We start from the raw sequence: 49603 nt of genomic DNA, 5'->3' as shown, positions 1-49603 counted from the left end.
ACTGAGCTAATGACCCGCTCTTTTTGCCGCATTTTGAGTGGGGTAACCATTCGTTTGCTGCGGGCGCTTATAATACTTATTTATAAAATGAGTGCAACCGAAAATGTCTCTTTTTTTCAGTTTTTATGCCTAGGTGAGCAAAATTAAAGCGTTTGTGCTCAAACTACATGCAAATACAAGATTCGCAGAGTATTTCTATGTAGTTTGAGCTTTAAATACACCGCTTAGATGCGTCCTAATTAGCTAGACGCTCGGTTGCAAGTTTTGCAGCAGTTGTACTTGGATATTGGTTAATTAGATCACCCAATATTTTTTGTGCCTCTTGATTTAGGCCTTGCTCTTGTAAAAGCGTGCCTAACTTTAACATGGCATCTGGTCGTTTATTTGAGTTTGGAAACTCATTAACCACAACTTTAAAGTGCTCACTTGCTTTTACACCATCATTTTTAATGGTCAGCAACTGCCCAAGCCAATAATGTGCATTAGAGGCATACACAGAATTAGGATAGGTTGTTAAAAATGTTTGAAACTCAGGAATAGCTTGGTCGTAGCGTTTATCTTTCATTATTAGCGCTACTGCACGCTCATACGCTTCGTTTTCAGATAAGTCACTGCTATAGGTTTGTGCGTCGCTCGATTGCGTGTAATCGGTTGCAGGCGCAGCAGCGGGTTGTGTATACGCTTGGCTTACGCGGTTTTCTATTTCTTGATAAAGCTCACGCTGGCGCTGAAGTACTTTTTCAAGTTTATAACTTTGCTCTTCAGTAACACCGCGAATTTGGCTTACTTCATCTTGAAGTAGATTAAGTTGTTGCTGTAATTCAACTTGTAATAAGTTTCGCGACTGCATCATGTTTTCTAGTGACGCTAAACGCTTCTCTATGCTCGACTGTGAACTTGCAGCTTCTGAAACAGGAGCGGGAGCAGCCAAAACTTGGGTGCTCCCGCTCAATATCATGGCTGCCAAAATAATTTTCGGCTTCATAATATCTCTTATCTTAGTAAACTAGTACCGCACGGCGGTTTTTAGCGAAAGCTGACTCAGTGCGAGATTTAACCATTGGTTTCTCTTCACCGTAGCTAACTACTGACATTTGGCTAGCAGAAACACCTAAGCTTTGTAGGTATTTTTCTACAGCTTGGCCACGGTGCTCACCTAGTGCAATGTTGTACTCAGGCGTACCGCGCTCATCAGCGTGACCTTCAATTAATACTTTTACTGAAGGGTTCTGAACTAAAAACTCAGCATGTGCACGAAGTAATTCTGCGTACTTGTTCTCAACAGTTGCTTTGTCGAAGTCAAAGTAAATAATTTGTTCTTGACGAAGCGCTTCATACTTTTGACGAAGTTGCTCTTCTGCTTGTTGTTCAGGTGAAATTGTTGCTACTTCAACTGTATCCGTGTTTGTTGATTGCTCAACTGCACTTTGATTTGATTGGTTAGCTGCGCCTTCATCAATATCTGAAGATGAGCTACAAGCGGCTAATGTCATTACTGGCACAGCGATTAGCAGGCCTTTAAGTACTTTGTTAAGTTGCATTGAGTAGATTCCTATTTTTGAGTAAACCAGCAAATATTACTGTAAATATGGCGACCAAGCTGGTGCCTTTACTTGTCCGTCTAGCACGGGTAAACGTGCTTTAAAGCGACCGTCCATCGATACCAGCGCGAGTACCTGTTTATTATTATGAAGCGTGCTATAAATGATCATCGAACCGTTTGGCGCTATGCTCGGTGATTCATCAAGGCGAGTTCGCGTTAATACTTGAAACGCGCCTGTAGCCAGCTCTTTCTTAGCAAGATGGTACTGCCCGTTGGTACGGTTAACCATCACTAATTCTTTACTGTCTGGCGTTATAGAACCCGCTAGGTTCATATCGCCGTCGAAGGTCAATCGTTGTGACCTACCAGTTCTTAAATTTAACTTATAAATCTGGGCATTACCACCCCTTTCAGATGTAAACACAATATCCTGGCCATTTGGATACCAAGATGGTTCAGTATCTATACTACGGTGGCGTGTAAGGCGTGTTTCTTTACGGGTTGCTAAATCTAAAACGTAAACTTCGGTTGCACCTGTTTTATCTTTAGAAAGCACCAATAACATTTTTTTGCCATCTGGTGAAAACTGCGGTGCACCGTTAATACCGCGGTAACTAGTGATCAGCTCACGCTTACCTGAGTATAGGTCTTGAATGTAAATTTGGCTTTGGCGGTTTTCAAACGTAACATACGCAAGCTTAGTACCATCTGGTGACCAAGCTGGCGACATTAACGGCTCTTTTGAGCGCAATAATACTTGCTCGTTAAAGCCATCGTAATCGGCAACCACTAATTGGTATGGCTTAGCTTGGTCTTCACGTACAATTACATAAGCAATTTTAGTTAAAAACGCGCCTTTTTCACCGGTTAGCTTTTCATATACTACATCGCTTATGCGGTGTGAATATCGGCGAAAGCCACTTTCACTAATTACGCTTTCGCGCGCTTCTAAAATATGGTCTTGGCTTTTTACTAGTTTACCGCTGCTCATCATTTGAGTTTGGCCACCGGTAATTTGCCCACGAATAACATCAACTAATTCGTAGCGTACTAAGTAACGCCCATCAGTTTGTTGCTCTACCTCGCCTACTACAACCGCTTCTACACCTTGGTTTACCCATGCTGCGTAGTCAATGTCGCCGTCTTTATTAGGAAGCTGTGGCATTTGAGCTACATCTACTGGTTTAAATTTACCACTGCGCATTAAATCGGCAGCAATTACATCGCTCAATTTTTGTGGAATTGGGCCAACACCGTTGTATTTAAAAGGCACGATGGCAATAGGACGTGCGCCGTCTACACCTTCAGTTATTACAATTTCAAGTGCCGCATTTGCTACACCCTGAAACCCTAATAATATAACTACAAAGGCTATTTTAATTTTGCTGAACATATCATTCCTTTAAAATTCTGGCTTGATTGTTAAATTAATATTCTTAAGTTGCTCGAATACGTCTTTGTCTTTAGATACAGGTAATGTATCGGCCATGCGCACAGCTCTAAGTGCAGCTTCACACACTAGCTTATCACCCCCTAACGATTTAACTTGCGTTACTAAACCATTAAACCCAAGACGAATATTTACTCGACACTGTTGGTTTTTCATTTTTTCATCAATCAGTAAGTTTTGCTGAATGCGCGCCATAATTAAAGCACGGTACTTATCAACTTCGCTTACTACTTGCTGTTGGCGTATTTTACTACGTGCAGCCTGCTCTTTAGCAAGTTGTTCTTGTAACATTTGCTCTTGCAGCGCTTGCTGACGTTTACGCTCTGCTTCTTTTGCACGTTCTTTAGCTTCTGCTTCACGCTTTTTACGCTCTGCTTCGGCTTTTTTCAGTGCCTCTTCTTCTGCTTTGCGTTTATCTGCAGCAGCTTTAGCAGCGTTTTCCGCCTCTTGCTTTTGCTTTTCAGCTTGTTTTGCTTTAGCACGCTCTTTTTGTTCAATTTCGCGCGCTTTTTTAGCTTCAGCCTCAGCTTGTGCTTTTTCTTTCTCTTTTGCTTTGCGCTGTTGCTCTAGCTTTTTAATATTACGCGCTTCGGCTTCACGCTGTTTACGCGCATTGGCGGCTCTGCGTTCTAAGTCGCGAATGCGTTTATCTTCAGCGCGTTTTTTAGCATCTTCTTTTTTTTGTAGCTCAGCAATTTTTTGCTCAACTTGTTTTTGATCAACCGTGACCGCCGAAACCGCATTATCAGGCTCAGGAATAGCCGAATTAAGAGTCACTTCCATTACTTTAGGTGCCGGTGGGTGTATATTTGCAGTTGCCCACAAAAAGCCCCCTAAACCTAAATGTAAAAGTACTGACTTGATTATAGAACTATTCATGTTACTACTGTGTCCCCTCAAAGGATTCTGTCATTAAACCCACAGATGGTACGCCAGCATTCTTTAAAAAGTCCATTAATAACAACACTTCTTGGTAAGAAACCTTACCCGAGCCTTTAATCATTACTGGTACATCAGGGTTTTTCATTAGCTGTAGCTTAATAACCGCGGCCACATCAAGTGCTTCCATTGGCTCCTCTGGATCAGTGCCTATGCTTACATAGTACTTACCTGCCGAGTCAATCGAGGCAATAATGGGTGGCGTGTCTTTAGTATCAACTAAATCCGACTCTTCCATTTTTGGTAAATCAACTTTCACACCGTGAGTAATAAGCGGTGCTGTTGCCATAAATATAATTAGCAATACCAACATTACATCAATGTAAGGTACTACATTAATTTCTGCGACCGGACGGCGCTTCTTACGCTGATACATTCGCTTTAGCCTCTATTTGGGTAGCTGCTTGACGGTGTAAAATGTTGGCAAATTCTTCCATAAAGTTGATGTAGTGTGATTCTAGTTTTTCAACTTTATTAGCAAAGCGGTTATACGCAATAACAGCCGGAATAGCCGCAAATAAACCCATTGCCGTTGCAATAAGTGCCTCAGCAATACCTGGCGCTACCATTTGTAATGTTGCTTGCTTCACTTCACCAAGTGCAATAAAGGCATTCATAATACCCCACACCGTACCGAATAAGCCGATATACGGACTAATTGAACCCACTGTTGCTAAAAATGATAAGCTCGATTCTAGTTTTTCAATTTCACGTGACAGTGCCACACGCATAGAGCGATGCGTACCTTCCATTACAATGCCAGCACTTTGAAATGTGTTCTTTTTATGGCGTGCAAATTCTTTAAAGCCAGATGTAAATAACGCTTCAATACCATGAGATTGACCGCTACGTGATGAGATTTCGTTGTATAGTTTGCTTAAGTCGATACCTGACCAAAATTTTTGTTCGAATTTTTTTGCATCAGACAAGGCGTCGCTTATTGCTTTTTTACGCTGAAAAATAATTGCCCATGACATAACAGACATTGCTACTAGCGCTAGCATTACTAACTGCACAAGCAAACTGGCTTCTAGAATTAGATCTAAAAAATTAAGCCCTGATCCCACGTTAAACTCCTAAATAATTTCAAAAAACGTCAATTTGGTTATTTTGTGTAAATAAGACCATTGTAACGGCCATAAGTTGCATCTAGTGTATCGAGTCAAAGGTTTACTGACAACGATATTGCTATGAATTGGCAACAAAAAACGTTAAACATACGCTCAATCGCTTGTTTGTTTCTAAAACGCGACTACCGCGTTTAGTAAAACACAACTTAATACTACAAAAGTGCGTAAATATACGCAGTAAACTTAATAAAACGCACCGTTTATTCATAAAAAGTGCATAAGCACGCAAAAGTAATTCACGCCACTTTGCATGTACTAATATAACTAATACTGTATCAATACAGCTCAGACCAGTTATTTATTAATTTTCAGCCACTTATAAAGTTAACGAATAATTAACGTACAAGTTTCGAACAACAATAAAATTCATCAGATTAGTTTTTCTTATCTGAAATTTTAAATTTTCTAGTTTGAACAAAAAATGCTTATTCCGTATTATTCTCCCATACCGAGCTTACGCACTGAATGAAACATTTTTCATTAAGCCAAGTTCTTAGTAATAGGATTTTTAATCGTATTACATTGTTTTACTCTTTTTGGATAAAACCTGATTAAGTAAAACGTAGTTCCCTGGATTACTTCCTTCAACTTGTTGTTTGCCCGCATTATATGCGGGCTTTTTTTTGCCTAAATTTTACCGCCAACTTGGCATACAACCGTTATAAATTACACAATCTGTTTAATTGCAAACGGTGTATTTACTATCTTTTTTTACCCGTTTTGTATCATTAAATTATCTACTTTCAGTAAAAAGCATGTTTATAACAAGGTAAAACTTATTAACACAATTAGCGCCACGCCTAATCTCTTATGTTGCTACTGTTTTAAAGCTAACTGGTTTTAATGGTACGCAGCATAGCCACGCCAGTCTTAACGTTAAGTGAATTACAAAACGATTTTAATTTATTGGTTACATTTGCAACAAAGTGGATGAAAGCTGAGTAAGTTTTAAAAAATTATACAAATTTTCTTAATTAAGTGAGCTATGTTGAGGCTGGAAAAACGTGTTGATAGCTAGGCAAAAAATTCGCTATTTAGTTGTTCTTGGCAATTGCTCCTGCATTGCTATACCTTCTACATGCAGTCGTAAATGAGAATTTTTAACGCAGGTAGCGATACGTTTGCTTCGCAAAATGATTAAGTGTTATTGCAAATTGGTATTACATTTAACAGAGGAAGTAGCCCGCTACATTTACAGTAACAGGCTAAAGAGGGGTTAATCTTGTTTTGGGAGTAAACCAAAGTGATGATACGCATTGTCTGATACAATTCGCCCGCGCGGTGTGCGCTGAATAAAGCCTTGCTGAATTAAAAAAGGCTCTATTACATCTTCAATGGTTTCTTTTTCTTCGCCTATGGCGGCGGCTAAATTATCTAGCCCTACAGGCCCACCCATAAATTTTTCGATAATGGCAAGTAAGTATTTACGGTCCATGTAATCAAACCCGCTTTTATCTACGTCAATCATATCAAGGGCTAGCTCAGCAACTGAGGCATTTACTGTACCATCTGATTTTACTTGCGTGTAATCGCGCACACGACGTAATAAGCGGTTAGCTATACGCGGTGTGCCTCGTGAGCGTTTTGCAATTTCGGTAGCGCCATCGTCGCACATTTGTAAATCTAGGTAATGTGCAGAGCGCCCCACTATATGCGATAAGTCAGCTACCGAGTAAAACTCTAAGCGCTGCACTATACCAAAACGGTCTCTAAGTGGTGAGGTAAGTGAGCCTGCGCGTGTTGTCGCGCCAATAAGCGTAAACGGCGGTAAGTCTAATTTAATAGAGCGTGCAGCGGGGCCTTCACCAATCATAATATCGAGTTGGTAATCTTCCATTGCGGGGTAAAGTATTTCTTCAACTTGTGGGCTGAGTCTGTGTATTTCATCAATAAACAGCACGTCGCCTTCTTCAAGGTTGGTAAGCAATGCAGCAAGGTCGCCGGCTTTTTCAAGTACTGGGCCTGAAGTGGTTTTAATACTTACATTAAGCTCATTGGCAACAATATTAGCAAGCGTGGTTTTACCTAAGCCCGGCGGGCCAAATATTAATAGATGATCGAGCGCTTCACCGCGGCTGCGCGCTGCCTCTATAAATATTTCCATTTGCTGCTTAACATGCGGCTGACCTTTGTAGTCGGCTAAAAGCTTGGGCCTTATTGCGCGGTCTATGGTGTCTTCGTTGGTTTTTTCGCTCGCGTCAATTAAACGATCAGCTTCAATCATGGGTTACTCACAACATTGATTTTAAAGATTCTTTAATAAGAACCTCAGTAGACATATCGGGTTTACTTACCGATTTTACTGCTTTTTGCGCCTGTGGCAATTTATAACCAAGCGCAACAAGTGCCGATACGGCATCGTCTGCAGCATTATTGGCAATTGTTGCATCGCTAGGAGGCTCTATAACGGCATTATCGCTAAATGGCGTAAATAAATCGTTACCCCAATCTTTTAAGCGGTCTTTCATTTCAAGCACTAAACGCTCAGCAGTTTTTTTACCCACACCCGGTAATTTAACCAATGTTGTGGCATCTTCGTTGTTTACGCAACTAACAAATTGTTGCGCCGACATGCCCGACAAAATAGCTAAGCCTAGTTTAGGGCCCACACCATTTGCTTTTAATAGTTCTCTAAAAAGCGCGCGCTCGGTTTTATTATTAAAGCCAAATAATAGTTGTGCGTCTTCGCGTACTACAAAGTGCGTGTACACTATGGCGTTTTCACCAATATTAGGTAAGTCGTAAAAACAGGTCATGGGCATTTGTACTTCGTAGCCTACGCCGCTTACTTCTAATAAAATTTCAGGCGGCTGCTTTTCAACTAAAATGCCATTTAAACGGCCAATCATATTTATTTCCTTAAACGTCCTCTAACGGTTTTGCTTGCGCTACCCGCTAGTTTTATTAAATTTTGTTCTGAGTGCGCATGGCAAATTGCAATGGCAAGCGCATCGGCCGCATCGGCTTGCGGTGTGCCAGGTAATTTTAAAATATTTTTGACCATGTGTTGCACTTGCGACTTATCGGCGCCGCCATTACCTACCACAGCTTGTTTAATTTGCCGTGCTGAGTATTCAAATACGGGTAAGTCGGCCATAGAGGCTCCCACTATCGCGGCTCCTCGGGCTTGACCAAGTTTTAGCGCGGCATCCGGGTTATGCGCCATAAATACTTTTTCTATGGCAAAGGTTTCGGGGGAGAACTGCTCTATTATTTGCGTGATCCCTTGGTAGATCATTTTTAATCGTATGGGGAACTCATGCTCGGCTAATTTAATACAACCGCTTCCTAAATAGGTAAATTTAGCACCTTGATGCGCAACCACACCATAACCGGTTAAACGTGAACCTGGGTCTATCCCTAAAATAATGGCCAAACAGCACACTCATTATTGTTATTTTTCAATAACGGTAATAATGCCAGAGCACTGTATAAATTACCAGTGGCGAGTAAAAACAAAAACGCCCGCAACTTAGTGCGGGCGTTTAGCGTTAAAAGTATAGCTTAGGCTAAAGCACGTACTAAGCCTTGGGTATTTTGTTTAAGTTTACGGGCAATCATAAAGTAGCCAAGCGCGGCTACAAACACCCCGCCCGACACTGGCCCTATTAGCCAAATTGCCGGGTGCAACTTACCGGCTAAGTCAAACATTTGCTGCTGAACAATCAATAAGGCTATATCACTAAATAATGCGGCTACAAACCCAGCTAAGCCACCTAATAGCAAAAATTCATAAAGCGTCGCATTTTTTATTAACCGCCCTTTGGCGCCTAACGTTCGCAGTATTACTATTTCTTGCATTCGCTCGCCAAGGCTCGCTTGCACCTGAGATATAAGCACTAATGCGCCACACAAAACAACAATAGCAAGCACAAAGCCAATAGCTAACGACACCTGCTCAATGGTTGATTGTATTTGCTTAACAAAGTTATCTACATCAATGGCGGTAATGGTTGGATAGCTGCGCAGTAACTGGCTAAACGCTTTCTTTTGCTCTGGCTCTATACGCACAGATGAAATATACGTAGCCGGAAAATCTTTTAGCACATCAGGGCTTAAAATAATAAAAAAGTTAGGTTTTAGCGTAGCCCAATTTACTTTACGCACACTGGTAATTTTAGCGTCAAATGATTGCGCACCAATTAAAAATGTTAAGGTGTCGCCTATTTCTACGTCTAGGCGCTCCAACATAGACTCCTCAACCGATGCCTCACCCACTGCGCCTTCGCCAAACCACTGCCCTTGCACAATTTCGTTTTGGGCTGGTACATTATCAAGCCAGGTTAAGTTAAGCTCACGGCCGATGCCTGAACGCGCTTCTTCATCTTTTTTCTCGTTATCTTGCAACGACACTTTACGCGCCACAAGCTCGCCATTTACCGCATTTACTCGCCCACGAATGGTTGGATAAAAATCCGAAACTAAAATATCGTTCTCTGCTAGGTAATTATTTACAGGCTCTAGTTCGTTTTGCGTAATATTAACTAAAAATGCATTAGGTGCATCGGCGGGTAATTGAGACTGCCAATCTGAGATCATGTCGTTTTTAAGCACAATCAAAAACAATAGCAATTTTATCGCCAACGAAAAGCTAATAAGCTGCACCGCATTTACGTTGGCACGTTTTTGTATAGAAGCAATAGCTAACGACCAACTATTGCCTGGTTTTAAACCTAATTTACGGCCACCGCCAAATATTAATTTTGAAATAACAAACAAAACCGCAATCAAAGCAAGCGTGGAGACAAATAAAATAAGCGTTATTTTAATGTTGTTACTAAATAACCACATTAATAAAAACACCGTAAGCGCGCTTAAACCTAAGTGCACACGGCTTACCGCTAGTCTGTCCCCTAAATTACGGCGCAATACTCTAAGCGGTGGAATATCAAATAAATCAAGCAGTGGCTTAATAGAGAACATAACTGCACATATAACACCTGTGCTAATGGCCACCAGCCAAGGTTTAAACCCGGCGGCAGGTAAGCTCATATCCATGCTTTTTGCTAAATAACCAGTGGCTATTTCTTGTAAACCGTAGCCTATGGCTAAACCCACAATAACCGCTAAAGCACACACCATGAGTAAGTGCATAAAATATATTTTACGGATTAATGCACGGCTTCCGCCAAGTGTTTTCATCATTGCTACCGGGTCGTATTGGCGCTCACAATAACGCTTAGCCGACACAGCAATAGCAACCGTAGCCAAAATAATGCCCAGCAAACCGGCCAGTAATAAAAAGCTTTCTGCACGGTTTAAGCTATTTGATATGGGCGACTGCCTATCTTTTACACCATACCAACGTTGGTTTTCCGCCATTTGCGGCTTTAACCATTCATAAAACCGCGTTATATCTGATTCATCGCCTGCATAGAGTTGGCGATAATTAACTCGGCTGCCAGGTTGAATAACCTCAGTTTTTGCAACATCAGCAATATTTATAAGCACTCTGCGGCTGCTCGAAAATACATTAAACGGCGCATCTGGCTCTTCAACCACCACTTTTTCTACATTAAATACTGCCGCGCCTAGCTCTACTTGGCTGCCAATATCAATATTTAAGCTGTAAAAAACCGATTCACTTAGCCACACATTGCCAGGCTTCGGGCCGCTCTGCGCTACTTGAGTTTCGCCAAGCAATGATGATTTAACTTTTAACTCGCCTTTTAACGGGTATTCGTTAGACGCCGCTTTTACTGAGGTAAATTGCATCTCGTCGTTGGCAAATAACATGGTATCAAAGTAGATCATTTGCGCAGTTTGTAAGTTTTCTTGTTTGGCTTTGCTAATAAAAGCCGTATCTAGCTCATGGGCGCTTGCCAGTACTCTATCTGCGGCAATAAACGCGCTACTTTTTTGCGCTATGCTTTGTGCTATTCGCTCAGTGACCATAGACAGTGTAAGCACCGTTAATACCGCCAGCGCAATGGCGGCACTAATTACCGTTAGTTCGCCGCGGCGAAATTCACGCGCAAATAATTTAAGTGCTAACTTAGCCCACATTCGCTACGTCCTCTTTTGAGTTTTTAACTAAGCAGCCCGCTTCAATTTGTACAATATGCTGGCACTTTTGCGCGAGTGCTTCATCGTGAGTTACTAAAATTAGCGTTGTGCCGTGCTGCTGGTTTAAATCAAATAATAGTGACTCCACCATTTTGCCGTTTTTACTGTCTAAATTTGCAGAGGGCTCATCGGCAAATAAAATTTTAGGTGTGCCAATAAAAGCGCGGGCAATGGCTACACGTTGCTGCTCACCACCAGAGAGTTGCGATGGGTAATGATCAATACGATGGCTCAGCCCCACTTTTTCTAATAGGGCAAGAGCTTGCTCTTTGGCATCGCTTTCGCCAGCAAGCTCTGCCGGCAGCATCACGTTTTCAAGTGCGGTTAAGCTTTGTACCAACATAAAAGATTGAAATACAAAACCTACTTTTTCTGCACGCAATGCCGCGCGTTGCTCTTCATCTAATTTATGTAGCGGCTCGCCATCAAGGGTAATTTCACCACTGCTGGCGGTATCTAGCCCCGCTAATAAACTTAATAACGTGGATTTTCCTGAGCCAGAGGTGCCAACAATAGCAACTGACTCGCCATGCTTGACATTAAAGCTGATGTCGCTGAGGATGGGCAACTCACCTTCGAAGGTAGAAACTACTTTAGACAAACCATTTACTTGAATAATATTTAATTGAGAAAGCGCTGACATATGACTCATTCAATCCTACGTTTTGTATTCGTTTTATTTTTAGTTATCAAACCACTTAGTGCGGCGGCCGACAACACGATTTTAATACTTGGAGACAGTTTAAGTGCAGCCTATGGGCTTAAACAAGAGCAAGGCTGGGTTAAATTGTTACAAGATAAATACGATGCAGAGCAGCGTAATATAGAGCTAATTAATGCCAGTATTAGTGGCGAAACTACCGGTGGCGCTTTACGCAGGCTAGATGCCTTACTAGCGCAATACCAACCAAGCCATGTACTTATTGAGCTTGGTGCTAATGATGGTTTACGTGGTTTTCCGGTAACAAAAATGCAGGCCAACTTAACGGATTTAATCGAAAAAAGCCAAGCTGAAAATGCCATGGTCGCGTTAATGGAAATTTATATTCCCCCTAATTACGGGCCGCGTTACAGTAAAATGTTCACTGACAGTTTTACACAAGTAAGTGAAAAAACAAATGCTCATTTACTTAACTTTTTTATGCTTAATGTGGCAGATAAGCCAAACTTAATGCAAAGAGATCAATTACATCCAAATAAAGAAGCACAACCGCTGATACGCGATGAAATGTATGACTCGATCAATCAATGGCTAAATAAAGATTAGGGCGTGTTGTTTGGTGGCTTAACATGCGCTGCACGGCATGTGCTTACTAAGGGCGATACGCCCTTAGCTTAAAGTTTTTTAGCTCATTTGCACAATAAACACGCAAACAAACAATCACTTATTGATTTTTAATAAAATATACGTACTATTGCAAACAACGTCGGTATGTAGCGCAGCTTGGTAGCGCACTGTCATGGGGTGTCAGGGGTCGCAGGTTCAAATCCTGCCATACCGACCATCTTTTCAATAACTTACCCCAAATCCTAATAAGTTATTTTCTACAAAAACACTGCGTGTAGCCAATATGTAGCCACTCTGCTCTTTTTTATAGTCGGGAAATAATAATTTATCTCTTTAATCGTTCGCGCGTATTGGTTGCGAAAGACCCTTTTTACGATGACTGAAAATACCCTAAATAAACTTAGCTAGTTGAGTGTATTGCTCTAAGCTATTACGTAAGCCCCACACACCAGAAAAGCCGTTTCTTTGTAAATACCTGAATAAGCTTTTTCGAGTCCAAGCATTACCCCAACTAGTTTTTAAGTTTTTGTCATTTAAGTAATTTACTAACAATTCATAACTCGGATTTTTAAATTTATGCGCTTCATTTAATACTTTCGCTAACGCTTCAAATATTTGCCTGTCATTGTTAAGTTTATCTATTCGTTTCATAACCCCCCCCCTCATTTGACTTCTTATTATACCCTTTTAAGCAAAGTTATAGGTACGCAATGCCTGTATAAAAAAGGGTAAGCACAGCTTTGCACTGGTAGGCTTAAATAGCTTGAAATTGGCTCGTTCTTTTGTAACTCTGATAAAACAGCAACTACTAAGGACGGTTATGTTTTTTAATAAAAAGAATGATTCGGATGTTAAGAAAGCAGCTCCGCAATGGAACATTAGTGAAAAAGGCCTGACTGATAACATTAACAATATATTTTATGAAACTGCAAAATTAGCCACGGCGGAAAGAAAAGACTCTGAAAATAATACTCATATTACAGTTTGGTATGAGGGGAAATACATTACAAATCTATTGATTGAAAGTGATAAAAGAAATCCTTTTGATAACTTTTATGTTCGTGAATGTGATGATTTTATAGAGGACTTACCTAATATTGAATTTGAAGATATAAATTCTTCCCCTCTCACTCTTTCAGTTTCATCATTAAACTATAAATCAAAAAATTACGCTACAAGTGGCCTAAGAACTCAAAAAGTAAGTAATAAATATGAAGTATACAGTTATGGTAATTTAATAACCTCAGTAGATGAAACACATGCAAATCATATAGAAAAAGCAAAAAAAATTTTTTTGCACAGAAAGTATGGTTTACCAAATAGCTCTTTGCGCAATCAATACTCTAAACTCCAACATGAAAAAATTGAAAACTCTAAATTAGCAAACTTAAATCAAAATGAGATTTTACTCACTACTGAAACTGCTCCAAACTTTAAAGTAATAAAACGTTTAGATGTCATTACTGCCGAGTGTGTTTATGGTATGAATATTTTCAAAGATATATTAGCAAGCCTTAGTGATACTTTTGGTGGAAGAAATAAAAGCATACAAAACACGCTAAGAGATGCCCGCAAAACAGCCTTAGCAGAATTGAGAAAAGAGGCTTTTTCATTAGGAGCTAACGCTGTGATTGGTATCGATTTAGATTACAGTGAAATATCTGGTGGTGGTAAGTCTGGTATGTTGTTTATTGTTGCTTCGGGTACTGCGGTAATTATTGAACGTTAAGCTTATTTATTTTAGCTAGTTAAGGGCGGAATTTTTAAAAAGTACTAATACCGCCCTTAATATTAATTAATACTCATTTGCGGCGCTGCGCCATTGGTATAGGTGTAGTTTGAAACAATGCCGTCATCAAACAATATATCTAGCGTTTTTTGAGTGCCATCGGTTTGAACTTTCATAGTAAACACATAAGATTGAGCTTTTGACGTGCCTTGTGAATAAAAATAAAGCCACTTAACTTGATTGCCATTAATAACCGTTTTTGAGTACGGTTCACCAAACCAATCAGCGACCTGCTCTTTAGTTGTAACTCCCTTTTCTATTTGATCAACTTTATCCGTTTTAAAATTGCTGCCAGTTGTGTAGTTTGCAGTAGCACAGGCCGTTAGTAATAAAGCACATAAAATTAAAATTCCATATTTCATAGTTGTTCCCTTTTCTTTATATGAGCTATTAAAATATACAAGGGTGTGAATATGTTCAACTGTTAATCAATAATCGTATAATTTTATAGTGCCTGCTAATTTAGTATGTTAATTTTAGCCTATAGTCATATATATTATTAATAATAAGGACATTGCAATGAAAAAAATTATCTCCCTTACAAACCTAATGATTTTTCTACTAACTGTGGGCTGTGCTAGTGTGAGTAAAGACGGTATTTCAAAACCAACAATATACACATCACCGATCTCTTATTTAGAAAATTTTCCATTAGACTCAATTTCAGAAGAAAAATTGATTAACCATTTGGGGCTACCTGATAAAAGCACCCAATTAAATGGTAAAAGCTATTACTCTTATGAGGTGGGTAAAGGTTACGGTGAAAGACAGTATATTTATGAAGTAAATAATGGAATTGTAACTAACGTACGCTATAACGACCAAGGCATGTACAACGGCTCAAGCGCGAAAGAGATACAAAACAAATAAAATAGCTCAACTACTTTATTATTTATTAACCACAAGGATGTGAAATTGAAAAACTTATTATTTATTCTAATTGTGCTAATAGTCGGTTGTAAGTCAGCCCCGCCCGTTGACACTCTTTCTAAGCAATATCTTTACGATAACTCTGGCATTTCATCAAGTGAGTTTGATAAAGACATCACAATACAAGCCATACCAATTAATGACACTTTAGCGAGAGGCCTTACTCTCGATATATTTACTTACTTCTTACAATCGAAGGTAAATAAAAAACTCAATCCGTTTCTTACTCATTAGTATTTGGAATTAAGTACAATAAAGAGTGGCGATACTACGACTCTCTGAGCTTTTCTGGTGGTGAAACTAGAAATTCATATGTAATAAAACGAGATGTTACATCTTGCAGCGCAAATATGTTTACGGGCTGTGGTTTTCACGAAATAGTTTCATTCACAATTTTAGAATCAGAATTAATAGAAGCAGTTAAGAATGGTGGACTTAAATTTAGGATCAATAGCAGGTTTAAAAATATTTTTACTATAGGTCTTTTTCCACCTAATTATATCGACGCACTATTGCAGCACGTTAAAGAGCAAAAAAGTTAAAAACTATTAGTTGTACGCACTTACCTAACAACAACTAAGTTGCTAATTTTTAATAGCTTAATTACGTTTGGTTAGGTGTTAAGTAAAATCGCTAACTTTTTAATATTAGCCTTTTCTATACTCGGTAGTCCTTATCCCTTTTACTGACTGCTACATATTTAATCAGCTATTTTTAATTATTTATAGAAAGTTACTTAACTACTTAACTACTTAACACAAATAAATAAAGCCCTCATCAATAAAGGGCTTTAGCGGGGTTAGGTAAGTTTTAAGAGCTTAACTTTACTCAACTAACCTAACAGTTAATATAAAAGAAGCAGCTAGTTACTGCTTAATTTATATCGTGTTTGATTCCCCCCTGCTTTTTTGGCTTGTAGATAACCTTCGCGGTTTAGTCGCTTTAGCGCTTTTCCAATAACACCGTTTGCATAAGAGCTAAGCTTTTTATCTTCATAACTTAACTCACCTGCCGTAAACCAACCATTAATACACTGTGGCCTATCTATTTCGTTTGCAAAATCTATCTTGCTGGCTGGTGCTATGTAATTATCGTATATGTAACTATACGCAAAGCCCTTATCTTGGTAGCTGTCATTAAGCTTGGCTATTTTCTGCAAATCTTCGTTTTTAAGCATCCAACCATAACCACTTAAATAGAGGTGCTTTACTTCAAGCCAAAACTGCTTTAGCTGTGACTCATCAACCTGTTTAAGTGAGCCTGTACCATCATAGTGCCAGCCTAATAGCTCGTTTAGCTTGTCCATGTTAGCGGCTTGTTCCATTTCAATAACAGCAAAGCGGCTTGAGCCTGTTTCATCCTTTAAAAACTCGCTACCGTTAACCGTGGCAATAAAATGTGTTTGCCTTGGTTTTTTAATATCGAGTCTTGCATAAGGTGGCCTTACTGTATCGACTTTATTAGTAATAAACGCTTTTAAGCTCCCTTGCGAGTTTTTACTGGTACGTTCAAGCTCGCCTAGCTCAACAATAAATGAGCGGATACACGATAAAACGCTGTCTTTATCATCGGGGTTTAATGCTGCTCCTTCTAAAAACGCATGTGGAATAATCTCTGCAAAACGAGACACAAATGCTGTTTTTCTAAAAGATTGATCACCTTGTAATACTGGTACAAGTTTACTTTTAAAGTTCTTCTCATAAAGAGAAGCCACACAGCCCACCAGCCAATGCTTTAATATAGTATCGGTTAGTGCTTCATGTTTAGCGTTTAAACAGCTAATAACCGCACTTACGCGCTCTTTACCATCCCATTTTTCACCATCAAGGTATAACTTTACAGGGTGGTATTTAGTTTGCTCACATAGCGCGACTAAATGTGTAGTTATTGCCTTTTCAGGTAAACCATAGATATTTGCAGCAGATATAAGTTTACTATTTATGCTGTCGTAAGAGTCAGCTATTAATTTGCCCAACATATCGCACACCTCGTTATTAAAAGTCATCATGTTAAGCCTAAAGCCTAAGCTACAAAATTGAGCTAAATCAGCGAGGTTTTGATTAGTATTTAATACTCTTACATTGCCTTTACTGTCCTCTTTTAAATCGGTAAAGCGTGGCCTATCTAATACCGTATTTTGTGGTAACTCTATTTCGTAGCTTTTGTGCGGGGCTGGTATATTTATACTCATAATTTAGCCCCCATAAATAACGTTTGGGTGCGTTGGTTTTGCTTATAAATTTTGTACTCTTTTAAGTTATGTTTATGCAAGTCAGGAAAGTACGTTTCAGCAATTTGCTTTAACGCTCTTTTATAATCCCCTTGATAGGAACGTATCACCATAAAATCAAGCTTATCTATACACAGATAATTAGCGCAGGGGTCATTTTCATGGTGCGAATAATAACGCTCTTTACCATCGGTATGACTCGTTAATATATAAGCCCCTGCTTGTTTGCTGGTGGACTCTGGCGGCAAATAAGCCTTACCTTGTGCTTTGTAGCCGTACTGAATAAGCAACTCATGCCATGAATAAGCACTGTTTACAGCATCTATAATAGAAACCTGATTACCTATAAGCTGAGTTTGATAAGCTGGCTTTATAGGCAGACTAATAGCCTGTTCTAGCTGTTTGCTTTGCTCTGCTTCAAATTGCTGTGCGTCCTTGTAAAGCTCAGAGCTTTCAACATCAAGCGCCCTTCCTTCTGCAATTTTAAATTGGTAACTATCATCTTTTAAACGTACAGGTAAATACATAATTTGCTGTGGACGCTTAGCGCAATCATCAGCGTTAAATATATAACTCAAATAGCTTTCCATAGCTGCCCATACCTTATAGGTAATAGAAGCGGCTAGTTCTATATAAACTCTATAACGGTTTGTTGTGGCCTGTTGCTGGTGGCTTGCTGTGGTATGAATTAAGTATGACCCTATACACATACTCTCTAGCATATCGGCAATAATCGCTAACTCTAAATTAGTATCGTCTAAATCAAGCCTAAGCAACGTAAAGTTATCATGTAAGAGTATTGACTCTTTTGTTTTATTGGGCGCATCGGTAGCCGCTATAACAGCCGATCTCGCTTTCGCTTCTCTCGGTGTTAATGCGCCTAAGTATTGAGGGCTTGTAACCTTTAGCCTTAACTCATGCCAATTTATATACGAAAAATCAGCGGTGACATTGTGACTTTTACCATGTAAAAAATTAAGCATGTTCCGCCCCCCTATTAAAATTAATACATAAGTATGCTGTGGCTACAAGAGTATGAATACTCAGCAAAACAATAATATTTTTGATATAATAGAAGCTGAAACATGCCACTTTGATTAGCCCTTTATTGAGGGCTTTTTTTTGTTCAATCATAAAACCCCCGATTCAAGCGCACAAACAATAAAATGTGCAACTGATCCCAGTTGGAAAATTAGAAGCATTAAAAGCTCACTAAGCTTTACACTTACCTCAGAGTTGAGTAACTTATCTATCGCAAGCTTTATTTGTTTGTAATTTTTAAAAGGGCTCATTATTTTGACTCCTTTTTTGGCTGGTGGTTAGTCGCTAAACTATCCCCACCAGTATTTAGTTTAGAAGCCATTCCAGTTGCCGCTGTAGTGGCTTTTTCATTTTCGTTTTGTAGATGGTAGTAATCATCGTTTGCAGCATTACTTACCAAGTCGGCTAATTCTGACTTTGCTCTGATAGATTCAATAAAGGCTTTAGACTCCCTAATTCGGCCTTGCTTAGCGAGTTTATGCGAATCGTGTTTATATTCACTTTTTCTCTCTGCTCTTGCTTTAGCGTCATCAAGCTTTGAACCTGATTTATGTCTAGGGTCTAAACTACGCGCAACAATAACGCCTTTATCATTTGTGCGGTTAATAATGCTCCAGCAATATTTATCCCCTCCCAAAGTTTGTATTGGGCTTCGCTGGCGACCATTAAAAGTAAGGGTTAGATCAGACTCTAAAACTTCGTCATTTTCTAAAAGTAACAAAAGTAATTTGTAAGCTTGAGTATTAGTGTTAGGAATATAATAGAGATCAAAATCGTTAAGTATTTTCATTGCTATACCTCCTTGCTAGCTAACCAATTATCAAGGTCAACTCGCCTAAAAGCGCAGCAGCGATTACTTATACGAATTTTATTTGGGAAGCCAGATTGTTGTTCTAAGCGCCACAGGGTTGTAGTGCTCACTCCTAAATAAGCAGCGGCATATTTTGGGCGTAGGATCTCTTTTGTAGTAGATTTCATAATATATCACCTGATTTGTTGTTCATTCAGATAGTAATTATGAAGTTTATTTCTTTGAGTATAAGGGAACGTTTAATTTCTAAATATTCCCAGTAGAGGCCACATTAGTTATCCACTAAACTCGGCGATTTCCTTTTAAATAATCAGGAATTTTCAACCCCTTGCTTTTTTCGATAATTTCTTCCCAAAATGCAAAGGTATTTGAACCTTTATAGTTAGTATTTTCAATATTGGAAAAAAGTTCCATTGAACGCCTTACTAACTCTATTCTAGTAAGATGTTCATCTGGTAGGATTTCATTAGCATAAGCTGGATAAGACTTTTCCATCGTTGAAGCTTTATAAAGTTGCCTTTTGTTATATGTATTTGCATTTGAAAGTACAACTATCTCGGATGCTTTTTCTACACTTGCACCTACAATTACCAAATTGACCATACATCTCAAAAGCTCATCCTTTATTCTTGTTTTCTTAATTTTATGACCAAGGTTATTTTTTGTTAATTCAATATTTTCCTTAATCCGCTCTTCAGTTATTTGTAAGAGCTTTTCTCGCAAAAATTCAGGCACTGGTAATGAGTTTTCTAATAAGTAAGAGTTAAATACATCGAGACAGTGAAAAGTGTCCTCATTTTTTTTGGCATGGAATAATCCAATACAAATACCTGCTAGGGTGGATATTAAATCTTTTGAACATTTACTGTAACCCTCGCTCTTTTTAAGCATAGCACTATAATGATCTAAAGTTTTTATAGGTTTAAGTTCCACTTTTGCTCTCCTTAGTATTTCCTTCCCAGCTCCGCTCTAAACTCATTAAATGACTAGCAGTATCTTGTTCATCATGCCTTAAATAATTAGCCGCTATCATCGAGCCATCTTTATGACCGACTAAACCAGCAATAGTTAAAACAGGCACACCACGCGCCACCAGCTCAGAAATAAAGTTATGCCTAAATGAATAAAAATCTAAGCTTTCAGGCACACCGCCAAGCGCTTTAACTTGCTTCCAGTGTCTTAGATGGGCTTTGCGCTCTAAACTTTTGTTAGTGCGTTCTGATTTGAAGATTAAGCCATGTTTAGCCTGTTCTTGTTGCGCTGCCCAGCAATCAAACACATGCTTTAACTCGCCCGTAACTGGGAACTTAACTTTTCGGCTATTCTCAGCCTTTTTAGTTTTACTAGGTGTAAAGGTTAATGTTGTTTGATCATTAAATTGGTTAAACAGTAAGTTTTCCCATTTCAAATTATAAATGTCTGCTGGGCGCATCCCTGTTAAACGGGCTATATGACAAAAAGGAATAAACCAGTGCGGGTAAGTTAAGCTATCTAAGTTTACTAAATGCCTTTTGCCGTGGGCTATGCTTGAACGCCTTTGCTCTTTCAATTTATCAGCATAGAGCGCTAAACCTTTATGTATTTGCTGTTTAACTTCATAGCTGAATATATCGCGCTGGTGGCTTAACTTTTCGTTATGGGCTTCTAGTTCGTCTTGCTCTTTAATAGTGAGTGCTGGCAGGGTAAGGCTTTTAAGTGGGTTCACTTTTAGAATAGGCTCACTTACGCCCTTTAATGGTTGAGCAGCATAATTAAGCATCGCTTTAAATGCGCCAAAATCTCTGACTAATGTAGAACGCTTTATGCCTTTAGCTCTGCGCTTGTTGTACCACTGTAAAATATCAGCACTATTTAACTTATCCATATCGCGGTTAAACAAGTGCTCAAAGTTATGCTTAATCACTTTTAAAGTGCCAGCACCATACCTGTAGTTATCTAATTTATGGGGTGAATAGATAGCATCAAAAAAAGCCCCTACAGTTAAGTAAACATTTGCCGCTTTTAATTGTTCTTCTTCACGTTGCTTCTGTGCTAGTTCTTCTTTATGCGAGAGCGGATCAATTCCATCCCTAAGCTTAGCTTTCCAAGAAATAGCTTCTTGTGCTGCTTGGTTTGGTTTTATGTTTGCGTCTGCAATTGTGGCTGTTCTGCGTTTGCCGAGTAAATCGGTATAGCGCAAACGCCAAGCGCCACCACTGGAAAGTTTAAGATAAAAGAAACCTGCTATTTTATCGCATCCTAACTGCTGTCGTGGTGAAGCAGCTTTTTTAAATGCTGACAATTTAGCCTGAGTAATTGAAGTTAAGTCTGCCATTTTAAAACCGAGCGTGTAGCCAATGTGTAGCCAGTATAGCTTAATTTTTAGAAATTTGCTGAAACCTTATGAAAATTTAAAACAATCAAATACAACAACTTATGATTTTTAGGCTTTATAAAACAACCACCTTGGCTGTCATGGGGTGTCAGGGGTCGCAGGTTCAAATCCTGCCATACCGACCATTTAACCTCCTCTTTATTTCTTTTTCGCTGTCATTTTTCTGTATTACCTTGTATACCTAGCATTAAATACTATGTGTTTAAGGATGACTTATGAAAAAACGTATTGTGTTTCCTCTGCTTTTATCTCTTTTTATTTCAAGCTTTGCGTTTGCTCAGGGTAGTTTTCGACTTAAAAACGGAAATCTATTAAGTGTGGGTAAAACTAAATCTGACATTGTAGCTGTAGTGGGCGCACCACTTTATAAAGATGTGCTTAATGAAGCTGTTGATATTGGTAATGGCGACAAATTAGTTAAAACAGAAGAGTTTACTTATAAACTAAAAGGCTCAATTGGTGGGATGTATATTGTATTGATCCGTTTTGAAAATAATATTGTGACCAGTATTAGTTCAAAACAAGTCGACAGGCTTTAAATATTTTAGAGTTAGTTTTAAGCAGCTAAAAGCGCCATACGGCGCTTTTTAGTTTTTATTAGTGTGTACGCCCTATACCATTACGCACCATATCTTTGCCATTTTCAAATACCTCGGCTGTTATGCCACGCGCCAGTAATAACTGTTGTTTGTCGTCAAATACTGCAACAAAATGGCTGCCGTCTTTATTGCTTGTAGCCATACCTACACCCGATACACCTTTTAAGCCTAAGCCGCCGTTTTCTACCATTACTAAAAAGTTCTCTAGCTCTGCTAGGTTGCCGATTATGTCGTGCTCGTTATTCATAAATTGCTCTTTGTAAAATCTGCTTGGTTAATGCCTATTCGTATAACGTAACCACTAAATTAAGCGAATAGGTATAAATTTCTTGGGCGCTATTTTAAAGCCCATTAAAATAAACATAAACCTTTGTATCAGGTTATTAAGTATATTTAGTACTAGCACTTAAGGTTAAAAGCGCTCTACATTCAGTGACAAATTACTTAATGCGCAACCATACGGCTGGGTATTAACGCGGTGATAATGCGTATTTTTTGTGGCAGTTAAATTTATTAAAAGGTCATCTTGTTGCCCTACCGCACTTTGCTCTTGGCTTAGGCACATTGCTTGCGTAAGCGAGCGTAGTTTTGAATCGGTTAAAATATTGGCAAAACGCTGCACCGGTAAAGGTGGTATTTTAATAGGCGCTAATGCTTGCCTAATGGTGCGCTCGCTAAGTTCAAACCCGGCATTAGTAATATCTATTACACTGCTTGCAGGCCAGTACGAGTAGTTATAGCTGTTTGCTTTTTGCTGCGTACTTAAATGCGCAACCCCACTTTGCCCTATTACGGTCATTAAACTTCCTTTGTTGGATTTAATAACAACAAGGGCTGTGTTTTCATCAATACCAAAACCGTGCTTAATATCACCGTTTTTTTGCTTTGCGGTATTTAATGTACCCGCTAGGTTTAACGTTTGATTTTGCTCACTAAAGCGGGTGCTCAGTGGGCCATAGGTAAACGTGTTTAACCCGTTAAGTGCATTAGGCTGTGGAGCAAGCTTTGCTTTTAATACCGCTTCGCTTTGGTGCTGTGAGAGATAGACGTTTTCACTTTGTATTTTGCTTCCTGCACCTAGCCCTACAATAACTGGGCGAGTTTTAAGCGCGTTCGTCCAGGGGTAGGCAGTATTATTTTCATCATACAGTGCTTTTAAAGCATTTTTAGCCGTGCCGTCGCTAAATAAAACACCGGTACTGGTGTTTATTAAATTAACTAACGCCTCAACCCCATTATTACAAAGTGTTTGCTCAGCCTTTATGAGCTCGGGGTATACATTGCTGCGATTATACAGGTTCATTTGTGAGTGACGCAGCGCCGGTAAATCACTACAGGTATTGTTAGTAATTGCTTTAGCAAGTGCAGGTGTAAGCGGCAACCATTGGCTGGTTACACCTTTTGGTAAAAGCGTTTTAAGCGCCTCTACCTTTACGTATGGGTCGCGCTGGGCTGCGCTAATAATTAATACGGTGGGTGTTGGGTTAGCAACCTTTAAGCTCCCCGCTATAAATTGCAATATGCCGTTGCTTGGTGGCTCAGCTTTTGGGGTGCTGTTTGCATGAGGTTGTTCGAGCATATCAAACACAAAGTTAAACTCTTGCTTTGTTAGGCTATTGAGTTGCTCGTTGTTTATATCGCGCCATTGCCAAAGCAGCTCACTTTTAGAGACTGCGTTTGCATTTTTGCTACTAAGGGCACGTAAGGTATTTAAAACATTTGCTTGGTTATTTGAATTGTTAGTAGGCCAATTTAATTTTATTTGCTCAAGGTTAGCATTGGTTACTTTAAATACACTTTGTGACTTTGAGTTATTTTGCGTATTGCAACTTTGCGCCGCATTAGCACTGCAACTATTAATTGTACTACCGGCTAAAATAAGGGTTTGCTCTTGCTGCTGGGCAGCCCCTTTAAATGAAAATAAAGTAAATAAAACGAATATAAAGCTCACTCGCTTAGTAAAAAAAGCACGGGTACGCATAACGCTCTCAAAATGATCTAAATAGGCGTTAAGTTTAACAGCATGTAATGGCAGGCTAAATAGTAAATGTGGGTCTCATTGATTGCGACACATGGCATTAGTGTATAAAGCTAGTTTGGCTGCTAGTTACAAAAGCGCGATGTGCGCTTTACTCAGTTATTACTCTTACATTTAATCATTAACCTTACTTATTTTGCTGTTTACTCTGTTTTACAAACAAATTAGAGGCTATATCAATAGGGTAATTATCGTTTATTAGCTCGCTAATAAACTCAGAACACGCAGATGGCGGAGCAATTAAATAGCTTTTATGCTTAGCGCGCGTGATCCCTACGTACAATAAACGTCGCTCCTCTGAATGATTAAAGGTATCTTGTGCGGGCAATAATGCCTCAACAAGTAAATTGCCCGGATTATTGCTTGGAAAACCTAACTTGCCTTGCTCAAAACCTATAATAATACAGTAATCAGCCTCGAGTCCTTTTGAGCCATGCAGTGTCCAAAAATGCAGTGGGTTAGCAAAGTTGTTACCTGCTAAGTGCTGCTCTACCTCATTAAGCATAAACCGATAACGGCTCAAAACGGCAATACTGGCTGTGTTATTATTTTTATTAATTGTGGCTATAGTTTGCTGCACTTTTAGTGCTACTGACTTTTTACCTTGGTGTAAATCGTCAAGTAACACAACTTGAGGGGTGCTTACTTGCGTATGTGTGGTGATGTGCTTTTTATATTGTTCAGGGTTTTGCATTACAAAGCGCCCCGCTACCTCACTAATACTGTTGTTATATCTAAACGTTTTTTGCAATAACGTGAGTGAGTGACTGCCTATTAAATCGTTAAACTGCGTGGTGAGCGCCAAATTACCGCCTGAGAACCGATAAATAGCCTGCCAATCATCGCCAACCGCAGTAAAACAAGGTTGTGGACCACTTTTTATTAACGTATTTAAAAACGCCATGCGTGCGCATGAAATGTCTTGAAATTCATCAACTAAAATATGTCGCCAAGGTACACTTACCTCCCCCGATTTAACCGCCTGAGCTGCGCTTGCAATCATGTCGTCAAAATCAATAGCATCTTGCTCTTTTAATTTTTCGTTGTATGCACGCTGCATTGCCACCAATAATGTTGCATAACTTTTATGATTTATAATGCCACTTTTAGCTATTCGCGCTGCTATTTGAGTGTTAGATAGTTGCTCACCCCGTATTGCACTTAGGCAGTTTAAGTATTTATTTATATTTTGCTTTAACAGCCCTGTTGCAGATAAACGCTCGTACACTGCGTGGTTATCTACGGGGTTAATGTTCACTTTATGTTTTTGTAGTTGTGCTTTTAAACGCTGCTCAAGCTGACCTTCTTGCCAGTTATAATGAAATGTTTGCACCAACGCATGGCCATGTTTTTTATGGTGCGCGCGTACATATTTAATATGCTCGCTATTGTGCAAGTTAGCCGCGTGCTGCACTGAATTACCTTGCCTATCTGTCACAAAATGCGCCAAGTAAACCTGGTGCTGTGGCAAGTAAAAATCAGCGGTGTCATCATTTTGGTAAGTGTGTTCAATACCATACATGTAAAGCCAGTTGGCAATTAATAAGTGCTGATAACTGCTTACTTTTAGCCCCGATAGGGTTTGATAGGTTTGTGCTTTTAAGGCGGTTTTAGTTGCGGTTTTAGTTTCGGTATTGAGGCTATCAGTAGGTTCATACAGGGTCTCAACAAAAGTTTTACAAAAACGTGAGTCTGTTTTTAGGGTATTACTAAGCCACTGTGTAAACCATTTATTAAGCGCCATAGCATCGTTTGCAAAAGGCGATAAGCTACGTGTTTTATTAGCGCTTTGCAGTAACTTAAGCCCCAGCGCATGAAAGGTTAAAATAGTAGGCGGCGTAACGTTTAAGTTTGCTTGTTGCGCCCTTAAATCAAAGCGTTGATTTAATTCGTTTGCCGCATTTTTATTATAAGCAAGTATCAATATTTGCTCGGGCTTTACACCACCATGGGCAATTAAATCCAGTGCCTTTGCAACCATTACTGAGGTTTTGCCAGTGCCTGCGGCCGCTAGCACTAAATTTATGTCATTATTGCGTATAACAGCAAGGCGTTGCTCATGTGTGAGCGGGTTTGATTCAACCACATTATAAAAGTCGGCTCTTGCCGTTAGTGTTTTTTGCTCATAACTTTTACGTAGCTGCTCTGTGGCATGCGCTACTGTTGGTGAGCTACTTAAAATAGTTAAAAACTTAATATTAATGGCCGATAAATGCTGCTGCCATAGTGCAGGTAAAGCGCCGTACTGCTGTGCCAGTGAAAACACCGCCGATTTTAATAACGGCACGTTTGAGTCGCGAAGATACTCGTTTGTTGCATAACGTTTTACAAGCGTTTTTGCTGCATTCACTTTTTCTTCTAGTTGATTGGCAAAAACACTGTTTAGCTGCTCACTAAGCGTTTGAGCCTGCTGTTTATTTAAAAAGCTAATTACCGTTTTTGTACTATGATTGAGGGTTATTTTCCCGCTAAACAGGCCTTTTTTAAATTGTGTAAAATTAGTAAAGTCGCTAATTAAATAGGCGCGCGAAGTATTATTTTTAAAATGTATAACGAGTGAACTTTGCTTAATAGTAACGGTGTTAATACGCGTAAAAAAACGTCCTAACCAGCTTGGAGTGGCAATAAACTGCGCCATAAAACCTTGAATAAACTAAAATTAAAAATAAATTTTATCACAGTTTAAACGCCAAGGCGCGCCGCGCCTTAAAAGTGGCAGCCTGGTTAACCAAAGCAAGTACAAGCAGGCCTTATAAAGAGCCCATAGGCTGTGTGCATTGGGTGTTTAAACTGCGCTAAACACCTCCTAAAACAATCAACTCTTCTTAAGTATTTACTCTAAACAGGTGTTTAAATTTGCTTAAACTTTACGTTTGAATATTGAACAAATTGCACTATTGGTTTAATGTGAAGCTTTTATTAAACGAGAAATAATATGGATTTAACTAAGGAAGAGTTAAGTTTTATTTCGTCTGTTGTAGGCAGTAACAAGGACAATACAAACGATAACTCGCAGCTTAGCTTAAAAACGGCTTTGCCAGATACACTAAAAGGTTTGTTGTCTCACGCTAAATTAACCATGTTAGCTGAGGTGGGCCATTATCAGTTGTGGTTTCCGCTTGAGTTTAAGCTCAACGATGACGGCTACTTAAACCCCGTACTGAGTGCGCCTGAGGTAATTGATACTGAAGGTGTAGACAGAAGCTGGCGTTATTCAGACCTACATTTACAAAGCGAGCGCTTTTATGTGCTTTCGCTCTCAAGCAGTGGCGTGCTATTAAAGCCGCGCGATCATCGCTATAGCCTTACCCACGCGCAACATATTACGTTTAAACTACCCAATAAGAAAAAAGTCACTCTGCTTATAGATTTAGTCCGTAAAACTAATTTAGGCTATGCCGCAAAAATTGTCAGTATCAAAAGTGGTAAAGAGGCATTACGTGAGTATTTATTTGAAAAACATAAACGTGAAAACGCCACCTTGTACGAAAACACGGCAGGTGTAACCGAGCATTTCTAGTTGCAGGCTGTTAATTGCAGCGATAAGCTAACGCCTTTATAAAGCGACAAGTTAAAGGCACACAATGAGCGACACTTTATACCCAATTGGTACCCCTAATAAACCATGGAACGACAGTGATAAAGCAGCATGGTTACAACTTCAACAAAAAAAGCGCGATTATAACCAGCTCGTAGTAAGTAAAATTACCCAGCCTAATGAGTTTTTAGATGTTGAGCAGTACGGCGAGCTAAATTATTCGCCGCTTAGCTTTGCACTTTATTTATTTAAAAGTAAAAATTGGCAAAGTGATCGCCCTACCGTGTTAATTACTGGGGGTGTGCACGGCTACGAAACAAGTGGCGTTATGGGTGCGCTGGCATTTGCTCAAACCGCTGTTGCACCTTATACAACGCGTTTTAACTTTATTATTGCGCCTTGTATTAGCCCGTGGGGTTTTGAAACCATAAACCGCTGGAACCCAGAAGCTATTGATCCAAATCGCTCTTTTTACGATAACAGCCCTGCCCAAGAATCTGCAGCTATTATGAAATATGTAGCATCGCTAAACACTGAGTTAGTTGCGCATATTGATCTGCACGAAACCACAGACACAGACAACAGTGAATTTAGACCCGCTTTGGCGGCGCGCGATGGTAAAATTAACACCAACTGGAACATACCAGATGGTTTTTATTTAGTGGCTGATAGCAAAAAACCAGCACCTGATTTTCAAAAAGCCATTTTAAATAGTGTTGAGAAGGTAACGCACATTGCCCCCAGTGACGAAAACAATCAATTAATTGGTGTACCGCAGGAGCAATTTGGCGTTATAAATTACGCCGCACGCGAATTGGGGTTATGCATGGGCTTTACCAATGCCCCTTATGTAACGACAACCGAAGTATACCCAGATAGCCCAAGTGCCTCAGATGAGCAGTGTACTCAAGCGCAAGTTGCTGTTATTACCGGCGCGTTAGATTATTTAAAGTCACTTTAGGGGCTTTAAATACCCATGTGCAATAATACTTAATCATTTTTCGGGGCTAAACGTGTCGCTACCTACGTTAAAAAACTTTCATTTACAACTGCATGGATGCAGAAGGTAGAGCAATGCAGGAGCAATTGCCAAGAACAACTAAATAGCGGATTTTTTGACAAGCTATCAACACGTTTTTCTAGCCTCAAGATAGCTAACTTAATTAAGCAAATTGGTATAAGTTATAAACTAATTTAAATTAGGAACCTACGATGAAGTATAAAAATAAGCATGCCGAGGTAACTTTATCCGTTGAGGGCAATATAATTATTGCCCAATTTAGCGGAAATTTAGACCTAGAGCTATTGGCCAACTTTAAAACTGCCCTTTTTGATACAGTGGCCGAATTTGAAGGTAAGCAATGGGGTTACATAAGCGACTCATCGTGTGTACTTGCCGCTACGCCCGATGCAGAGCAAGAAATGGTCGCCATAAGCACACATATGCAGCACACTAACTGCTTGATAAGTGCATTTGTCCTCACCTCCCCTATTGCTATAAGCCAAATGCAGCGAATAATGCAAAACGCTAAACGCGATGTAGATTTTAACCAATGTTTATTTGATAACCTAGATGCTGCAAAACGTTTTATTTCATCGCAATTAAATAATGGCGTGAGCTAATTTTAGCCCAAGCCATTGCTAGTTTTTATAAAACTGGCTTGTTTTAGTAATCGCTATATCAGGGTTTTCTACGGCGGTAATCACAAAGCTAACTGGGGTCACTTTTGTTGCTAGGTCGTAGCCATCGGCGGTGACTGTAACCGGAATTTTTTTCATCACTCCTGGCAATACCAAAATAGAGCTTGGCGCACTAAGTGTGGCCACAGGTAGGCCTTCAATGGCTACGCCGTAGTGCAATGGCTGCTGGGTTTTATTGATAATAGTGAGTGTGTATGGGTTTTCTACCAAGCCTTCATAATTTACACGGTATAATGCGTTTCTGTCGCGCAGTACCGATGCCTCTATCGGCGTACGTTGTAATACCCACGCAACCATAGAAATAAGTAATACCCCTGTTAATACACCATACCCCACTAATTTAAGCCTAAATGGATTGGTTTTTTTACCTTCTAGCTGTTTTTCGCTGGCATATTTAATTAACCCTTTTTGATAGCCAAATTTATCCATAGTGTCGTCACAGGCATCAATACATAAGCCACAATTTATACACTCGTATTGCAAACCGTTACGAATATCTATGCCCGCGGGGCATACCTCTACACATAAATTACAATCAACGCAGTCGCCTAAATTAAGGGCTTTAGGATCAGCTTTGCGTTTGCGAGGGCCTCTGTTTTCACCGCGCTTTGCATCGTAGCTCACTACCAATGTATCTTTATCAAACATCACCGATTGAAAGCGAGAATACGGACACGCCACGTTACACATTTTTTCGCGTAAAAAGCCGGCATTTCCATAAGTACAAAATGCAAATAAAAACACCCAAAAGCTGGTAATGCCCGACCACTGTAAGGTAAACATTTCAAGGTATAAACTTTTAGCGGGTATAAAATACGCCATAAACGACGTTGCAGTAAGCAGCGATATAACAAGCCACGCAGCATGTTTTGTTATTTTTTTACGCCACTTTAATGCACTCCATGGCGATTTATCTAACTTTATACGCTGATTACGAGTACCTTCTATACGTTGCTCAACCCAACTAAACATTAACATCCAGATTGTTTGGGGGCAGGTATAACCACACCACACGCGGCCAAGCCAATTCGTGACAAAAAACAAAGCAAACGCGCCTACCATAAATAGCAGCGCTAAAATCATAAAGTCTTGCGGAAGCAAGGTTAAGCCAAAAATAGTAAACTTTTGCGTGGCTACATCAAGCAGTACGGCTTGCTCACCTTTGTATTGAATCCAAGGAATGGCAATAAACATAAGCATAAGTAACCAACCAAGGTTACGGCGTATTTGTTGGTAAAAGCCTTTTTGCTCACGAATATAAATAGGCCCTGGTGTGTTATAGGGCTTGATGATCATATCTTCTTCTTTAATATCAAACTTCATAGTAGCTACTTAATAGTGACGGTATTAATGCTACATTTGCAACTTTCAGACCAAGCTGAAAGTTTAACTAACCAATTGATATTAAATACATTTATAAATCATCAATAAAATTTATTCGCGATATTTAACGAATAGCGCGATATATCACGTATTTTTGCTTATTCCTAGTTTGCGCATTTTTGAGCGCAAAGTGCTCTCGGGCAGGCCTAATTTGCAAGCCGCGCCTTTATCGCCAGATATTTGCCACTGTGATAATTCAAGCACCGCAATAATGTGCTGTTTTTGCGCCTCTGCAAGCGTAAGTGATGTATTTACAGCTGTGCTTGCATCGCCATGCAATGGCTGACTCAGTTTAAGGACAGTATGTTTAGTTAAAATAGCTTCGCGCTCTAGTACGTTTTGTAACTCGCGAATATTACCAGGCCAATCATAAGCTTGTAGTTGGCTAATCGCTTTTTTACTCACCCCTTTTATTTGCTTTGCTAAGCGTTTATTAAGTTGAGTAATTAAATTGGTGCATAAATAAGGAATGTCTTCTTTGCGCTCTTTAAGCGCTGGCACTTTAATAGGAAACACATTAAGGCGGTAATATAAATCAATTCGAAAGGTGCCTTTTTGCACCATTTGCCATAAGTCGCGATTGGTTGCCGCCAATACTCTAATATTTACCTTAAGCGTAGTACTACCGCCAACCCGTTCAAACTCTTGCTCTTGTAATACCCTTAGCAATTTACTTTGCGCTTCTAATGGCAGCTCAGCAACTTCGTCTAAAAACAGTGTGCCTTTGTCGGCCAGCTCAAAGCGACCTTTACGTCGCTCGTTTGCACCGGTAAACGCACCGCGCTCGTGACCAAATAATTCAGACTCTAACAAGCTTGGCGTAAACGCTGCGCAGTTCACTTTTATAAAAGCTTGATTACTGCGTTTACTTAACCGGTGTAAGTTACGCGCCACCAGCTCTTTGCCCGTTCCATTTTCACCTAAAATTAATACTGTGCTGTCGGTTTCGCTAACGAGTTTAATTTGCGCCAACATAGCTTGAAAAACATGGCTTTGGCCAACTAAACCTGAGTCTTGCCAGTCTTCGTTAAGCTCTGCAATTAGGTAGTTATTTTCATCTTGCAGCTGCTCACTTAAATGCTTAACTTGCTCAAGCGCTTGCTTAAGCTCGTTTTGAGTTTGCTGCTGCGCCGATATATCGCGAAATACCGCGACCGCACCAATTAACTCACCTTGCCTGTAAACGGGGGTTGATGTGTATTCTACTGCAAACGAGGTGCCGTCTTTACGCCAGAATACTTCGTTTTTAACCTCGCGGCGTTTGCCATCAAACATGGTGCAATATATTTGGCATTCATCGGCTGGATAAGGAGAGCCGTCGGCGTGGCTGTGATGATGATACTGATGTATTTTTTTGCCTAACAATTCTTGGGCTTTCCAGCCAGTCATACGTTCAGCGGCTGGGTTAACAAACACCGCATTGCCCGATAAATCAAAGCCGTAAATGCCCTCTCCTACCGCATTAAGTAAAAGTTTGGGGTCATTTAAAAATTGTTTTATCATTGCATCATCCTCGCGAAATATCACGATTATTATGCCATAAAGTGACGCGCTAAACAGTTAAATAAAGTGGCCTTTAATATAAGGCTTAAATAAAGCGTTAATATCTATTTTTGCATTTAACTTTGCCGCAATTAAATAAAGCCCAGCTAGCTTACGATGAATAAACAACGCATCAACGGGCGGTGTATGCCATTGCTGCGACTGTGCGCTCAGCTCTAGCCCTGCATTTTTAATATTCGTTGCTAAGGGACTGTTTTTAAAATCAAACTCGCCAGCGGTTCTTAGCGGCTCACACGCCATTAAAAACAAATCAATAACATGGCTTTTGTAAGAATCTAGTAGGGTATCTTTAAAATAACCTATTTCTAGTGCTGCGCTTAACACGCCCGCCCTATTGTTTTCAGTGCCAGCAATAAATAGTGACAGGTAAGCCTTGCTCAACTTATTCGAGATCTCTCGGGTTGCCCCAAAGTCAAATAACACAATTTGCTTACTCTGGGTCTGATAATGAAAATTAGCAAAGTTAGGATCGGTTTGAATTAGCTTTAACTCAAACATTTCTTTAAAAAATAAATCTATGAGCCTAGCTGCAATGTTATTTTGCTCACCTTGAGGTAAATTACTAAGCGCTTCTATAGGCGTTGCTTGCACATACTCCATTGCCAAAATGCGTTTAGTGTTGTGAACGCCATATACTTTAGGCACTTTAAAATTAACGTGCTGGCTTAGCAACTCACCGTATCTGTTAAGGTAATGTGCCTCGCGTTCATAATCAGCCTCGGCAAGTAGCTGCGCTTTAGCCTCATTTATTAGTGGCTGTATATCAAGCTCTTTAGGGATTAACCGCGCAATGTTTAATAGTGCAATAACATTGTCTACATCGCTATGTACACTTTGCGCTATACCTGGGTATTGAATTTTTACCGCCAGCTTTTCACCATTTTCTTGATAAGCTAAGTGCACTTGGCCAATAGACGCCGCTGCAAATGGCCTAAGTTCAATATGCGAAAAACGATTAAGCCAGTTTTCACCCCATTCACTTTTAAGTACCTTAACTAATTGATTGTGCGGCATTGGGTTTGCATCAGCGCGAAGCAATGCGAGTAATTGAGTAAGTTCAGGACTTAATAGCTCGCCAGCATCCATAGACAGTAATTGCCCTAGTTTCATGGCAGCACCACGAAGGTGTGCTAGCTGAACAGCTAGTTTTTCTATGTTTTTAGGTTGTAAGAGTAAAGCTTTATTATTCCAACCATTACCCGAGAGCGCACTTTTAGTGCCATCTATAAGCATGTTGGTTGCAACACCACCGGCTAAGGAGCCAAGCTTTGCAAATCGAGAGAGTCTTGAGGTAGGTATGCTGCGCGAAGCTGCCATTGTAAAAACCTAATTAGCCTGAGAAACAGGCTAATTAATACGTATATTTTACTGGGCTCGATCTAATTAACCAAACGTTTTGGTAATAAAACTATCGCAAGCAGTGTGCTGTACATTAAAGGCGCGGTACTAATTTAATTGCCCCTTCAACCACTTTCATATCAAGGGGTAATTTGCTTAGCAGCATCATTTTAGGGTCATCCATATTTAACGTATAAACAGGGTTGAGGGCTAAAAAAGCATTAATTACTTCCATCGCTTCATTATCAAGCGCCGCTAAATTACCTTTAAAGCCACCTGCATCCACACTCGAATCTAGTAGTTTAACATTGCGTAAAAACACGGCTTTTTTTTCACTGTCGTAAAACGGGCTACCTTCAATTTGCAGCTTTAAGCGTACTGGGTATTTTAGTGCAAATGCATTTATTTCTGCACTTGAGTCTGCACCAAGTACTACTACATCACGGTTATCTGGACCAATATTTACACTTAAATCGTTTACATCAAACTGCACTGGCAGCCCCATTAAGCTCACCTTTTCGCTTAACTTAGGCAACTGTTTACCTAGCACACTTTCTACTTCTGAGCTGGTAAATGAGTAAACAGACACGCCTTGTGTAGAATTACATGCGCTTAAAAATAGTGTGGTTAAAAACAGTAATAAAATTCTCATGCTAACCTTTATCCTCGTTGTAATTATAAAAAAGCCGCTTAAACAGCGGCTTTTATTATGCAATACCTGTATTTAATACAAGTTAATTACATATTATGCTGTAAAAATAGTTTTAATTTTAGCTAGTGTGTCAGGCTCAACTGAACCCTTACTGAGCGCTAATAGCTGCTTTAAATAATAGTTTAAATCAGCATGCTCACCACGGTGTTTATCATCAAGCATGGCGACTTGCTCTGCCATTCTAAGCGCTGCATTTTGCGAGCTTACATTGGCAAGAATTTCCATTCTTGTAATAAGTTGTTCACTACTAAGCGACGTCGCTAACGGAGCTTGAAATTGGCTCGGCACTACATCGTTGTTTTCAAGTGCAGTGATCAGCGCTTCAAATTGCGCATGCTGCGCTTGGCTTGTAAGTAAAGCTAGCTTTTCGTCAATAGCACTTAATAATGCTGCCACTTTTGACGCAAGCGATTTATATTGTGCGTAGCCTTTTACTTTGGTTTCTAGGTCATGCAATTGGGCTTTTTGATTAACTTGCTCAAGGGCACTTTCTAGCTCAGCCAGTTCTATTGCAGCTTGTTTATCTGTTTCGTTTTGAGCCAGCTTTTGCTGCTCAAACTCACTGCTACGTTTGCTAAAGGTTTCATCGTTATACTGGCGAAACTTTTGCCACAGCGCATTTTCGGCTTTTAAACCTGCAAAACCTATACTTTGCCATTGCTGTTGTAATTGCTTTAACTCTTGGCATGCTGCAGCTAAATCTTCACTTTGCGAAAGCGCTGAGGCGCGCTCCACTAAGGCATTTTTTTGTGCTGCATTGCCTTTATGGTACGCGTTTAATATAGCAAGTACGCTCTGCTGCTGTGTTTTAAAGCTTTCGTTTAATACGCGGTATGTTTTAGGGTCAACTTTACCCACGCTACGCCACGCTTTATTTAAACGGTTGTATTGGCTTTCAAACTGCTTCCAATCAAAGCTTTCAATAGCGGTGTCTTGCTCGCTTAGTGCTTGCATATCGTTTATCAGTACTTCACGCTGGGCTTTTGCAGCTTCGCGCGCCACTTCTTGCTCGGCAAAGTAACTACGACACGGTGCAAACAACAGCTCTATGTTGCTATCAAACTGCTCACCTTGTTGCTTTTCTTGCTCTGTATCTAAACGGCCAAGCTCGTTCCAACGCTTACGAAAGGCTTTAACTTGCTCTGCACGCTGTTGTGGGTCGTCACACGGTTGGTCGACTAAACCTGCCACTTCTTCAAGTAAGGCTTCGCGTTTTGGCGCGGCTGCGTATTTTTGCCAATCTTTTGCTTCTGCAAGTTGTGCTTCTAAATCGGCTTTTAAGTTTACTAGTGGCTGCTGAAATTGCGGTGTTAACTTATCAAACAACTCTTCAAAGCCTTTAAATACACCAAAAGCAACATTAAAGCGGCCTTGCTCAATAAGGCGTTTTACATCGCGTGCTTTACGTTTGGCTGTGCTTTGGTTTTTTTCAAGCGGTTTTGTCAGCTCACTCATTTGCGCTAAAAACTGCTTTTTATGCGTATTTAATTGCGATTTAAAGTTTTGCTGCAATGCCCCATCAACCACATTTAAATGGCTACGAGTTTGTTTAAATGCGTTATTAAAACGAGTTAAAACATCATCGTAATCAGCTAACTGCTGCGCAGGCTCAATTTCTTTAAGCTGTTCAAAAGCAATTTTATACTGTGCAATTGCGCTACTAAGCTCTGGTAGTTTAGCCACCTGATTGAATAGTTTTTCAAGCTTTGTAATAACTTGCTTAGTTTGTGCGTTATCGCCGTGTTGGGCATCGGTTAACGTTTGCTTAGCTTGCGCTACTTTGGCCTCTAACCAATCTTGCTGAATTTGCTCTGGGGTTTCTAAGCCTAATTGCAACGCGTTTTCTATTTCTTCGCTCAATGCCTCAAGTGTTGCCAGGGCTAATAATTGACGTTGCTGCTCGGCTAAACGCTGCTGTTGTTGCTCGTGCTGAGCTTTTAACGTAGCAATATGCGCATCGAGTTTATCAGTAATGCTGATGTATTTTTTATCTAGCTCTTTAACGTGCTCTTCGCTTAACCATTTAAGCTCAAGTGCTTGCCACTGCGCCATTAATTCGCCGGCTTGTGGGTTTACTATGGCGTAATCGTTTTTATCTCGCAGGGCGTTTAGCTTAGCTAAAATAACGCGTGTTGCGCTCTCTACCTGAGCGGGCATTTCAATCGCTAAGCGTTCATTTTCAATGTGTTGCTCAAGCTGCTGCTTAGCATCGCCTTTAGCATGCTTTACTAATGGTTTAATAAGTTGATGCGTTATAACGAGCTCTACAAGTTGGCTTTGAAGCTCTTCGCTGCCCTCTTTAAACGCTTTTTCAATTAATTTAGGATTTGCTAAGCGCTTTAAAAGTTTAACGCGTACTTGCAGTTCTTTCTCTGCAAAGGCGAGCTTTTCCAGTGTTTTAACCGGTGCAAAACGGTCTATATACTCACTTTTAATTTGCGTGCTCAGTGCGCTTTCGTTGTTTAACACTGCGTTTGAAATTTGTATTTCGGCTACATCTTTTAGCGCGTGATCTTGTTTATAGGCTTTCCACCACAGTGGTAAGTTATTTACTTTTTGTAATGCTTTGCGGCGTATTTCGGCTGAGTTATCTTCCAGCGCTAATGTGCTTAAAATTGATGCGTCGCGCTCTACATCAAGTTTTTCAATTGCGTCTAGACGAACTTGCTGCTTTGGGTGTTTCCACTTAGGTGTAAAAAGGTGTTTAAAGATCATGTTCACTAAACCTAGCTATTTCGTTTTCTGATTTAAATTCTTTTTGTAGTTGTGCTTTTGTCTTTTGGATCATTTCGCCATTAGCGCCAATGGTAAATTGCTCGTTCGATTGCGCTATTTTAGCTTGGTAAAGCATAACAAGTTGCACCGTTTGTTGCTTTTGCTCATCAGAGAGCGGCGTGCCATCGGGCCATTTACCGGTTGAAGCACCGTACTGTAAACGCTCAAATAATTCTGGGGTTATATTTTGTACAAGGTTGTCAATATTCATGTCATCTTTTCTTTTTTAGAGTCACTAAAATAACGCGGTTTACTAAGTACCAAATACAGCCAACACCAATCGCTACTGTATACGCGTACCATTGCAGGGTTTCTTTTGCGGGTTGTAAAAAGTATAAGCAAAAAAAGCCACCTAAAAATAGTATGAGCGCCAAGAAAGAATGGTTCATAAACATTTGCTGTTTTTTAATTCGCTGTTCGCGCTGAAGCTGTTGTACCTGCTCAGAGTTAAGCGCGCCAATGTTACTATTGCAATGCGGACACTGCTGATGTTTATCTGAAATTGATTTTGCACATTTGGGGCAATGAATAATCGCCATACTACTCTCCATACTACGCATAAAAAAAGCGCCTTGCGGCGCCTTTTATTGTACTTGTTTTATTGCTCGTTGTCTTTTTTGAATTTAACCCAGTAGTCATCTACGGATTGTTTCATTTCTTTGCGCAATAACATAATGCCAAATAAGTTAGGCAAGGTCATAACGACAATTGCAACGGCTGCTAATTTCCATACTAAAGTGGTATCGGCAAACGAAGCCCAAAAGAACGCAGCAACATAAAATACGCGATACGGCATAACTGAGCGATTACCAAGTAAGTAAATCATGGCACGGTCACCGTAGTACGACCACGCAATGGCAGTAGAAAACGCGAATAACAATAAGCCTATCGATACTATGTATTGGCCGCTATCGCCAAAAAAGCCTCGGGTAAACGCTTTGGTTGTCAGCTCTGCTGAGTGCACTAACGATTTACCTATTAAACTAATGCTGTCGTCGGTTGGCATGCCGTTTTTAACTTCAACAATACCTGTGTACTTATGTTTGTCGGTAATACCAAAACGTATGTCTTCACCAATTGAGCGTGAATGTAATACGGTAAAGCCATTACTTGTTGGCTCGCCATTAACTACATCAATGTTGCCGTTGAATAGCTCTACCTTGCTATCATTACCGTTTAGGTAATTGTATAGCTCTTGGCGCTGCGCTTCGTTGGTTTCTGAATAGTCACCTTTAATAATGCTCATTGACGATCGTTCAAAATGTGTTTCGAATTTTTCATTCCACACACCCGACGATAAAATAACTAAGCCTGTTAATGTACAAATAATAATGGTATCGATAAACGGCTCTAAAATTGACACCATGCCTTCAGACACGGGTTCATCCGCTTTTGCCGATGCGTGGGCAATGGGTGCAGAACCTTGACCGGCCTCATTTGAGAACAAGCCACGGTTTACACCTCTGTTAAATGCATACGCAAAAGAGGCACCTAAAAAGCCACCGGCTGCAGCAGAGCCTGTAAATGCATCAACAAATATTGACGCAAACGAAGGGCCGATGTTTTCAATGTTATAAAAAATAACACCTAACGCACCTATGATATAAATCACGGCCATAATGGGCACAACTCGTGATGTAATAGCAGCAATACGACGAATACCACCTAAAATAACCAACGCAAGTAAAATAGATAACACAGCACCGGTTGCCATAGGTGCAAAACCAAATGTGGCTTCCATACCCTGCGCTATGTTGTTAATTTGTGGCAAACTGCCCGTACCAAAAGAGCTAATTACAGTGGCAACAGCAAACAAAATAGCAAGCCACTTCATGTTTAGGCGTTTATCCATGTAATACATAGGGCCACCCGCCATGGTGCCATCTTGGGTTTTTTCGCGGTATTTATGCGAAAGCGTAACTTCTACAAATTTGGTGGTCATACCAAAAAATGCCGTCATCCACATCCAAAATAATGCCGCGGGGCCACCAATAGAAATAGCCAAGGCTACCCCACCAATGTTACCTGTACCTACCGTACCAGAGAGCGCAGTAGCCAGTGCCTGAAAATGAGTTGTGTCACCCTCGGTGCCTTTTTTATCAAATTTACCTGTAACTACTTTACACGCATGTTTGAAATAACGAATTTGTGGGAACTTTAAATAAATAGTAAAAAATAGACCGACCCCTAGCAGCACATAGGGAAACCAAACTGCGCCCCCTAACATGCCATCTAGGCTATCTAAAAGTTGTCCGAATGCATCCACGCTAAATACCTCTTATTATTTTATTTGAGACTGTTGATTGTTTATTACTTACTCAGAGCTAGGTAATACGATAACTAAGCTATTGCGCACTTTTATTATTTGTTAATTTTGTAATAAAAAAGGGCAACATTTTAATGTTGCCCTTACCTTATACTAATTTATCTTAATTTATCAACGACATTTACGATTGCCGCTAAAGTATCTTGACCAAATTGATACGAGCGGCGGTCTGACCAGCCATAATCTGGGTCTGGTAAGTCGTTATTGTCTTTAAAAGGCATCTCAATTGTGTAAGTAAGTGCTTTAAATTCTTCTGCCGTTGCAGATGAGCCAACTGTTAAATTAGCTTTGCCCGGCTCGTCTTTATCGTAACCGTGCTCATCTTGAAACTCTGGCGTTATAGTAAGTAGCGCTGCTTTAAAGCTATCTTCTAAGTCTTTTAAGCGATCATCGTAGCTTGGAATACCTTCACTGCCTGCCACAAAATTATAAGGAATAGCTTCATCACCGTGTATATCTAAATGCATATCGAGGCCAGTTTCGCGCATTTTATTCAGTACTAAATACACTTCTGGGCTATTTTCCATGCTAGGCGTTTGCCATTCACGGTTTAAGTTAACGCCTTTTGCGTTAGTACGAAGGTGACCACGTACGCTGCCATCTGGGTTCATGTTTGGTACTACATAAAATACAGCTTTTGATAAAAGAGCAGCGGCATGCGGGTCTTCATCATCTAGTAGTTTGTGTAATAGCCCTTCTACAAACCATTCTGCCATAGTTTCACCTGGGTGTTGGCGCGCTGTGATCCAGATTGTTTTTTTATCTTCACTAGGCTGACCAATTTTAAGCACGCTCATATCACGGCCATCAAGTGTTTCACCTAATGTTTGTAATTGGCAAAGCTCTTCGCTTTGCGCCCAGGCTAATAAATCTAAATGACGGTCGTAGCTATATGGCGCAAAGTAAGCAAAATATACACTGGGGCATTCAGGCTCTAGTTCAAAGGTTAGCGTGCCATTTTCGTAATTTGAAGGCACACGGAACCATGTTTGACGGTCGTATGAGGCAACAGCTTGGTAGCCTTCCCATCCATCTGGGTAGGCAGAGTTTTCTAAATTATTAATGTTTAACTTATGCAGTTGATAAGGCGTTGTTTCTAGACGAAAGTGAAACCACTGGTAAAATTCAGACTGGTGATCGTTGTTTATCTCTAATTGAATATTTAACGGATCGTTGGCTTCGATAACCTTTATGTTACCACTATCAAAATTGCTGCTGATTTTCATGAAAAAACCTTAAGGTAGAATAAGTTTATCTGCTTTGTTAGGCACGTTGTTACTTTGGATTAAATTGACTCTATTTTGGGTCACTAAATTACAAAAAAAGAGCGGCCTAAAAGTGCAGAACTGACACTATTTAAAAACCTGTACTGTGGATAATTAAGTTATCTCAAGCAGATTGCAGGTTAAATAGTAAAATGCATTATTGAATGAAATCAAATAAGCATTTCAATAATTAAAGCCTACCACACAGGGTGCACTTTAAAAATATAACGCGACTAAAAAAGCCAGCAAAAAAGCTGGCTTAGTATAATTGCGTTTAAATTAGCGAGGTAAGCTTGGGAAAGCAACTTCAGCCATATCACGCATACAACGAACTACTTGGCAGCTGTAGCCAAATTCATTGTCGTACCATACGTATAAAACAACGCGGTTACCTTCAACAATGGTTGCTTGCGAGTCTACAACACCTGCGTAGCGGCTACCGACTAAATCGGTAGATACGATTTCGGTTGATGCGGTGTAGTCAATTTGGTCGCGCAGCTCTGAATGCAGTGCTGTTTCGCGTAAAAACGCATTTAGCTCTTCAACAGATGTGCTGCTATTAAGGTTTAAGTTTAATATAGCAAGCGACACATTAGGTGTAGGCACACGAATCGCATTACCTGTTAGCTTACCTTCAAGCTCAGGAAGCGCTTTAGATACCGCTTTAGCTGCGCCTGTTTCGGTAATTACCATATTAAGTGCAGCAGCACGTCCACGACGCTCTGCTTTGTGGTAGTTATCAATAAGGTTTTGATCGTTTGTATAAGAGTGTACGGTTTCTACGTGGCCGTTATTAATACCAAACTTATCGTTTAATGCTTTAAGCGTTGGCGTAATCGCATTGGTGGTACAGCTTGCTGCACACACGATTTTATCTTCAGGCTTAATGTCTTGGTTATTTACACCATAAACAATGTTTTTAATGTTGCCTTTAGCCGGTGCTGTTAATAGTACTTTTGCAGCCCCTTTAGACTCTAAGTGCTGGCCAAGGCCTGCTTCGCCTTTCCAAATACCAGTGTTATCAACTACGAGTGCATTTTCGATACCGTAAGCGGTGTAATCAACTTCACTTGGCGAGTTAGCATAAATCACTTGGATGTAGCTGCCATTCGCTTTAATTGCATTACGCTGCGTGTCAATTGTGATTGAGCCATTAAATGGACCATGAATTGAATCGCGACGCAGTAAGCTTGCACGTTTCTCAAGGTCGCCTTCTTTACCGCCACGTACCACAATTGCGCGTAAACGTAAGTCGGCATATGGGCCTGATTTTTCGATTAGTAAACGTGCTAACAAACGCCCTATACGACCAAAGCCATACAATACAACATCACGCGGCTCTTTGGCTGGTGAGTCTGCAATTTCGGCTAATTCGTCTTTAACAAATTCATCAACTGTGCGGCCATTAGCAGCATCGCTGTACAAATAGCTATAAGCAAGTTTACCAATATCAATACGTGCTGAGTTTAGCTCCATTTTACTAATGGCTTCTAAAAACGGAAAGCTTTCGCGTAAACGTAATTTAGTGCCTTCAAATTGCGCTACAGTTTTGTGTGATTTGATAATATCGATAGTACTGGCATTAACGAGAGGACGGCCATATACAGCGATTTCTATGCCACGGTTACGATAAAGCTTACCAATGATAGGTTGCATGCTTTCAGCGTAATCTTGGCGTTCTTGCCAACTATTTGTATATTCTAATTCGTGAGATGAGGTCATTTTATTTACCTAATTTAATCATTTTGAACGGATAGCCTTTAAAAATGCATTAGATTTTGAGAGTAATGCACTTCAGGCAGGGCTATTCTAAGTTAATCTAAAGTTATTCTCTACTGTTAGCGCACAAATGATTGCGCTAGAATAGTAATGTATATATTCATTTGAGGTTAAGGGATGGTTTTAAGAGCAAGCGCAATACTATCAATGCTAGCGTTAACAGGATGCGAAGAACCACTGACTCTCGCTCAGGTATGTAAAGAAACACCTGGCTTTTGTAGTGATTTAAATAAAGATAGCCATTGTAAAAATGAGCGCTCTGAGGTTATTTTAAAACGCTATATAGAATATAAAAAACCCACAGATGAAAACAAATACCAATTGCTTAAGGGGTTTGAGTCGTATAATCAATGTATTACTTTAGCCGCAAAAATAGAACATATTAAACTAAAGTCTAAAACAACATCGCGTATTGAAGGTCAGCTTACTAGCATTAAAGAGATGACCCGACTTTATCAAGACACAAAAAACACTAACCACCCAGGTTTGCTTTACTATCATTGGTCACGTAACAATGAGCAAAGTGCGCTGACTCGTTTACTTGCAATGGAAAATGATGAAAGCGTAACCAACAGTGCAGAAATGCAGTTTTATCTAGCCTCTTATTACATTAAATTTGACGATGAAAAAACAATTGATTTGCTATATAAAACGCTTGAGTTAAATAAACAAGGCCAACAGCCAAATCCTGAAGTGTATACCTCGTTAATCAGCTTGTTTTATAAACATGATAAATATAAGCACGCTTACATTTTTTCGAAAGTGGCGCAAAGCGCTGGCATTGAGAATATAGATTTACTACCAATTGAGCACCAACTGATGAGCGATGGTAAAAATTTAGATGCGCTCGATGCCCTTGCTCAACAAACGTATGAACAAATACAAAACGGTGAGTTTGTATCGCCGCGAGAATTTTAGGTAAGCAAACCCCCCTGGCAATAAATGTGTTTAAAAACATGATGCCAGATGGTTTTTTAAATAAAAAAGGCAGCTTACGCTGCCCTTTTTTATTTTGCTTTGCTTGTTCCCACTTCTACACGGGTTTTAAGCTTTTGACCTGGTCTAAAGGTCACCACGCGGCGCGCCGAAATAGGAATGTCTTCTCCTGTTTTCGGGTTACGGCCTGGTCTTTCTTTTTTATCACGAAGATCAAAGTTACCAAATCCAGAGAGCTTAACCTGCTCGCCTTTTTCAAGCGCTGAGCGGATTTCTTCAAAAAACGCTTCAACTAAATCTTTGGCATCTTTTTTATTGATCCCGAGCTTTTCAAATAGGTGTTCAGCTATGTCGGCTTTAGTAAGCGCCATATCTAGTCCCTCAACGATGCATTAAACTTTTCGGCCAATGTGGCCACCACGTTATCAACTACCAGATTGATATCTTTCTCTTCGAGTGTTCTATCAACCGCCTGCAGTGTTAGAGCAATCGCCAAACTCTTATAATTTGGCTCAATACCTTTGCCCTTATACACATCGAATAAGTTTAGGTCAACCAATTGATTTCCGCCAACTTTTTCTATTGTGCTTAAAATATCACCTGAATTAACGCTGTCAGCCACTAAAATCGCGATGTCGCGGCGATTTGAAGGGAATTTTGAAACCCCTACAGCTTGCGGTAAATTTCTTTTTTCTATTGCAGACATTTCTATTTCAAATACAAAAGTTGCGTTATTGATATCTAACGATTTTTGCACTTGAGGATGAAGAGCACCAAAAAATCCTACCTTTTTACCTTCAACATAAATAACTGCTGATTGGCCTGGGTGTAAACCGTCTGACTGTTCTGCTTTAATTTCAAAACGGCTTGTATCGTTGGTGATTGCTAATAAGGCTTCAACATCACCTTTTAGGTCGTAAAAATCAACGTTGCGTTTTTGCTCAACCCAATGCTCGCCGTGTGCAAGGCCAGTGATCACACCGCCAATGACAGGGACTTGCTGCAGGCCATTTTCTGCGCTGTCGTCGCTGATAAATTTAAGACCATGCTCAAATAAACGAATACGTGGTTGTTGACGGTTTTGATTATACGCAACCGATGCTAAAAGCCCTGGCATTAAGCTTACACGCATAGCCGACATTTCAATTGAAATTGGGTGCGGCAGTATAAGCGGATTACTTTGTGGATGTATAATAGCTTGTGCTTTAGGGTCTACAAAGCTGTACGTAATTGCTTCTTGGTAGCCACGTGTCACTAACGTATTGCGAAACTTACTTAGCGCAATTGTTGACTCGTCATGTGTAGTCATTTTTAACTTTGCGGTTGGCGCAACATTTGGAATACTGTTGTAACCATAAACACGAGCAACTTCTTCAATTAAGTCTTCTTCAATACGAATATCGAAGCGGTAGCTTGGAATATCAGCGCTCCAGCTGTCGTTTTCAAACTTAACGTCTAACCCTAAACGAGTCAGAATATCAGTCACTTTCGCATCGTCAATATGATGACCAATTACACGGTCTAAACGCGCACGACGTAGGCGTACTTCTGTCACTTTTGGCAGTTTATCAGCAGCCACAGCTTCTACAACAGGGCCTGCTTCACCGCCAACAATATCAAGTAATAAAGCAGTTGCGCGCTCCATTGCATCGTGTTGCAGGGTAAAATCTACGCCACGCTCATAGCGGTGTGATGCATCGGTATGTAAGCCGTAACTGCGGGCTTGACCTGCAATTGCGACTGGGTTAAAAAACGCGCTTTCTAATAAAATATCAGACGTTTTTTCTGTTACACCTGATTGCTCACCGCCAAAAATACCGGCAATCGCAAGTGCTTTATTATGATCGGCTATCACAAGTGTTGATTCGTTCAGTTTTGCAGTATTACCATCAAGCAATACTAACTCTTCGCCTGCATTGGCGCTGCGAACCTTGATGCCGCCTTCAATTGCATTTAAATCAAATGCATGCATTGGGTGGCCAAGTTCTAGTAATACATAGTTAGTAACATCAACAACAGGGTCAATTGAGCGAATACCACTACGGCGAAGCTTTTCAACCATCCAAAGCGGTGTTTCTGCATCAAGGCTAATGCCTTTGAATACACGCCCTAAGTAACGCGGACACGCGTCAGCATTAACAAGCTCGATAGATACTTCATCGTCAATAGTGCCGCTAACAGCTGGAATTTGTAGCTCGTTTACATCAATGCTGTTTAATACACCTACTTCGCGTGCAAGACCTTTTATACCTAAGCAATCACCACGGTTTGGCGTTAAGTCCACATCAATTATGTTGTCATCAAGGCCTAAGTATTCGCGCAGGTCTGTACCAATTGGCGCATCGCTTGGCAGTTCCATGATGCCGTCGCCTTCTTCGCTAATACCTAGCTCAACAAAGGCACACAGCATACCGTGTGATGGCTGACCGCGTAATTTGGCTTTTTTAATTTTAAAGTCGCCCGGTAAAACAGCGCCCACTGTTGCAACAGCTACTTTAATGCCTTGGCGACAATTTGGCGCACCACACACAATATCAAGTAGCTCATCGCCACCTACATTGATTTTAGTAACGCGAAGTTTATCTGCATCTGGGTGCTGTGCGCACTCAACAACTTCACCAACCACTACGCCGTTAAAATCCGCTGCTGCGCTCTTAACTGCATCAACCTCAAGGCCAGCCATAGAAAGCTGTTCCGAAAGAGCTTGCGTATCAATAGCAGGATTTACCCACTCTCTTAACCACTTTTCACTAAATTTCATTTTATATTTTCACTCTTAACGGAACTGGTTTAGGAATTTTAAGTCATTTTCAAAAAATGCACGTAAGTCGTTTACGCCATAGCGCAGCATGGTTAAGCGCTCTACGCCCATACCAAAAGCAAAACCGGTGTATTTTTCTGGGTCAATACCTACTGACTTAAGTACGTTAGGGTGAACCATGCCACAACCTAATACTTCAAGCCATTTGCCGTCTTTACCCATAACATCTACTTCAGCTGAAGGCTCTGTAAATGGGAAGAATGAAGGACGGAAACGAATTTCCATGTCTTCTTCAAAAAAGTTACGTAAGAAGTCGTGTAAAATACCCTTAAGCTCTGTGAAGCTTACATCAGTATCAACCATTAAACCTTCTACCTGATGAAACATCGGAGTATGCGTTTGGTCGTAGTCGTTACGATATACTCGACCTGGCGAAATAATTCGCAGTGGCGGTTGCTCTGTTTCCATAGTACGAATTTGCACACCACTTGTTTGGGTGCGCAGTACTAACTTAGGGTTAAAATAAAAGGTATCGTGATCAGCACGCGCTGGGTGATGCTCAGGAATATTTAGCGCATCAAAGTTATGAAAATCATCTTCTACTTCTGGGCCTGATTTAACAGCAAAACCTAGCTCGCCAAAAAAGCTTTCTATACGCTCGATTGTGCGTGTTACCGGATGAAGGCCACCCGTGGGCATTACGCGCCCTGGTAAAGTTACATCGATTGTTTCAGCTGCTAGCTTTTCTTCAAGCGCTTTACTTGCTAAAAGCTCACGCTTTTCGTTAATGGCAGCTTGTACATCTTGCTTAGCTTGGTTAATTACTTGGCCTGCTTCTTTGCGTTCTTCAGGAGCAATTTTACCCAGTGTTTTAAGTAAGCTTGTGATTTCGCCTTTTTTACCAAGGTAATTAACCCTGATCTCTTCTAGTTGCGCGATTTCACTGGCACTGGCAACTGCCTCAAGTGCTTGCGCTAAAATATTTTCTAAGTTCATTCGATACCTGATCTTTCACAGAAGGTGATTACAATTTTGTTGACTAATGATAACTGAAAGCAGGGTCTAGATTCTAGACCTACTACAGCTTTAACGTTGATTTTATGAAGGGAATTGTTAATTTTCGTTGTGCGGCCATTGATGCGTGATCTAATTTGTCTAATACGTCTAATAAAGCACGCATGTCACGACTCAAGCGAGTCAATAAAAAGCGCGCGCATTCATCACTTAGTTCAAGCCCACGCATATGCGCTCGCTTAACCAGTGCTTGTGCTTTATCATCATCACTCATTGATCGAATTTGGAAGGTGGTTCCCCACTTTAGCCGAGACTCTAAGTCAGGCAAGGTGATATTAAGCATGTCAGGGAGCAAATCGGCCGTAACCACTAACATTTTTCCGGGCTCGTTAAAGCGATTAAAAAAGTTAAAAAGGGCTTTTTCCCATGCGTCATTGCCAGCGACTAAGTGCACATCATCAATACATAATACGTCAAGTGCTTCTAAACCATCTAACACCATAGGGCCAAAGTCGATAACTTCACGCATAGACAACAGCATGTTTGACAACCCACGCTCTTGGGCTTGTATGCAGGTTGCGTACAATAAGTGGGATTTACCAGAATCACCTAAGCCGCACAAATAAGTGTACTGAAATTTGTTGGCAAGCTTTGAAAAGCTCGCTTTAAGGTGGTTTACCTCTAAAGAGTCTTCCCCACCAAAATAAGAAGCAAATGTTTCATCGTCAGGTAAGGTAACTGGTAGTGCCATTTGCATTGGCTCAGCACTTAGCATTACTCACCGACCCACTGATACTCAAGACTGTTTTTGTCTACAACATGGTAAAATGCGCGAGGGTCAACATAATCTCTAAAGGCACTATCAAGGCCAAGGCCTTTTTTAAGATCGCCCACACTGCCGGTGTGGTTAAGCTTAAACTCAACAAATTCTGGGGTTTTGCGCATTATTGTTGCTTGCGTCACTACACTCAAACTTTGTAGACGACGCTTTGCAAGTTCAATATCGACAAAGCTTTGAGTGCCTTTTAAGGTGAGCGTAGCCGCAGCCTGTTCATAATACGCGTTAGGGTCGATAGCGTATTCATTGGCTAACCCCAACGCTAAGCTGTCTATCATCTGGCCTACTATTTGTTGTTTATCACCTTCAAGACGGTTCGAATCAAATAAATCGTCATTAGTAAAACGCCAGTCTAAAATCCAGGTTTCGCTGTCGGGTTCTTGATACATTCTTGCTGTGATGCTTCGCTCTGCACTATAACGGCGCGAGGCCTCTTCAACAGGCTCTGAAAAATTACCCCATACTTCAGGAATGCCAACTAAACGTCTGTCTTGTAAATCTAATAGCGGCACTACAACGGGTAAACCACGTCGACCGGCTTTGTCATATATAAGCTGCTCTAACTGAGGATAGCTTTCTTGTGTAACAAGTTCTCTACGCCAGTTATCTTCAATACCTAACCAAATAGCAACTAATGGGCGCTGGACGCCCCAAAGAGGTAAATTTAATTCTTTAATTAATTCATTTATTTTACGCGCTTCAAATTTAACAACTAGATTAAGCTGTCCATTTGCTTTTTCGTCGTATTCAAACTTGAGCATGTAATCAGAAATGTTTTTGGTGCGTTGCTGAGCAAGCTTATTTTGATCAGCAGATTCATCCCCGCTTACCTTTACTAATACATTGAGTAATGCTTTGCGGCTAGCGGCTAAACGCGTGTCTCGACTTTTATCATCGACTTTTAATATATCTTGATAAAGATCAGTTACTTCAACTGCCGATACAGAGAAACAAAATATAAATGATATGGCACTAATTAATAATCTATACACTGGCTATTAGTTCTTGGTTTTAAACTATTTTGATCCTAAATCAAAGCCAGTAACAAAGCAAAATTATATTTGTAATCTAGCTATGTTGAATAAATATTGTTTATCTTAAAGCTTAAAACAGAAACAAACAGCTACTTAGCTATATGTAAAATAGGTTGTGATTGGTGAGGCGAGCCTTATCCGCGGGTTTCGTGATACTCAACCCACGCTACGGAGGTGGTGATATTACGTAAAGACATGTATTTCACTTTTCTGCGGACATAAAAAAGCCCGGCTCTTTCGAGTCGGGCTTTCTTGTATTTGGAGCCTGGCAATGTCGTGGTGCCCACAGCGGTAGAGAGTCACATAGCAAATGCTACACTATCGTTGGCCCGGCTCGCCTTCGAGCTGTTTTACTTCTCTGAGGCGTTTGGCTACGAAAAGGCTAGTTATCAAATCCCAGAACGGAAAAAAC

General features: G+C 40.2%; 45 protein-coding genes and 1 tRNA gene. 9 read left to right on the top strand and 37 right to left on the bottom strand.

Annotation, left to right across the window (positions count from 1 at the left end; genetic code table 11):
• Positions 1-235: 235 nt before the first annotated feature.
• The 11 genes from ybgF to CWC04_RS16585 form a co-directional block, all read right to left on the bottom strand.
• Positions 236-985, bottom strand: a complete 750-nt coding sequence (ybgF, locus tag CWC04_RS16635; protein WP_004587278.1) for a tol-pal system protein YbgF — start codon at positions 983-985, stop codon at positions 236-238.
• 13 nt (positions 986-998) lie between these two features.
• Positions 999-1541: a peptidoglycan-associated lipoprotein Pal gene (gene pal, locus CWC04_RS16630; protein ID WP_004587277.1), complete on the bottom strand. Its 543-nt coding sequence runs from the start codon at positions 1539-1541 to the stop codon at positions 999-1001.
• 36 nt (positions 1542-1577) lie between these two features.
• Complete coding sequence (gene tolB, locus CWC04_RS16625; protein ID WP_138685938.1) at positions 1578-2936, bottom strand: Tol-Pal system beta propeller repeat protein TolB; 1359 nt, start codon at positions 2934-2936, stop codon at positions 1578-1580.
• A 9-nt stretch (positions 2937-2945) separates the two neighbouring features.
• Complete coding sequence (gene tolA, locus CWC04_RS16620; protein ID WP_024032176.1) at positions 2946-3872, bottom strand: cell envelope integrity protein TolA; 927 nt, start codon at positions 3870-3872, stop codon at positions 2946-2948.
• 4 nt (positions 3873-3876) lie between these two features.
• The gene (gene tolR / locus CWC04_RS16615; protein ID WP_004587274.1) at positions 3877-4308 is read right to left on the bottom strand and encodes a protein TolR; all 432 of its coding nucleotides are present in this window, start codon (positions 4306-4308) and stop codon (positions 3877-3879) included.
• Entirely contained in the window at positions 4295-4999 is a 705-nt protein-coding gene (gene tolQ, locus CWC04_RS16610) for a protein TolQ (RefSeq protein WP_004587273.1), read from the bottom strand. The genes tolR and tolQ overlap by 14 nt, the downstream gene beginning before the upstream one ends.
• 1279 nt (positions 5000-6278) lie before the next feature.
• The gene (gene ruvB / locus CWC04_RS16605) at positions 6279-7286 is read right to left on the bottom strand and encodes a Holliday junction branch migration DNA helicase RuvB (protein WP_004587272.1); all 1008 of its coding nucleotides are present in this window, start codon (positions 7284-7286) and stop codon (positions 6279-6281) included.
• Positions 7287-7293: 7 nt separating this feature from the next.
• Complete coding sequence (ruvA, locus tag CWC04_RS16600) at positions 7294-7911, bottom strand: Holliday junction branch migration protein RuvA (RefSeq protein WP_089347320.1); 618 nt, start codon at positions 7909-7911, stop codon at positions 7294-7296.
• A gap of 2 nt (positions 7912-7913) precedes the next feature.
• A complete protein-coding gene (gene ruvC, locus CWC04_RS16595) occupies positions 7914-8438 on the bottom strand; it encodes a crossover junction endodeoxyribonuclease RuvC (protein WP_004587270.1) in 525 nt (174 codons plus the stop codon).
• Positions 8439-8566: 128 nt separating this feature from the next.
• A complete protein-coding gene (locus tag CWC04_RS16590; protein WP_138685937.1) occupies positions 8567-11068 on the bottom strand; it encodes an ABC transporter permease in 2502 nt (833 codons plus the stop codon).
• On the bottom strand, positions 11058-11771 hold the full coding sequence (locus CWC04_RS16585) for an ABC transporter ATP-binding protein (protein WP_004587268.1): 714 nt from the start codon (positions 11769-11771) through the stop codon (positions 11058-11060). The genes CWC04_RS16590 and CWC04_RS16585 overlap by 11 nt, the downstream gene beginning before the upstream one ends.
• On the opposite strand from CWC04_RS16585, the gene CWC04_RS16580 reads away from it, so the two are divergent.
• Positions 11772-12395, top strand: coding sequence for an arylesterase (locus CWC04_RS16580; protein ID WP_024032180.1), 624 nt, complete (start codon positions 11772-11774; stop codon positions 12393-12395).
• A 161-nt stretch (positions 12396-12556) separates the two neighbouring features.
• Positions 12557-12633: transfer RNA gene (locus CWC04_RS16575), tRNA-Pro, on the top strand.
• Positions 12634-12806: 173 nt separating this feature from the next.
• Here the strand turns inward: CWC04_RS16575 and CWC04_RS16570 are convergent.
• Positions 12807-13067, bottom strand: coding sequence for a hypothetical protein (locus tag CWC04_RS16570; RefSeq protein WP_138685936.1), 261 nt, complete (start codon positions 13065-13067; stop codon positions 12807-12809).
• 169 nt (positions 13068-13236) lie between these two features.
• Here CWC04_RS16570 and CWC04_RS19875 point away from each other — a divergent pair, with 169 nt between their 5' ends.
• A complete protein-coding gene (locus CWC04_RS19875; RefSeq protein ID WP_249326177.1) occupies positions 13237-14145 on the top strand; it encodes a YbjQ family protein in 909 nt (302 codons plus the stop codon).
• A 62-nt stretch (positions 14146-14207) separates the two neighbouring features.
• Here CWC04_RS19875 and bamE read toward each other — a convergent pair whose 3' ends face one another.
• Complete coding sequence (gene bamE / locus CWC04_RS16560; RefSeq protein ID WP_138685935.1) at positions 14208-14567, bottom strand: outer membrane protein assembly factor BamE domain-containing protein; 360 nt, start codon at positions 14565-14567, stop codon at positions 14208-14210.
• A 157-nt stretch (positions 14568-14724) separates the two neighbouring features.
• Between bamE and CWC04_RS16555 the strand changes: the two genes are divergently transcribed.
• On the top strand, positions 14725-15075 hold the full coding sequence (locus tag CWC04_RS16555) for a hypothetical protein (RefSeq protein WP_138685934.1): 351 nt from the start codon (positions 14725-14727) through the stop codon (positions 15073-15075).
• A gap of 922 nt (positions 15076-15997) precedes the next feature.
• Here the strand turns inward: CWC04_RS16555 and CWC04_RS16550 are convergent.
• The 6 genes from CWC04_RS16550 to CWC04_RS16525 form a co-directional block, all read right to left on the bottom strand.
• A complete protein-coding gene (locus tag CWC04_RS16550; RefSeq protein WP_138685933.1) occupies positions 15998-17326 on the bottom strand; it encodes a VapE domain-containing protein in 1329 nt (442 codons plus the stop codon).
• On the bottom strand, positions 17323-18348 hold the full coding sequence (locus CWC04_RS16545) for a hypothetical protein (RefSeq protein WP_138685932.1): 1026 nt from the start codon (positions 18346-18348) through the stop codon (positions 17323-17325). The genes CWC04_RS16550 and CWC04_RS16545 overlap by 4 nt, the downstream gene beginning before the upstream one ends.
• 308 nt (positions 18349-18656) lie before the next feature.
• The gene (locus CWC04_RS16540) at positions 18657-19196 is read right to left on the bottom strand and encodes a hypothetical protein (RefSeq protein WP_138685931.1); all 540 of its coding nucleotides are present in this window, start codon (positions 19194-19196) and stop codon (positions 18657-18659) included.
• Between the two features lie 2 nt (positions 19197-19198).
• On the bottom strand, positions 19199-19384 hold the full coding sequence (locus CWC04_RS16535) for a helix-turn-helix transcriptional regulator (RefSeq protein WP_138685930.1): 186 nt from the start codon (positions 19382-19384) through the stop codon (positions 19199-19201).
• 115 nt (positions 19385-19499) lie between these two features.
• Complete coding sequence (locus tag CWC04_RS16530) at positions 19500-20150, bottom strand: hypothetical protein (RefSeq protein WP_138685929.1); 651 nt, start codon at positions 20148-20150, stop codon at positions 19500-19502.
• Positions 20140-21531: a site-specific integrase gene (locus CWC04_RS16525; RefSeq protein ID WP_138685928.1), complete on the bottom strand. Its 1392-nt coding sequence runs from the start codon at positions 21529-21531 to the stop codon at positions 20140-20142. Before CWC04_RS16525 ends, CWC04_RS16530 begins: the two co-directional genes overlap by 11 nt.
• Before the next feature lie 275 nt (positions 21532-21806).
• Here CWC04_RS16525 and CWC04_RS16520 point away from each other — a divergent pair, with 275 nt between their 5' ends.
• Positions 21807-22130, top strand: a complete 324-nt coding sequence (locus CWC04_RS16520) for a DUF2845 domain-containing protein (RefSeq protein ID WP_054983647.1) — start codon at positions 21807-21809, stop codon at positions 22128-22130.
• 58 nt (positions 22131-22188) lie between these two features.
• On the opposite strand, the gene CWC04_RS16515 is transcribed toward CWC04_RS16520, so the two are convergent.
• The 3 genes from CWC04_RS16515 to CWC04_RS16505 all read right to left on the bottom strand — a co-directional run bounded on the left by CWC04_RS16515 (position 22189) and on the right by CWC04_RS16505 (position 26866).
• Entirely contained in the window at positions 22189-22437 is a 249-nt protein-coding gene (locus CWC04_RS16515; protein ID WP_138685927.1) for a hypothetical protein, read from the bottom strand.
• Positions 22438-22602: 165 nt separating this feature from the next.
• Positions 22603-24171: a type 1 glutamine amidotransferase family protein gene (locus tag CWC04_RS16510; protein ID WP_138685926.1), complete on the bottom strand. Its 1569-nt coding sequence runs from the start codon at positions 24169-24171 to the stop codon at positions 22603-22605.
• Between the two features lie 184 nt (positions 24172-24355).
• A complete protein-coding gene (locus tag CWC04_RS16505; protein WP_138685925.1) occupies positions 24356-26866 on the bottom strand; it encodes a UvrD-helicase domain-containing protein in 2511 nt (836 codons plus the stop codon).
• Between the two features lie 297 nt (positions 26867-27163).
• Between CWC04_RS16505 and CWC04_RS16500 the strand changes: the two genes are divergently transcribed.
• The 3 genes from CWC04_RS16500 to CWC04_RS16490 all read left to right on the top strand — a co-directional run bounded on the left by CWC04_RS16500 (position 27164) and on the right by CWC04_RS16490 (position 29389).
• Positions 27164-27748 carry a hypothetical protein gene (locus CWC04_RS16500; RefSeq protein WP_024032189.1) on the top strand — a complete coding sequence of 195 codons (585 nt, stop codon included), beginning with the start codon at positions 27164-27166 and terminating at the stop codon, positions 27746-27748.
• A 64-nt stretch (positions 27749-27812) separates the two neighbouring features.
• The gene (locus CWC04_RS16495; RefSeq protein ID WP_138685924.1) at positions 27813-28727 is read left to right on the top strand and encodes a M14 family metallopeptidase; all 915 of its coding nucleotides are present in this window, start codon (positions 27813-27815) and stop codon (positions 28725-28727) included.
• A 251-nt stretch (positions 28728-28978) separates the two neighbouring features.
• Positions 28979-29389, top strand: coding sequence for a hypothetical protein (locus tag CWC04_RS16490; protein WP_029773379.1), 411 nt, complete (start codon positions 28979-28981; stop codon positions 29387-29389).
• An 18-nt stretch (positions 29390-29407) separates the two neighbouring features.
• Here CWC04_RS16490 and ccoG read toward each other — a convergent pair whose 3' ends face one another.
• The 10 genes from ccoG to CWC04_RS16440 all read right to left on the bottom strand — a co-directional run bounded on the left by ccoG (position 29408) and on the right by CWC04_RS16440 (position 42551).
• A complete protein-coding gene (ccoG, locus tag CWC04_RS16485; RefSeq protein WP_138685923.1) occupies positions 29408-30790 on the bottom strand; it encodes a cytochrome c oxidase accessory protein CcoG in 1383 nt (460 codons plus the stop codon).
• A gap of 144 nt (positions 30791-30934) precedes the next feature.
• Positions 30935-32353 carry a sigma-54 interaction domain-containing protein gene (locus CWC04_RS16480; protein ID WP_024032193.1) on the bottom strand — a complete coding sequence of 473 codons (1419 nt, stop codon included), beginning with the start codon at positions 32351-32353 and terminating at the stop codon, positions 30935-30937.
• A 57-nt stretch (positions 32354-32410) separates the two neighbouring features.
• Positions 32411-33730: an ABC1 kinase family protein gene (locus CWC04_RS16475; protein ID WP_138685922.1), complete on the bottom strand. Its 1320-nt coding sequence runs from the start codon at positions 33728-33730 to the stop codon at positions 32411-32413.
• Between the two features lie 115 nt (positions 33731-33845).
• Positions 33846-34403 carry a YceB family lipoprotein gene (locus CWC04_RS16470; protein WP_004587241.1) on the bottom strand — a complete coding sequence of 186 codons (558 nt, stop codon included), beginning with the start codon at positions 34401-34403 and terminating at the stop codon, positions 33846-33848.
• Between the two features lie 93 nt (positions 34404-34496).
• Entirely contained in the window at positions 34497-37178 is a 2682-nt protein-coding gene (locus CWC04_RS16465; protein WP_138685921.1) for a DUF349 domain-containing protein, read from the bottom strand.
• A complete protein-coding gene (locus CWC04_RS16460; protein WP_004587239.1) occupies positions 37168-37449 on the bottom strand; it encodes a YeaC family protein in 282 nt (93 codons plus the stop codon). Before CWC04_RS16460 ends, CWC04_RS16465 begins: the two co-directional genes overlap by 11 nt.
• A 1-nt stretch (position 37450) precedes the next feature.
• Positions 37451-37777, bottom strand: a complete 327-nt coding sequence (locus CWC04_RS16455; protein WP_004587238.1) for a hypothetical protein — start codon at positions 37775-37777, stop codon at positions 37451-37453.
• Positions 37778-37836: 59 nt separating this feature from the next.
• Positions 37837-39504, bottom strand: a complete 1668-nt coding sequence (locus tag CWC04_RS16450; protein WP_004587237.1) for an alanine/glycine:cation symporter family protein — start codon at positions 39502-39504, stop codon at positions 37837-37839.
• Between the two features lie 158 nt (positions 39505-39662).
• Positions 39663-40790 carry a M14 family metallopeptidase gene (locus CWC04_RS16445; RefSeq protein WP_004587236.1) on the bottom strand — a complete coding sequence of 376 codons (1128 nt, stop codon included), beginning with the start codon at positions 40788-40790 and terminating at the stop codon, positions 39663-39665.
• A 318-nt stretch (positions 40791-41108) separates the two neighbouring features.
• Positions 41109-42551: a glyceraldehyde-3-phosphate dehydrogenase gene (locus tag CWC04_RS16440; protein WP_138685920.1), complete on the bottom strand. Its 1443-nt coding sequence runs from the start codon at positions 42549-42551 to the stop codon at positions 41109-41111.
• A gap of 174 nt (positions 42552-42725) precedes the next feature.
• Here CWC04_RS16440 and CWC04_RS16435 point away from each other — a divergent pair, with 174 nt between their 5' ends.
• On the top strand, positions 42726-43526 hold the full coding sequence (locus CWC04_RS16435; RefSeq protein WP_138685919.1) for a DUF2989 domain-containing protein: 801 nt from the start codon (positions 42726-42728) through the stop codon (positions 43524-43526).
• A gap of 89 nt (positions 43527-43615) precedes the next feature.
• Here the strand turns inward: CWC04_RS16435 and ihfA are convergent, their stop codons facing one another.
• The 5 genes from ihfA to CWC04_RS16410 form a co-directional block, all read right to left on the bottom strand.
• Positions 43616-43915, bottom strand: a complete 300-nt coding sequence (gene ihfA / locus CWC04_RS16430) for an integration host factor subunit alpha (protein WP_002960690.1) — start codon at positions 43913-43915, stop codon at positions 43616-43618.
• Positions 43916-43917: 2 nt separating this feature from the next.
• The gene (pheT, locus tag CWC04_RS16425) at positions 43918-46305 is read right to left on the bottom strand and encodes a phenylalanine--tRNA ligase subunit beta (RefSeq protein ID WP_138685918.1); all 2388 of its coding nucleotides are present in this window, start codon (positions 46303-46305) and stop codon (positions 43918-43920) included.
• Between the two features lie 15 nt (positions 46306-46320).
• Complete coding sequence (pheS, locus tag CWC04_RS16420) at positions 46321-47301, bottom strand: phenylalanine--tRNA ligase subunit alpha (protein ID WP_054983635.1); 981 nt, start codon at positions 47299-47301, stop codon at positions 46321-46323.
• Between the two features lie 82 nt (positions 47302-47383).
• A complete protein-coding gene (gene hda, locus CWC04_RS16415; protein WP_004587231.1) occupies positions 47384-48094 on the bottom strand; it encodes a DnaA regulatory inactivator Hda in 711 nt (236 codons plus the stop codon).
• The gene (locus tag CWC04_RS16410) at positions 48094-49149 is read right to left on the bottom strand and encodes a DUF2066 domain-containing protein (RefSeq protein ID WP_024032198.1); all 1056 of its coding nucleotides are present in this window, start codon (positions 49147-49149) and stop codon (positions 48094-48096) included. Before CWC04_RS16410 ends, hda begins: the two co-directional genes overlap by 1 nt.
• Positions 49150-49603 lie beyond the last annotated feature (454 nt).

Origin of the sequence: Pseudoalteromonas sp. S2893, from assembly GCF_005887105.1 — a bacterium.
Classification (GTDB): Bacteria; Pseudomonadota; Gammaproteobacteria; order Enterobacterales; family Alteromonadaceae; genus Pseudoalteromonas; species Pseudoalteromonas atlantica.
Note: the sequence above shows the minus strand (reverse complement) of the source record. Positions and strands in the feature narration are given on the sequence as shown.

Coding starts and splice junctions, on each gene's coding strand:
- ybgF (WP_004587278.1), bottom strand. CDS start 985: ATGAAGCCGAAAATTATTTTGGCAGCCATGATATTGAGCGGGAGCACC.
- pal (WP_004587277.1), bottom strand. CDS start 1,541: ATGCAACTTAACAAAGTACTTAAAGGCCTGCTAATCGCTGTGCCAGTA.
- tolB (WP_138685938.1), bottom strand. CDS start 2,936: ATGTTCAGCAAAATTAAAATAGCCTTTGTAGTTATATTATTAGGGTTT.
- tolA (WP_024032176.1), bottom strand. CDS start 3,872: ATGAATAGTTCTATAATCAAGTCAGTACTTTTACATTTAGGTTTAGGG.
- tolR (WP_004587274.1), bottom strand. CDS start 4,308: ATGTATCAGCGTAAGAAGCGCCGTCCGGTCGCAGAAATTAATGTAGTA.
- ruvB (WP_004587272.1), bottom strand. CDS start 7,286: ATGATTGAAGCTGATCGTTTAATTGACGCGAGCGAAAAAACCAACGAA.
- ruvA (WP_089347320.1), bottom strand. CDS start 7,911: ATGATTGGCCGTTTAAATGGCATTTTAGTTGAAAAGCAGCCGCCTGAA.
- CWC04_RS16590 (WP_138685937.1), bottom strand. CDS start 11,068: ATGTGGGCTAAGTTAGCACTTAAATTATTTGCGCGTGAATTTCGCCGC.
- CWC04_RS16585 (WP_004587268.1), bottom strand. CDS start 11,771: ATGTCAGCGCTTTCTCAATTAAATATTATTCAAGTAAATGGTTTGTCT.
- CWC04_RS16580 (WP_024032180.1), top strand. CDS start 11,772: ATGACTCATTCAATCCTACGTTTTGTATTCGTTTTATTTTTAGTTATC.
- CWC04_RS16570 (WP_138685936.1), bottom strand. CDS start 13,067: ATGAAACGAATAGATAAACTTAACAATGACAGGCAAATATTTGAAGCG.
- CWC04_RS19875 (WP_249326177.1), top strand. CDS start 13,237: ATGTTTTTTAATAAAAAGAATGATTCGGATGTTAAGAAAGCAGCTCCG.
- bamE (WP_138685935.1), bottom strand. CDS start 14,567: ATGAAATATGGAATTTTAATTTTATGTGCTTTATTACTAACGGCCTGT.
- CWC04_RS16555 (WP_138685934.1), top strand. CDS start 14,725: ATGAAAAAAATTATCTCCCTTACAAACCTAATGATTTTTCTACTAACT.
- CWC04_RS16550 (WP_138685933.1), bottom strand. CDS start 17,326: ATGAGTATAAATATACCAGCCCCGCACAAAAGCTACGAAATAGAGTTA.
- CWC04_RS16545 (WP_138685932.1), bottom strand. CDS start 18,348: ATGCTTAATTTTTTACATGGTAAAAGTCACAATGTCACCGCTGATTTT.
- CWC04_RS16540 (WP_138685931.1), bottom strand. CDS start 19,196: ATGAAAATACTTAACGATTTTGATCTCTATTATATTCCTAACACTAAT.
- CWC04_RS16535 (WP_138685930.1), bottom strand. CDS start 19,384: ATGAAATCTACTACAAAAGAGATCCTACGCCCAAAATATGCCGCTGCT.
- CWC04_RS16525 (WP_138685928.1), bottom strand. CDS start 21,531: ATGGCAGACTTAACTTCAATTACTCAGGCTAAATTGTCAGCATTTAAA.
- CWC04_RS16520 (WP_054983647.1), top strand. CDS start 21,807: ATGAAAAAACGTATTGTGTTTCCTCTGCTTTTATCTCTTTTTATTTCA.
- CWC04_RS16515 (WP_138685927.1), bottom strand. CDS start 22,437: ATGAATAACGAGCACGACATAATCGGCAACCTAGCAGAGCTAGAGAAC.
- CWC04_RS16510 (WP_138685926.1), bottom strand. CDS start 24,171: ATGCGTACCCGTGCTTTTTTTACTAAGCGAGTGAGCTTTATATTCGTT.
- CWC04_RS16505 (WP_138685925.1), bottom strand. CDS start 26,866: ATGGCGCAGTTTATTGCCACTCCAAGCTGGTTAGGACGTTTTTTTACG.
- CWC04_RS16500 (WP_024032189.1), top strand. CDS start 27,164: ATGGATTTAACTAAGGAAGAGTTAAGTTTTATTTCGTCTGTTGTAGGC.
- CWC04_RS16495 (WP_138685924.1), top strand. CDS start 27,813: ATGAGCGACACTTTATACCCAATTGGTACCCCTAATAAACCATGGAAC.
- CWC04_RS16490 (WP_029773379.1), top strand. CDS start 28,979: ATGAAGTATAAAAATAAGCATGCCGAGGTAACTTTATCCGTTGAGGGC.
- ccoG (WP_138685923.1), bottom strand. CDS start 30,790: ATGAAGTTTGATATTAAAGAAGAAGATATGATCATCAAGCCCTATAAC.
- CWC04_RS16480 (WP_024032193.1), bottom strand. CDS start 32,353: ATGATAAAACAATTTTTAAATGACCCCAAACTTTTACTTAATGCGGTA.
- CWC04_RS16475 (WP_138685922.1), bottom strand. CDS start 33,730: ATGGCAGCTTCGCGCAGCATACCTACCTCAAGACTCTCTCGATTTGCA.
- CWC04_RS16470 (WP_004587241.1), bottom strand. CDS start 34,403: ATGAGAATTTTATTACTGTTTTTAACCACACTATTTTTAAGCGCATGT.
- CWC04_RS16465 (WP_138685921.1), bottom strand. CDS start 37,178: ATGATCTTTAAACACCTTTTTACACCTAAGTGGAAACACCCAAAGCAG.
- CWC04_RS16460 (WP_004587239.1), bottom strand. CDS start 37,449: ATGAATATTGACAACCTTGTACAAAATATAACCCCAGAATTATTTGAG.
- CWC04_RS16455 (WP_004587238.1), bottom strand. CDS start 37,777: ATGGCGATTATTCATTGCCCCAAATGTGCAAAATCAATTTCAGATAAA.
- CWC04_RS16445 (WP_004587236.1), bottom strand. CDS start 40,790: ATGAAAATCAGCAGCAATTTTGATAGTGGTAACATAAAGGTTATCGAA.
- CWC04_RS16440 (WP_138685920.1), bottom strand. CDS start 42,551: ATGACCTCATCTCACGAATTAGAATATACAAATAGTTGGCAAGAACGC.
- CWC04_RS16435 (WP_138685919.1), top strand. CDS start 42,726: ATGGTTTTAAGAGCAAGCGCAATACTATCAATGCTAGCGTTAACAGGA.
- ihfA (WP_002960690.1), bottom strand. CDS start 43,915: ATGGCGCTTACTAAAGCCGACATAGCTGAACACCTATTTGAAAAGCTC.
- pheT (WP_138685918.1), bottom strand. CDS start 46,305: ATGAAATTTAGTGAAAAGTGGTTAAGAGAGTGGGTAAATCCTGCTATT.
- pheS (WP_054983635.1), bottom strand. CDS start 47,301: ATGAACTTAGAAAATATTTTAGCGCAAGCACTTGAGGCAGTTGCCAGT.
- hda (WP_004587231.1), bottom strand. CDS start 48,094: ATGCTAAGTGCTGAGCCAATGCAAATGGCACTACCAGTTACCTTACCT.